The organism is Stenotrophomonas sp. YJH_SMC_65, from assembly GCF_059369475.1.
This window is the reverse complement of the sequence record NZ_JCAFSR010000016.1, coordinates 1-42046: the sequence shown is the minus strand read 5'-3', so window position 1 is coordinate 42046 and position 42046 is coordinate 1. Positions and strand designations below refer to the sequence as shown.

Genomic DNA, 42046 nt, shown 5'->3' with positions numbered 1-42046 from the left:
AGCAGTACCTGCCGGCGCGCTGATCGTCGATTCATAATCCGGGCGGATCCCCGGCCCGGCGCAGCGCGCCGGGCGTTCGCCGACGGTGCGGCCCATGGGCCGCAAACACCGCCGGCTCACCCGCTACAACGGCAAGCCGGTTGACCCGCAGCAGTACCTGCCGGCGCGTTGAGGTAGTGGGACGGGTGGCGCCGGGCAATGCTCGGCGTTCCCGACCTGTAGCGTCGAGCCGTGCTCGACTCACTGTACGCTGGCCGCCGTGGGTGGCCGTTTGCGACCTTGAGTGGCACATCTCAAGCTTCCCGACAAGCCAGGGAAGCGGCATGCTTCAACCGAACCAGCCTCCCGATCCGGTGCCGCATGTCTCGCCCAACAGCCCTTTTCGCGCTGCTCATCGTCGCGCCGTTGGCGACCGCCGCCAGCGATCCACGTGACGTGGTCACCCGCCTCTACGACGCCATCCAGGCGCCGCAGTCGAACGAAACGGCGATTGCTCCGCTGCTGGGTGATGCCCTCCGCTCAGCCATCGATGCGCAGCGTGCATATGAACAGGCCTGCACCGCACTGGCCGCGCCCGACGAGAAGCCGCACATGCTCGACCAGAGCCCGTATCTGTTGGCGCCGGACCGGCCGGAGACGATAACGGTGGGAGCGCCAGGATCGAGCGGTGACGCCACCTGGGTCCATGTCGACATGGCCGTGGGCGACTATCGCTGGACCGACCGGGTCCTGCTGCAGCGGCAGGGCCCGGACTGGAAGGTCATGGATATCCGCTGGGGGCAGGGTGGCAACCTGATCGGTCGGCTACAGGCGTTCTCCGCGTTCCGCTGCACACCTTCGGGCAGCTAGTGCCGGGGCGCACCCGGCGGCTCGAACTCAGCCTTCCAGGATGAAGGCGGCCGCGACCTTGCGGCCTTCGCCGGCCAGAATGTTGAAGGTGCGCGCTGCGGCCGGATTGTTCATCACCTCCAGGCCGATGCCACGCGACAGACAGGCGGCCATCACCACCGCGGGCGGGAATACCTGACGGTCTCCCGTGCCGAGCACGATCAGCGCCGGATTCAGCGCCAGGATCGGCTCCAGGTCCGCCAACTGCAGCGCGGCGGCACTTGCCACCGGCCAGTGCGTGACCAGTTGGTCCGGGGTGAGGAAGAAACTGCCGCCCAGCACCTGCTCATTCACCTTGGCCGAGCGGCCATCTGCGGCACGCAGGCTGTAGGCGTAATCCGGCGGTTCGTGGTTCAGCTGCATGACGGTAGGGCGATCAGCCGCGCGGCAGCACGATCTGGCGCTGTTCCTTGCTCGGGCGGTACAGCACGGCGACGTGGCCGATGCGCTGCACCAGCGCGCTTTCGGTGGCTTCGACGATCTCGCCGATCATCACATCACGGGCGTCGCGATCCTCTGCGGCGACCTTCACCTTGACCAGTTCGTGGCGCTCCAGCACTTCGTTCAGCTCCGCGATGAAGGCTGGGGTCACACCCTTGCCGCCGGTCTGCAGCAGGGCCTTCAGGTCGTGGGCTTGGCCGCGCAGGAAACGGGTCTGGGAGGCGGTCAGGGCGATGGACATGCAGGAAAACACGGTTGAATGGGACGATCAGGGTATCATGAGGACCCCATCAGCCCCTATTTTCAATGGCTACCCGCAGCAAAAGCAGCCAGCGCTGGCTCAAGGAACACTTCTCCGACCCCTTCGTGAAGAAGGCGCAGGCCGAGGGCATGCGCTCGCGCGCCGCCTACAAGCTCGAAGAGCTGCTCGAACGTGACCGCCTGCTGAAGCCGCACATGGTGGTGGTCGACCTTGGCGCGGCCCCCGGCGGCTGGTCTCAGCAGGTTCGGAGACAGATCGGGGACACCGGTCGTGTGCTGGCGCTGGACATCCTGGACATGCCGCCGCTGGCCGGCGTGGAGTTCCTTCATGGTGACTTCAGGGAAGAAGCCGTCCTATCGCAGTTTGAAGCCATGCTCGGGGATCAGCCGGTAGACCTTGTGCTGTCGGACATGGCCCCCAATAAGAGTGGTGTGGGTGCGGTCGACCAGCCGCGGATGATGCACCTGGCGGAGCTGGCCCTGGATTTTGCCGACAACCACCTGAAGACCGGTGGGGCGTTCCTGATCAAGCTGTTCCAGGGTGAGGGCTTTGACGACTACGTGCGCGACATGCGCCGCCGTTACGACAAGGTCTCCATCCGCAAGCCGGAGGCGTCGCGCAAGCGCTCTCCCGAGGTGTATGCCTTGGGTCAGGGAAAACGCGCCCACATGAAGTAAGCTCGCAACGTACGCAAGTTCGACCCCAACGCAACGCCAGCACTGAGAGGAACACCGGAGCCAATGAGGATGAACGACTTGACCAAGAACCTCCTGCTATGGGTGGTCGTCGCCGTCGTGCTGATGGTGGTCTTCCAGAGCTTCTCGCCGAAGTCCTCCGGGGCCGGCGCGCAGGGCGCGTCGTACTCGCAGTTCCTGGACCAGGTGGACAGCGGCAACGTGCAGAAGGTCGCCTTCGGCGGCGACATGCGCGGGGGCACCAGCCAGCTGACCTACACCACCCGCGGTGGGCAGTCGTCCACCATCACCGCGCCGTTCGATCGTGACCTGATCAACGTGCTGCGCACCAAGAACGTGGAGATCGTGCAGGAGGAGCCGTCCAGCGGCATTTCCCTGGGCGCGATCCTGATGAATTTCCTGCCGGTCATCCTGATCATCGGCTTCTGGCTGTTCATCATGCGCCAGATGCAGGGCGGTGGCGGCGGTGCCAAGGGCGCGATGTCCTTCGGCAAGTCGCGCGCCAAGCTGCAGGGCGAGGACCAGATCAAGGTCACCTTCGCCGACGTCGCCGGCTGCGACGAGGCCAAGGAAGAAGTGGGCGAGCTGGTCGACTTCCTGCGCGACCCGTCCAAGTTCACCAAGCTGGGCGGCAAGATTCCGCGCGGCGTGCTGATGGTGGGCCCGCCGGGTACCGGCAAGACGCTGCTGGCCAAGGCCATTGCCGGCGAAGCCAAGGTGCCGTTCTTCTCGATCTCCGGTTCGGACTTCGTGGAAATGTTCGTCGGCGTGGGCGCCAGCCGCGTGCGTGACATGTTCGAGCAGGCCAAGAAGCACGCCCCGTGCATCATCTTCATCGACGAAATCGACGCCGTCGGTCGCCACCGTGGCGCCGGCCTGGGCGGCGGTCATGACGAGCGCGAGCAGACCCTGAACCAGCTGCTGGTCGAGATGGACGGTTTTGAAGGCGGCGAAGGCGTGATCGTGATCGCCGCGACCAACCGTCCGGACGTGCTGGATCCGGCGCTGCTGCGTCCGGGCCGTTTCGACCGCCAGGTGGTGGTCGGCCTGCCGGACGTGAAGGGCCGCGAGCACATCCTGAAGGTCCACATGCGCAAGCTGCCGCTGGCCGACGATGTCGAGCCGATGGTGATCGCACGTGGTACCCCGGGCTTCTCCGGCGCCGACCTGGCCAACCTCTGCAACGAGGCGGCCCTGTTCGCCGCGCGCGGCAACGAGAAGGAAGTCCGCATGGACCACTTCGACCGTGCCCGCGACAAGATCCTGATGGGTGCCGAGCGCCGCTCGATGGCCATGAGCGAGGACGAGAAGACCCTGACCGCGTACCACGAAGCGGGTCACGCCATCGTCGGCCGCCTGGTGCCCGAGCACGATCCGGTCTACAAGGTCACCATCATTCCGCGCGGCCGTGCGCTGGGCGTGACGATGTACCTGCCGGAAGGCGACAAGTACTCGATGAACCGCGTGGCGATCCAGTCGCAGCTGTGCTCCCTGTACGGCGGCCGTGTCGCCGAAGAGCTGATCTTCGGCGAGGACAAGGTCACCACCGGCGCCTCCAACGACATCGAGCGCGCAACCAAGATGGCCCGCAACATGGTCACCAAGTGGGGCCTGTCGGAGCAGCTCGGCCCGATCGCCTATGGCGAAGAGGACGACGAGGTGTTCCTGGGGCGTTCGGTCACCCAGCACAAGAGCGTGTCCAACGACACGGCGCGCCGGATCGACGAGGAAGTGCGCAACATCCTCGACAAGGCCTATGCCCGCACCACCCAGCTGTTGACCGAGAACATCGACAAGCTGCATGCGATGTCGCAGCTGCTGCTGCAGTACGAGACCATCGACGCACCGCAGATCGACGCCATCATGGAAGGCCGCGATCCGCCGCCGCCGGCGGGCTGGAGCAAGTCGAACAAGGACGGTGGCAACGACAAGGGCGGCGACGCCCGCCCGCTGCCGCCGATCGCAGGCCCGGCCGAATCGCATTGACGGCCCGCTGCACGTGACACCAGACGAGGCCGGGGAAACCCGGCCTTGTCGTTTCCGGGCCTTCGGCCCCTTCCGAACCGAACTGATGCTGGAGCCTGCATGTCCGCCCCGAAGCCCGAACCGATTTCCCACACCGCCGAAATGATCATCGCCACCGTGGTCGGCGTGGGCGTAGGGCTGGGCGCCGACAACCTGCTGCTGGGCTGCGTGGTGGGTATCGGTGTCGGCATCGTGCTGAGCATCGCCAGAACCCTGTACGTGGACCGCAAGCGTCGGCGGCGTTGACGGCGCCGCGGCAGGGCTGCGCCCTGCACCCGCGGTAGTGCCGGCCGCTGGCCGGCAACCTCAGCAGCAACAGCAGCAGCTGCATTCCGCGATTTGGTGGGGCGGTGTCGGAGGGCGGGGACGCCGTGAACCCATCCATGGGGGCTTGGCAGCCGCATCCATGCGGCTGACACCCCGCCCTCCGACACCGCCCCACCTCTGACAGATTCCGGCCGCTGTTGGTAGGTGTCGACCTTGGTCGACACGGTAGATCCACGCCATGCGTGGATGAATCTCTGTCAGATATCGAATCAATTCGGGGTCAGATCCGTTTTCCGTAGGAAAACGGATCTGACCCCACGCCATCCCTCAGTACACCTGCTGTTGCTTCGGCTGTTGCTTCAGCTGTTGCTGTAGCCCGGGCCTCTGCGGGTGCAGGGCGCCGCCCTGCCGAACTAAACTACCCGCCGTCGTCCCTGCAGGATTGCCCATGTTCGATACCTCGCCCCAGCTCGATTGCGCCGGCCGCATCCTGCGCCTCGACCGTGCCCGGGTCATGGGCATCGTCAACGTCACCCCGGACTCCTTCTCCGATGGCGGCGCGCATGACACCACCGAGGCTGCGGTCGCCCATGGCCTGAAGCTGGTCGAGGAGGGCGCCGACCTGCTCGATATCGGCGGCGAATCGACCCGCCCGGGCGCTGCGCCGGTATCGGTCGAGGAGGAGCTGCGCCGGGTGATTCCGGTGATCGAGCAGCTGGCCGCACGCACCCGGGTGCCGATCAGCATCGACACCTTCAAACCGGAGGTGATGCGCGCGGCGGTGGCCGCTGGCGCCGGCATGATCAACGACATCTTCGCCCTGCGCCAGGCCGGTGCGCTTGAAGCTGCCGCCGAAACCGGCGTGCCGGTGGTGCTGATGCACATGCAGGGCGAGCCGGGCCACATGCAGGCCGATCCGCACTACGACGACGTGGTCGCCGAGGTGCATGGTTTCCTGGTGCAGCGCCTGTTCGCTGCCGAGATGGCGGGCATCGCGAAGAAGAACCTGCTGATCGACCTTGGTTTTGGCTTCGGCAAGAGCACCGCCCACAACATGACCCTGCTGGCGCGTTCGGAGCGCTTCCTGGAACTGGGGGTGCCGGTGCTGGCCGGCCTGTCACGCAAGCGCAGCCTGGGAGAACTCACTGGCCGCGACACGCCCTCCGAACGCGTGGCGGCTTCGGTGGCCGCGCACCTGATCGCGGTCCAACGTGGCGCGCGCATCGTGCGCGTGCATGACGTGGCGGCCACCGTCGATGCGCTGAAGATCTGGCAGGCAGTGGAGGCCGTGCCGACGCCCCGTGCCGACGCTGCGCCGACGATCCTCTGGCCGGACGAAGACTGATGGGCGTCGATCGGCGGCCGCTGGCGATCGCCGTGATGGGGCCGACCGCCAGTGGCAAGACCGCCACCGCAATCGCTTTGGCACAGCAACTGGACGGCGAAATCGTCAGCGTCGATTCGGCGCTGGTATACCGCCACCTGGACATCGGCTCGGCCAAGCCTGATGCGGCCGAGCGTGCACAGGCGCCGCACCATCTGCTGGACCTGCGCGATCCCTGGCAGACCTATTCGGCGGCCGAGTTCGCCGCCGATGCCGGCCGGGTCGTGGCCGACATCGTGGCACGCGGCAAAACGCCGATCCTGGCAGGTGGCACGGGGCTGTACTTCCGGGCCCTGCTGCAGGGCCTGTCGCCGATGCCGGAGGCCGACCCGGTGATGCGCGAAGCACTCAGCACCGAGGCGGCCGAGCGGGGCTGGGCGGCATTGCACGCAGAGCTGGCCGAGGTCGATCCGGCCGCCGCCGCACGCATCCATGCCACCGACCCGCAACGCATCCAGCGGGCACTGGAGGTCTATCGCCTGACCGGCACGCCCATCACTGAATGGCAGCGCCGTCCGGGCGTGGCGCCGCTGCCGGTGCGCACCCTCAAGCTGATCCTGGCCCCGCGTGACCGCGCGGTACTGCACCAGCGCATCGAGGCGCGCTTCGACACCATGCTGGCGCAGGGCTTCCTGGACGAAGTGCGGGCACTGCGCGCGATGCCGGAAATGGCCGCCGTGGAGGCCCCGTTGGACCTGCCGGCGGTGCGTGCGGTCGGCTATCGCCAGGCCTGGGAGTACCTGGACGGGGAGGGTGATGCCGCCCGTTTCCGTGACAAGGCGATCTTCGCCACCCGCCAGCTGGCCAAGCGCCAGCTGACGTGGCTGCGCGGCGAGCTTGATGCGCGCTGGTTCGACCCCCATATCGACCAGGAGCGCCTTGCCGGCGCGGTGTCGGCCTTCGTCGCACGCTGAACCCCCGCCAGCCGTGTAACATCATCGGTCGGCGGGCGGCTCGGGGGCCGTGGCAACCGTCGGCAACCCAATAAGAACAATAATCAGGAGTGTGCAATGTCCAAGGGGCAATCGCTGCAGGATCCTTTCTTGAACGCACTGCGGCGCGAGCGCGTGCCGGTTTCGGTGTACCTGGTGAACGGCATCAAGCTGCAGGGCACGATCGAGTCGTTCGACCAGTTCGTGGTCCTGCTGCGCAACACGGTCAGTCAGATGGTCTACAAGCACGCCATTTCCACGGTGGTTCCGGCACGCAACGTGAAGGTCGGTCCGGGCGGTGGTTACGTGCAGTCGGGTGAAGGTGGTCAGGCAGGTGATGAAGCAGACGAGTAATACCGGAGCGGTGAATGTTTGACCGCTCGAAAAAGGGCGAACACGCCCTGTTGATCCAGCCCCATTTCGGCAAGCTGGAAGACGATGTGCTGGAAGAGTTCGGTGATCTGGCCCGCTCGGCTGGGGCCAGCATCGCCGCGACGATCACCGCGCGCCTGGACCGTCCGAATCCGTCAACCCTGATCGGCAGCGGCAAGCTGGACGAGATCAAGGCCGCGGCCGATGCCAGTGGCGCCGACCTGATCCTGGTCAACCATGCGCTGAGCCCGGGTCAGGAGCGCAACCTGGAACGCTTCCTCGAGCGCCGGGTGATCGACCGCACCGGTCTGATCCTGGACATCTTTGCCCAGCGTGCACACAGCCACGAGGGCAAGCTGCAGGTCGAGCTGGCGCAGCTGCGTCACCTGGCCACGCGATTGGTTCGCGGCTGGACCCACCTGGAGCGCCAGCGCGGCGGTTCGATCGGCCTGCGTGGCCCGGGTGAGACCCAGCTGGAAACCGACCGCCGCCTGTTGCAGAAGCGGGTCGAGCAGCTGCAGAAGCGCCTGGAGAAGGTTGAAGTGCAGCGCACCCAGATGCGCCGTGCGCGCGTGCGCAGCGAGCTGCCGCGCGTGGCCCTGGTGGGCTACACCAACGCTGGCAAATCGACCCTGTTCAACGCCATGACCGGCGCCGAGGCCTATGCCGCCGACCAGCTGTTCGCCACGCTGGACCCGACCGTGCGCCGCGTCGCGGTCCCGGGCGGCAGCGTGGTGCTGGCCGACACCGTCGGTTTCGTCCGCGACCTGCCGCATGATCTGGTCGCCGCGTTCCGCTCGACGCTGTCCGAGGCACGCGAGGCCGATTTCCTGCTGCATGTGGTCGACGCCGCCGATCCGCACCGCGAGGAGCGCATCGCCCAGGTGGACGAGGTGCTGACCGCGGTCGGTGCCGGTGACCTGCCGCAGCTGCTGGTGTTCAACAAGATCGACCGCATCGACGGTGCCGACGTCCGCCACGATGGCCAGGATGGCGTGCCCGACGAGTCGCGTCGTGAACGTGTCTGGATTTCCGCGCGTGACGGGCAGGGCCTTGAGCTGCTGCAGGCAGTGCTGGGCAAGCGCCTTGGCCTGCAGCACGTGACCGGTGAATTGCGCCTGCCGCCGGATGCCGGCCGCCTGCGTGCGCGCCTGCACCAGCTGGAAGTGATCCGCAGCGAACAGGCCGATGAAGAGGGCTGGCTGCTGCAGGTGGACCTGCCGATTGCCGAAGCCGAGAAGCTGGCCGCCGGTGCCGATGGCGCGCCGATCCGGGCGCTGCTGCCGGAGAAACTGCCGGAGTGGTGAGCTAGCGGCCCATGGCTGGTGGTGCCGGCCGCTGGCCGGCAACGCAATCGTGCCGGAGGGGCGCGACATCCGGCTGTCATCTGCGGTACAACGGGGTTCTTCACCCCACCGTCATGCCGATGTCCATCCCCACCGACGCCGATCTCAATGCCCAGTCCGCCGCGCTCGGGCAGCGCCTGCAACAGGCCTCGCTGCAGCTGGTCACGGCCGAAAGCTGCAGTGGCGGCTGGATCGCCAAGTGCATGACCGACATCGCCGGTTCTTCGGCGTTCTTCGACTGCGGCATGGTGGTCTACAGCTATGAAGCCAAGCAGCGCCTGCTGGGCGTGCGTGCGCAGACGCTGGAACAGTTCGGCGCGGTCAGTCGCGAAACCGTTCTGGAGATGGTGTCCGGTGCGCTGGTCAATTCCGGTGCCGGCATCGCCGTGGCGGTGACCGGTATCGCCGGCCCCGGCGGTGGCAGTCCGGACAAGCCAGTCGGCAGTGTCTGGATCGGCTGGAAGCGCCGCGGTGGCTACGCCCGCGCCGAGCTGTTCCAGTTCGATGGCGACCGCGAAGCCATCCGCCGGCAAACCGTGGCGGCGGCATTGCGCGGTATCGACGCCCAGCTGTGACATGCTGCTCCGGTAACCGTCCGGAGCACGCATGATGTGGGAAACGCTGGGCACGGTCCGTGACCTGGGCCGACTGCAGGAAATCGCCGTTGTCCTGATCCGCTACGGCTTCGGCGACGTGGTTCGGCGCATCGGCCTGGCCAGCACGCTGGAGCGTGCAGGGCGCCTGTTGCACTGGAACGAGGACCGGCAGGAGCTGCTGCGGATGACCGCACCGGTGCGCGTGCGCAGTGCGATGCAGGATCTTGGCCCGACCTTCGTCAAGCTTGGCCAGGTGCTGGCAACGCGCGTCGACCTGTTGCCGCCGGAGTGGATTGCCGAGCTGTCCGAACTGCAGAACGCGGTGCCGGCCCTGCCGTACGCCGAGATCCGCGGGCAGCTCGAAGCCGACCTGGGCGCGTCGCCGGCGGAGGTATTCGCCTTCCTTGACGAAACCCCGATGGCCGCCGCCTCGCTGGCGCAGGCCCATCGCGCGCGGCTGCATGATGGTCGTGAGGTGGTGCTGAAGGTGCGGCGTCCCGGCATCCGCGACGTGGTCGAGGCCGACCTGCGGCTGCTGGCGCGGCTGGCCGAGATCGTCGAGGCCCGGTTGCCGGACCTGCGTCGCTATCGCCCGGCCGAGGTCGTGCAGCAGTTCACCGTATCGCTGCGCCGTGAGCTGGATTTTGCCGCCGAATGCCGCAATGCCGAACGCATCGCGCGCAACTTCAGCGGCCGCGACGACATACTGATTCCGAAGGTGCACTGGCAGTGGACCTGCGAGAGCCTGAACGTGCAGGACTTCGTCGACGGCATTCCCGGCCGCGATCTGGCTGGCGTCGATGCGGCGGGCCTGGACCGGCGCGAGCTGGCGCGGCGTGGCGCCGGCATCGTGCTGAAGATGGTGCTGGAGGACGGCAGCTTCCACGCCGATCCACACCCCGGCAACATCATCTACCTGCGTGACGGCCGCATCGGCGTGATCGATTTCGGCATGGTCGGCGCGCTGTCCGAAGTGCGCCGCTTCCAGGTCGCGCAACTGCTGCACGGCCTGGTCGAGCAGGACCCGCAGGGCGTGGCGGACGTGCTGCTGGACTGGGCCGGCGGCGTGGAAGTGGACGAGAACCGGCTGCAGCACGACATCAGCCAGTTCGTCGACCAGTACCGTGGCGTGCCGCTGAAGGATCTGCGCATCGGCCTGATGCTGGGCGACATCACCCAGCTGCTGCGCAGCTACAGCCTGACCCTGCCGGCCGACCTGGCACTGATGATCAAGGCCTTCCTGACCCTGGAAGGCATGGGCCGGCAGCTGGATCCGGATTTCGACATGGCCAGCGCCGCCCGCCCGTTCCTGGAGCGCGTGGTGCTGCAGCGTTATGCGCCCAGGGCGCTGCTCAAGCGCGGCCGGCGCAGCCTGTTGGGCCTGGTCGACTTCGCCGGCGAGTTGCCGCGCGACCTGCGCAAGCTGGTCCAGGCAGCGCGCCGTGGGCGCCTCCAGCTGAAGGTGGAGACCACCGCGCTGCAGGGCTTTGGCGAGCAGGTGAACCGGGCCGCGAACCGACTGGTGGTGGGCGTGATCACGGCCGCGCTGATCATCGGCTCGTCGATCGTGATGCACAGCGTCGGCGGGGTTTCCAGCCGCTGGTTGCTGGCGCTGGGCGTGTGCGGATTCATCGGCGCCGGCTTCTGCGGCGTATGGATCCTGGTTTCGATATGGAGAAGCGGTAAGCACACGTAGCCAGGTGCACGAAGTGCGCCTGTTGCGGTTCCACAGGAACCGCAGAATCGCGCAGCGATTCCTGTAGAGCCGAGCCATGCTCGGCTGCTCTTGCCTGGGTCGGCCCCGTCATTCGCGCGACTGCCGAGCATGCCTCGGCCCAACAAGCCCGCACCACCCCGATCGCCCCGGCACTTGCAGTCGCGCATATTAGTAGTAATACTACTAACCATGGACCTGACCGACACCCAGCAGGCGATCCTGCAGTTGATCGCCGAGCGTATCGAGAGCGAAGGCGCACCGCCGTCGCAGACTGAAATCGCACGCGCATTCGGCTTCAAGGGCGTGCGCGCGGCCCAGTACCACCTGGAAGCCCTGGAGCAGGCCGGCGCGATCCGTCGCATCCCGGGTCAGGCCCGCGGCATCCGCCTGGTGCAGGCACCGCCGGTCGAGAAGCTGGCCGAGCCGGGCCTGGCCGACAGCGTGCTGCGGCTGCCGGTGCTGGGCCGGGTTGCGGCCGGCCTGCCGATCGGCGCCGACATCGGCTCGGACGATTTCGTGGTGCTGGACCGGGTGTTCTTCTCGCCGGCGCCGGACTACCTGCTGAAGGTGCAGGGCGACTCGATGATCGATGAGGGCATCTTCGACGGTGACCTGATCGGCGTGCACCGCACCCGCGACGCCCATTCCGGGCAGATCGTGGTGGCCCGCATCGATGACGAGATCACGGTCAAGCTGCTGAAGATCGCCAAGGATCGCATCCGCCTGCTGCCGCGCAATCCCGACTACAAGCCGATCGAGGTGCTGCCGGATCAGGACTTCGCGATCGAGGGCCTCTATTGCGGCCTGTTGCGGCCCAACCGTTGACCCGTTCCGTAGCGCATTACCCCGCGGTCTTTTGTGGCGATTCTCTGGTTCCACTGAGGTTGGTACGGATGTCCGATAATTCTTTTCAGAGCGCCGGGCAGAATCTCAGCCTGTGCGATACGTCCGACTTAAAGTGAGCCCATGGCAAAGAAGACCCCCAAAGACAGCACCTCCAACGACACGACCTCTGCAAGGACCAATCCGATGGACGAGAACAAGAAGCGCGCCCTCGCTGCAGCTCTGGGCCAGATCGAAAAGCAGTTCGGCAAGGGCTCGGTGATGCGCATGGGCGACCGCGTGGTCGAGCCCGTCGAAGCCATCCCGACCGGTTCGCTGATGCTCGACATCGCGCTGGGCATTGGTGGTCTGCCAAAGGGCCGTGTCGTTGAGATCTACGGGCCGGAATCCTCGGGCAAGACCACCTTGACCCTGCAGGCCATCGCCGAATGCCAGAAGATGGGCGGCACCGCGGCCTTCATCGACGCCGAGCACGCGCTGGACCCGATCTACGCCGCCAAGCTGGGCGTGAACGTGGACGACCTGCTGCTGTCGCAGCCGGACACCGGTGAGCAGGCGCTGGAAATCGCCGACATGCTGGTCCGTTCGGGTTCGGTGGACATCCTGGTGATCGACTCGGTTGCCGCGCTGACCCCGAAGGCCGAAATCGAAGGCGAGATGGGCGACCAGCTGCCAGGCCTGCAGGCCCGCCTGATGAGCCAGGCGCTGCGCAAGCTGACCGGCAACATCAAGCGCTCCAACACCCTGGTGATCTTCATCAACCAGCTGCGCATGAAGATCGGCGTGATGATGCCGGGCCAGAGCCCGGAAACCACCACCGGTGGCAACGCGCTCAAGTTCTACGCCTCGGTCCGCCTGGACATCCGCCGTATCGGCGCGATCAAGAAGGGTGACGAGATCATCGGTAACCAGACCAAGATCAAGGTCGTCAAGAACAAGCTGGCACCTCCGTTCAAGCAGGTCATCACCGAAATCCTGTATGGCGAAGGCATCAGCCGTGAAGGCGAGCTGATCGACATGGGTGTGGATGCCAAGCTGGTGGAGAAGGCTGGCGCCTGGTACAGCTACGGTGAAGAACGCATTGGCCAGGGCAAGGACAACGCCCGCGGCTACCTGCGCGACAACCCGACTGTCGCCGCCAAGCTCGAGGCCGAGCTGCGCGAGAAATTCCAGCCGGCCGAAGCGGCCCGCGAGGAAGGCGACGACGAAGGCGAAGACGAATAAGGCTTGCTGTGGGGCAGGGTGGCGCCGTCAGTGACGTCGCCCTGTCCCGCAGGTTCGAATCGCCCAGGGATGGGCTGGGCGCCACGGATGGCGCCACCCTTGGAGTACCCATGTCCGACGCCGAAGACATTCCGACCGGCCGCAAGCGCCGGCCGCGTGAGCAGACCCCCGTGCAACGGGCGTTGGGCCTGCTGGTCCGCCGCGAGCACTCGCGCAAGGAACTCACCCGCAAGCTGACGGCCCGTGGCATCGAAGACGAAGCCGCGCAGGCCGCTGTCGCCAAGTTGACCGAGGCCGGCTGGCAGGACGACACCCGTTTTGCCGAGAACCTGGTGAGGATGCGCGCCAACACCGGTTATGGGCCGATCCATGTCCGCGCCGAGCTGGGGACCCATGGCCTGGACAGTGCCGCGATTGCCGCAGCGATGGACAGCTACGAAGGCGACTGGCAGGAAAACGCCCGTGATCTGGTCCGCCGACGCTTTGGCGAGGCCGGCCCGCAGGACCTGACGCAGCGGCGCAAGGCTGCCGATCTGCTGGCCCGGCGGGGCTTCGACGGCGACAGCATCCGCCGCGCGACCCGCTACGACCCGGATGACTGAGACTGGCGGCGCCGGGCCTGATACCCTTTAGGTTTTCGGCGGTCCCTCGCGACCCTGGCCAACGCGGCCGGTGGTCCGGGTCCGCCGGCCCGCAGACTGCCAGCCCCCAATGAACGCATCCGCCAAATTCACGACATCCCAGATCCGCAGCGACTTCCTTGAGTTCTTCAAGGGTAAAGGCCACACCATCGTGCCGTCGGCGCCGCTGGTGCCGGGCAATGATCCGACCCTGCTGTTCACCAACTCCGGCATGGTGCAGTTCAAGGACGTGTTCCTTGGCGCGGAAAAGCGCAGCTACGTGCGCGCGGCCGACGTGCAGCGCTGCCTGCGCGCGGGCGGCAAGCACAACGACCTCGACCAGGTCGGCTACACCGCGCGCCACCACACCTTCTTCGAAATGCTGGGCAACTGGTCGTTCGGCGACTACTTCAAGAAGGACGCGATCGCCTGGGCCTGGGAGCTGCTGACCCAGGTCTGGAAGCTGCCGGCCGAACGCCTGCTGGTCACCGTGTACCAGACCGACGACGAAGCCTACGAACTGTGGCGCGACATGGTCGGCGTTCCGGAAGAGCGCATCGTACGCATCGGCGACAACAAGGGCGCGCCGTTCGCTTCGGACAACTTCTGGCAGATGGCCGACACCGGCCCGTGCGGCCCGTGCACCGAGATCTTCTACGACCACGGTGATCATATTGCCGGTGGTCCCCCGGGTTCCCCGGACGAAGACGGCGACCGTTTCATCGAGATCTGGAACCTGGTGTTCATGCAGTTCGACCGCCAGCCCGACGGCACCCTGGTGCCGCTGCCGGCGCCGTGCGTGGATACCGGCATGGGCCTGGAGCGCCTGGCGGCGATCCTGCAGCACGTGCACACCAACTATGAGATCGACCTGTTCCAGGCGCTGATCCGCAAGGCTTCCGAGCTGACCGGCACCGCCGACCTGGAGAACAAGTCGCTGCGCGTGATTGCCGACCACATCCGTGCCTGTTCGTTCCTGATCGTCGATGGCGTGCTGCCGTCCAACGAAGGCCGCGGTTACGTGCTGCGCCGTATCATCCGCCGCGCCCTGCGCCATGGCTGGATGCTGGGTGTGCGCCAGCCGTTCTTCAGCAAGCTGGTGCCGACCCTGGTCGAGCAGATGGGCGAGGCCTATCCAGAGCTACCGGCGGCGGTGGACACCGTCACCCGTGCGCTGCAGGCCGAAGAAGAGCGTTTCGCCGAAACCCTCGACGCCGGCATGAAGATCTTCGAGGACGTGGCCGGCAAGGCCAGCAATGGCGTGATCCCGGGCGTTGACGCGTTCCGCCTGTACGACACTTATGGCTTCCCGCTCGACCTGACCCAGGACATTGCCCGCGAGCGCGACCTGACCGTCGACATCGCCGGCTTCGATGCCGCGATGGAACAGCAGCGCGAAACCGCACGGGCGGCCGGCAAGTTCGGCGGCGGCGTGACCCTGCCGGCCGAGCTGGTGGCAACGCTGAGCCCGACCCGGTTCCTGGGCTATGACCGCCTGCAGGCCGACGGTCTGAGCGTGCTGGCCCTGCTCAAGGACGGTCGTCCGGTGCAGTCGGCCGATGCCGGTGATTCGGTCATCGTCATCACCAACCAGACCCCGTTCTATGCCGAATCCGGCGGCCAGGTCGGTGACACCGGCGTGCTGGCCGGCAACGGCGTGCGCCTGGCGGTGGAGGACACCCAGAAGTTCGCCGGCCAGTTCCATGGCCACGTCGGCACCTTGTCCGAAGGCGGCCTGAAGGTCGGCGATGTGCTGTCCGGCCAGGTCGATGGCGAGCGCCGTGGCGCCACCATCCTCAACCACTCGGCCACCCACCTGCTGCACGCCGCGCTGCGCGAAGTGCTGGGCACCCACGTGCAGCAGAAGGGCTCGCTGGTCGCGCCGGACCGCCTGCGTTTCGACTTCTCGCACTTCCAGCCGATCAGCGCGGAAGAGCTGGCGGTGATCGAGCGCAAGGTCAACCAGCAGGTGCGTGCCAACAACGCCGCTGAAGTGCACACCATGGCCATGCAGGAAGCGCTGGACTTCGGCGCGATGGCCCTGTTCGGCGAGAAGTACGGTGAGCACGTGCGCGTGCTGAAGATGGGTGACTACTCCACCGAGCTGTGCGGTGGCACCCACGTCAACCGTACCGGCGACATCGGTCTGTTCAAGATCACCTCCGAGGGCGGTGTTTCCGCCGGCGTGCGCCGCATCGAGGCGGTTACCGGCCAGGGCGCCCTGGACTACGTGGACGCCGAAGAGGCCCGCCTGGCCGAGGCCGCTGAACTGCTCGGTGGCAGCGCTGCCGACGTGGTCGAGAAGATCCGTGCCCTCGGCCAGCGCCAGAAGCAGCTGGAACGCGAACTGGAGGCCGTGAAGGCCAAGGTCGCGGCCGGTGCCACGGCCGACCTGTCCGGCCAGGCCGTCGAGGTCGCCGGCGTGAAGGTGCTGGCTGCCCGCCTGGAGGGCTTCGACGCCAAGGCCCTGCGTGACGCCATGGACCGCCTGAAGCAGCAGCTGGGCGACGCGGTGATCGTGCTGGCCGGTGCCCAGGACGGCAAGGCCGCCCTGGTCGCGGGTGTGAACGGCAGCGCAATGGGCAAAGTCAAGGCCGGGGAACTGTTGTCCCATATCGCCGGTCAGATCGGGGGCAAGGGCGGCGGACGCCCGGACCTCGCCCAGGGTGGTGGCGAGGACGGGCCCGCCCTTGCCACTGCGCTGGCTGCAGTCGTCGAATGGGTCAGCCCCCGCCTGTGATGAACCCTGCCGTCCCCCTCCTTGTAGGAGCGGGACGGCTGACGGTACCATTGCGAATCTTTTCCCTTTGTCGTGGTAGCGCTTCTTGACGGAGCGTCAAGCCGGTGGGGGATACCCTTCCACACGGTTCCATGGAGACTTACAAAAATGTTGATCCTGACTCGCCGCGTCGGCGAAACCCTGATGATCGGTGACTCGGTGAGCGTCACCGTGCTTGGCGTCAAGGGTAACCAGGTGCGTATCGGCATCACTGCGCCGAAGGACGTCGCTGTGCATCGCGAAGAGATCTACCAGCGCATCCAGCGTGGTGATGAAGCCGGTGGCACCGGTAGCGAAAATTCTGCCGAATAACGCTTTACCTTCGCACTCGATTAACGTTATGATTCACGCCCCGCTGAGGTGCAACGCACCAGACGCGGAGAATACCCCGGAGTGATGCCCGAGTGGCCGAAGGGGCTCCCCTGCTAAGGGAGTATAGGGTCAAAAGCTCTATCGAGGGTTCGAATCCCTCTCACTCCGCCAGATACAAAGATGCGCCTGCAGATCCTCGATCTGCATGCGTTTTTCTTTATGGCCGGCCTTCAGAGCCGTATCGTCACGCCGACCTGGAAGCCCCGCCCCGGCAGGGGCGCGATGTACTTCAGCGGCGAGTTGTGCGGCCGCGCTTCTTCATTGAGCAGGTTGCTGCCATTGACGAACACTTCCACGCCTGCGATGTAGCTGTTGCGCACTGGAAGTTCGCGGCTGACCTGCAGGTCGACCAGGTTGAATGCGTCGAGCGGAATTTCCTCACTGACATTGCGACCCAGGTACTTCTGCGCGTCGTAGTAGGTGCTGGACAGTTGTGCCTTCCAGCCTTCGCGCTGCCACTGCAGGTTGGCGCCGTAGCGGTTGGTCGGCATGTTCGGCAGATACTCGCCGTCGTTGTGGGCGCGCAGCGAATCAGGGTGGTCGGCCTTGTTCTTCACCAGGTCGGCGAAGGCGGAGACGTTCAACGTGCCATAGCGGCCCAGGTCCAATGCCTGCGACGCGTCGATCTCGAAGCCCTTCACCGTGGTGTCGGTCTGCTTCCAGTACTTCAGCGGCAGGCGGTTGGCGGTCTGCAGGCCGGAATAGCCGAGATAGAGGTAGTTCTCGTACCGCATCCGGTACGCGGTGGCGGACAGCTCGAAACCGCCGAGGTGGAACAGGCCGGTCAGTTCCAGGTTCTTCGCGCGCTCCGGTTCCAGGTTCTGGTTGCCTTCTTCCTGTGTCATCACGGAATAGTGCGCGTTGCTGGCATACAGCTCGTTGATCTCCGGGGCGCGCTGTGAGGATGAGTAACGGACCTTGGCCGCGAACAAGGGGCCGAGCTCGACGTACGAGCCGAGGCTGTAGCTGTTGAGCCGGTAGTCGCGGTCCTGCAGTTTCGTGTTGGCGGCATTGCGCGCGGTCTTGAAGCGGCTGGGCTGTAGTGCGTGGTCGACCCGTTCGTGGCGTACGCCAGCATCGAAGGTAACCCAGCCGACGTCCAGCGTTTCCTTCAGGAATACCGCATTGCTGCGGGTGTCCACGTCCGGCAGGTAGCGCTGCGAGCCGCTGCCGGTGACATCACGCGACTGATGGCTGAAACCGACCAGGCCGCTGAGCGGGCCGACGCGTTGATGGCTGAGCAGCAACTCGGCCTGGGTGCTCTCGAAATCGTAGTCGTTTGCCCTGGTGGTACCCAGCCGCTCGCCTGAAGTGTTGTCCAGCCTGGACACGCGGAGTTCCGCGCGCTCGAACCACGGCAGCGGATCACGCAGCAGGGCTTCCAGCGCGTAGCGCTGCTGCTTGATCACCACGCCCACCGGCAGGCCATCGGCATGGTTGGAACCGAACGACAGGTTCTGCATCGAGAAGCCCGGCACGCCGTACTCGCTGTCCTTGGCATCGATGCTGACACCGACGTAGCCGCGGTCAAAGAACAGGGTCGAGCCGAAGGCCACCTGCGCGTTGCGCGCATGGCTGTTGCCCAGCCGATGATGGTAGTCGGGCGTCACATCATTGTTGATCTGCTTCTGCACGTATGACGGCGTGCCGGCGACATAGGCAGGATTGACCGGGTTGATATAGGTGCGGCGCTGCCAGACCGAGGTCGGGTTGTTGGTGTAGAACGAGAATTCACCATCGGCCCAGTCAGGATTCTCGGTCATGAACTGGTCGATGTAAGGCTGCGAGGCCTTGTTGTAGATCTGCTGTACGCGTGCTTCCTTCTGGCAGCTGTCGGCCAGCGCCGAGTTGACGCCGCCGGTCGGCGGGAACAGTCGGGTGTTGCAGACACGGGCCTTGCTGTTGCCGGGGATGTCGTAGTGCGAGATGCGCTGGCGCGAGACCTGCAGGTTGGTCGAGAGGTTGCGCTGGTTGTTGAAGTTCATGCGGAAGCCCTGCGCATCGGCGGCATTGAAGCCCTTGCGCAGGACCAGTTCCATCGACTGGTCCTTGTCTTCCATGCTGCGCGAGATCAGGCCCGAATCGATCTCCACGCTGCCGCCGATCGCATTGCCGCCATAGCGCACCGTGTCCGAGGACTTGTTGACGGTGACGCTGCGCACGAACAGTGGATCGAACGGAATGTTGATGTCGCCGCTGATCGCGTTCATGCCGAGGATGGACTGGCCGTCCTGCAGGATCTGCACGCGGTTGCCGCTGAGGCTGCGGATGACCGGGGCGCCTGCGTTCGGCCCGAAAGCACTGTTCTGCACGCCGGAGACGTGTTCGAGCAGGCCGCCGAGGGTGCGGTTCTGCGCCTGCGGATTGTCGACGGTGACCCGGCTGTCGATGCGCGAGGGCTGGGAGGCCTGGACCTGGAGGGTGGGGAGGGTGGGTTCGTCCGCGGCCTGGGCGGTGTGGACGGCGAACAGAATGGCAGCAGCAAGCAGGTGGCGACGCATGGCAGGACTCGTGAAGGCGAAGTGAAATGTTATAACGTCACTCTTTGTATCGGCAAGGACGGATGAGACCTTGCCGCCAGACCGAAATCGCGGGGGCGCGAATGAGGTTGCCGCGTGTTCAGCGCCCCGCCTTGCGCCGGGCGCCGATGCTGTGCACGATCCGAGGCGCTGCGCCCCACAACGCGTCACGCAGAATCTTCTTCGCTGGAACGGAGCAACGTATGAAGCTGTTGTCCGCTGTGTTGTTGTCTGCGCTTTCACTCCCCGCCGTTCCGGCGCTGGCTGTGGAGACTTCGCCTTCCCCCCTGCTGGGGCGCTGGTCGCTGGATATCGCCACGTCTGCGCTACCCGAAGCGCAGCGCCCGAAGCACGTGGTGCTCGAGTTCAAGGACGCCGGTGGTGGCCGCTGGAGCTCGCACGTGGACATCGTCCTGAACGACGGCAAGACCATGAAATCCGACGGCACGCTGGCCCTGGATGGCACGCCCGGCGCCCTGTCCGGCACCTATGGCGCGGACAAGGCCAACCTGAAACTGCCTGCACCGAACACGCTGGTGATGCAGCTGGTGGACCATGGCACGCCGGCCTCCACCCGCATCTACACCGTGGCGGATGACCAGGCGACGATGACCGAGACCAAGGCGTTCTACGGTCATGACGGTACGCCGATCCTGCAGACCAACCTGTTCAAGCGCATGCCGTAGCGATGCTGCATTCACCACGCCCGCAGGGCAGGCGTGGTGAATGCAACGGCCTTACACGGCGGCGGCCGGATCGCGCTTGCCGGTGTCGATGCCGTACTTGTCGATCGCGTCCTGCATCCGCGAGCGTTCGATGCGGCCTTCGTCGGCCAGCGACTTCAGGGCCGCCAGTACGATGAAGTGGCGATCCACTTCGAAGAACGCGCGCAGCGATTCACGCGTGTCGGAACGGCCGAAGCCATCGGTCCCCAATGCGGTGAAGCGGCGGTCGTTGATGAAGGGACGGATCTGGTCGCCGACGATCTTCATGTAGTCGGTGGCCACCACCACCGGGCCTTGATGACCCTGCAGGCACTGCTGCACGTAGGGCACGCGCGGTTCTTCGGCCGGATGCAGCAGGTTCCAGCGCTCGGCGGACAGCCCGTCGCGGCGCAGTTCGGTCAGGCTGGTCGCGCTCCACACATCGCTGGCGATGCCGAAGTCCTGCTGCAGCAGGTCTGCCGCGGCTTCCACTTCGCGCAGGATCGCGCCGCTGCCCATCAGCTGCACGCGTGGCTGCAAGGCGTTGTCGGCGGCTGCCGGATGCAGCAGGTACAGGCCCTTCAGGATGCCGGCTTCGGTGCCTTCGGGCAGTGCCGGCTGCGGGTAGTTCTCGTTGAGTACGGTGATGTAGTAGTAGATGTCTTCCTGGTCGACATACATGCGTCGCAGGCCGTCGTGGATGATCACCGCCAGTTCGTAGCTGTAGGTCGGGTCGTAGGACACGCAGCTCGGGATCACCGACGACAGCACGTGGCTGTGGCCGTCATCGTGCTGCAGGCCTTCGCCCATCAGCGTGGTGCGGCCCGACGTGGCACCGAGCAGGAAGCCGCGGGTACGCGCGTCGGCAGCGGCCCAGGCCAGGTCACCGACGCGCTGCAGGCCGAACATCGAATAGAAGATGTAGAACGGAATCGTGGCCAGGCCGTGGTTGCTGTAGGCAGTGCCGGCGGCGATCCATGAACAGATCGCACCGGATTCGTTGATGCCTTCCTGCAGGATCTGACCGTCCTTGGCTTCCTTGTAATAGCTCAGCTGGCCGGCATCCTGCGGGGTGTACAGCTGGCCCAGGTAGGAGTGGATGCCGATCTGGCGGAACAGGCCTTCCATGCCGAAGGTGCGCGATTCATCGGGCACGATCGGAATCACCAGCTTGCCCAGATCCGGGTCCTTCAGCAGGCTGGTGAGGATGCGCACGAAGCCCATGGTGGTGGACTGGCCGCGATCGCCACTGCCCTGCAGTTGGGTGTTGAAGATCGACAGCGGCGGCAGCGGCAGCGGATCCACCTTGGCCAGGCGCGCCGGCAGCTGCCCACCCTGGATGCGGCGGCGTTCGGCGAAGTAGGCGGCCTCGGCGCTGCCCGGTTCCGGGCGCAGATAGGGCATCTCCTCCAGCTGCTCGTCGCTGACCGGCAGGTTGAAGCGGTCGCGGAAGGCGCGTACTGCATCGGCGCTCATCTTCTTCAGCTGGTGGTTGATGTTCTGGCCTTCGCCGGCTTCGCCCATGCCGAAACCCTTGACCGTCTTGGCCAGGATCACCGTCGGCCGGCCGCGGGTGTTCACCGCCTGCTGGTAGGCGGCGTACACCTTCTGCGGATCGTGGCCACCACGTGCCAGCGCCCAGATGTCGTCGTCGCTCATGTGCGCGACCAGCTCCAGCAGCTCGGGGTAACGGCCGAAGAAATGCTCGCGCACGTAAGCACCGCTCTGCGACTTGAAGGTCTGGTAGTCGCCATCCACGCATTCCATCATGCGCTGGCGTAGCAGGCCGCTGTGGTCGCGGGCCAGCAGGTCGTCCCAGCCACTGCCCCAGATCAGCTTGATCACGTTCCAGCCGGCCGCGCGGAACGTGCCTTCCAGTTCCTGGATGACCTTGGCGTTGCCGCGCACCGGACCGTCCAGGCGCTGCAGGTTGCAGTTGACCACGAATACGATGTTGTCCAGCCGCTCGCGGCCGGCCAGCGAAATCGCCGCCAGCGATTCGGGCTGGTCCATCTCGCCGTCGCCGAGGAAGGCCCAGACCTTGCGGTCCTGGTGCTGCTTCAGGCCGCGGTACTCGAGGTAACGCATGTAGCGCGCCTGGTAGGCGGCGGTCAGCGGGCCCAACCCCATCGACACGGTGGGGAACTGCCAGAACTCCGGCATCAGGCGCGGGTGTGGATACGAAGACAGGCCGTCACGACCGGCTTCGCGGCGGAAGTTGTCCATCCGTGCCGGATCGATGCGCCCTTCCACGTACGCACGGCCATAGATGCCCGGCGCGGAATGGCCCTGGATGTAGATCATGTCGCCGTCGAAGGTGTCGGTACGGCCACGGAAGAAGTGGTCGAAGCCCACGTCGTACAGCACCGCCGCCGACTGGTAGGTGGCGATGTGGCCGCCGACGTTGGAGTGCTTGCCGGCGCGCAGCACCATCACCATCGCATTCCAGCGGATCATCGCGTTCAGGCGGCGCTCGATGGCCAGGTCGCCCGGGTAGGCCGGCTGGCGCTCCGGCGGGATGGTGTTGACGTAGGCGGTCCACGCGTGCGCATGCAGGTCCCCGTGCCGCTGCGCATCCAGCTCGCTGAGCTGGTCGATCAGGTAATGCGCGCGTGGTCGGCCACCGGTCTGCATCACCGCCTCCAGCGATTCACGCCACTCCCGCGTTTCCAGCGGGTCGGTATCGAAGGGGGTCAGGGCTTGGTTCATGACTGTCTCCAGAGGGCGCCGGCTCTGCCTGGGCGACAACACCGGCAGGGCGCACAGCACTGGAGCGGGGTCGCAATGGCGGGGCCGTGACGCGAAGGGCGACCGTGGCGGCCACCGGGGAGGCAAGCGTAGGCCCGGCCCCGCGGCTTCGATAGGCGGGCCTGGCTTGGATCTCTGGCAAGCAAGGGTTGGCAGGGTGCGCCGTATCATGGGCGAATGTGCCGGGCGGAGAGTGCCTGGCATGGCCGCCTGCTGCAACGCCACTGTCATCGATGGCCGTCACCCTGCGGGGCTTTCCAGCCTCGGGGTGTTGGCCGGCCGTGAACAGCGTGAGGATCTGGGAGAAGAGCTACGCGCTGCGCCGACGGCTGCTGCGTGGCTTCTTCCTGCGTCGCGGTTCTGCCAGCGAAGACGCCGAGGACCTGGCGCAGGAGGTGTACCTGCGGCTGCTGCGGGCCACCGGCGAGAATGCCGCAGCGATCGAGAACCCGGAGGCCTACCTGTTCACGGTCGCGGCCAACCTGGCACGCGAGCACGCGCGCGCGCGTTTGTCGCTGCCGCCGCTGGAAGACGTGGATCAGCTGGCCGAAGTGCTGAAAAGCGAAGAAGACATCGAGGGCGAGTTCGAGCGCGCGCAGCGCTGGAACGATATCCGCAGCACCATCGCACGTCTGCCGGCGACCACGCGACGGGTGATGGAGCTGCATTACCGCGACGGGCTGGACTGCCCGGCAGTCAGCCAGCAGTTGCAGGTGTCGGTGCACATGGTGCGCAAGCACATCGGCAAGGGTCTGGAGGCCTGCAGGAAGGCGCTGGGCGCCAGGGAGCACGCATGAACCGGAACGCATCGCCCATGGCCGACGACACGCTAGCCTGCGAGGCAATGGACTGGTTCCTGCGCAATCGCGAGGGAGTGCTGGACGAGGCCGAGCGGGTTGCGTTCCTGGACTGGATGAAGCGCTCGCCCGAGCACGTGCGCGCCTATATGCACGCCCTCGCGCTGCACCGGCAGGTCGGCGAGGCACTGCAATCGCCGTTGCCGGAAGAGGCGCCGGCGCCGCCACGGCAGGCGGCCGCCAAAGTGGTGCCTCTGTTCGATAGTGCCCCCGCCGCGCCGCACGCCGCGCCGCTGCGCCGCTGCACGCGCGGGTGGGTGATGGCTGCCGCAGCCTGCATCGCCCTGCTCGGCGTGGGCCTGGTTCCGCAGCTGATGCCCACCGAACAGCTGTACAGCGCCGACCATGGTGAACTGCGTGACCTGGTGCTGCCTGACCGGACACAGGTGCGGCTCAACGCGGACAGCCGCCTGCGGGTACGCATGGGCTGGTTCAGTCGCAAGGCGGAACTGCTGCAGGGCGAGGCGACGTTCGACATCGCACGCGACCGCCGCCCGTTCCAGGTGCAGGTGAACGGCCTGGAGATCCGGGACATCGGCACAGTCTTCGACGTGTCGCGACGGCTGCAGAGCACGCGCATCGGTGTGGTTTCCGGCGAGGTCGAGGTCTGGAGCCAGGGCGCGGGTGCCCGCCGCCTGGCCCAGTTGGGGCAGGGCCGGGTGGTGCAGGTCGACGCGCGCAGCCATGCGGTGGAGTCCTTGGACATGCCACTGTCGATGCTGCTGGACTGGCAGCAGCGCAAAGTGTCCTTCCTTGACGAACGCTTGGACGAAGTGGCTGCTGCCTTCAACCGGCACAACCAGGTGCAGGTGCGCGTGCTGGACGAGGGCGCGGCATCGGCACGGTTGTCCGGCAGCCTCGATGCGCATCGCATCGGTGCGCTGCAGGCCTTCCTCGAACGTGACCCGCGCTTCGTGGTGAGCCGCGAGGGCGACACAGTGCGGGTTGGCAGCCGCTGAGGCCGAGGTGGCCGTGGACTGTCAGAAAAAATTCATTGAATCCGCGTTCTCCACTTTGGTGGATGCGGGCTCTTACTTGGGAGAAGCCGCTGCCGATCCGCGCAGCGGCGCCTGCTACCTTCTCTCTTCCAAGGACCCGTGATGCGCAACACGCTCTACCTGTCGATCATCCTCGCCCTGTCTACCGGCAGCATGCCATTGGCCTTCGCCGCCGCCGCCGATGGCCTGGAGGCGCGTGTGTCCACGCCGATCGCGGCACAGCCGCTGGCGCGTGCACTGGAGCAGTTGTCACGCAGTTCCGGGGTGCAGTTCCTGTACTCGGCCGATGGCGATGCCCGCATGGCCGGTGCGGTGCCGCGCGGTGCCACCGTCAGGCAGGCGCTGGATGCACTGCTGGCCGGTACCGGCCTGGGCTACACCGTGGTGGATGGCAATGTCATCGCCATCGATCCGGCACCGGTACGCAACGCGCCGAACCCCGGCGCACCGAAGCCGCGCGAGGCCGAGGCGGTGGTGGCGCCGACCCTGGACACGGTGAAGGTGATTGCCGCGCACGAGGTGATCGACCAGAAGAAGACCTCACCGGTGATCAAGGATTCGGTGGTCTACGACGAAATGGACAGCTACGGCGACGAGACCCTGGCCGAGAGCCTGATGGCCGCTCCAGGCCTGAGTGCGGTGGAGGATGCCGGCGAGCCACGTTACGTGACGGTGCGCGGCGTACAGGCCAACCTCAACTACACCACCATCGATGGCATCGCGATTGCCAGCGTGGGTGGCAGTGGCTCCGGCGAACGCATGAACAACCTGCAGCTGATTCCCAGCGACATCGGCACCCGTACCGACATCTACAAGAGCTTCAGTGCGGAGCAGGCACCGGATGCGATCGGCGGCGTGATCGACATCATCAGCCGCAGTGCCTTCGACCGGTCCGGCAAGTACGTGTTTGCCGACGTGGCAGGTATCTATTCCACGGCCGAGACCAACGTCGAGCGCAGCGCTGGCGGCAACCACGAAACCCTGGGCCACTTCGGCAAGAGCGCCAAGATGGTGTTCTCCAACCAGTTCGGCGCCGGGCAGGAGTTCGGCATCGTTGCGGTGGCACGCTATGAGCAGCGTTCGCGCAACAGCGTCAAGCGCTGGGTGGAGTCGAACTACTACTACAACGACGCCGGCAAGTACCTCACCGACGGCACCACCGGGCCGGATGAGGCCAAGGGTTGGAACGGGCTGCGTGCGCCCGGCAATTTCAGCACCGGCACCTACACCAACTTCATCACCAACTTCGGCGGCTCGGCCAAGCTGGAATGGAAGCCGTCGGACGATCCGTTCTACGCATCGCTGCTGCTGTACTCGTACCGGTTCTACGAGAACTCGACGATGAACAAGACCGACCTGTACGGCAACGCCAAGTTTCCGATCCGCAACCAGACCGAGGACAGCGGCACCACCCAGATCAACAGCATCTACATCAAGAACCGACACGACCGATGGGACCGCAGCAACCGCGGCGCCATCGCCAGATTCAACTGGGACATCGGCGACCGTTCGCGGCTGACCCTGCGCGGCGGCCATACCGAAGAGACTTTCCACAACAACCAGGTCTACTGGGGTGTGCGCGCCTACCCAAGCAGCCTGTTCGTCGACTACGAGAACGACAGCCACGGTTTCCCCAACGCGGTGGCGGTGTCCGATTCCAGCCTGCTGACCAGCTCGGCGTTCAAGCTCAATCCGGCGCAGGCTTATGTCTCCCCGCGCGATGCCAAGGAGAGCATCGACAACCTGCGCGCCGACTTCAGCTACAACATCGACGCCGATGCGCGTGGCTTCGGCCTGGCCACCGGCGCCGAATACCGCCACCTGAAGATCTGGCAGGACATCGACTTCGACTACTTCAGGAGCAGCGCCACGCTCAACGATTACCTGTATCCGGGATCGACGCTGCTGGGCAGCGTGCCGGGCTTCCCGCTGATCGACAACCGCAAGTGGAACGAGGAACTGCTACCGAAACTGGGCAACAACAATGCGGCGTATCCGAATGCCAACTTCACCAGTGACTACAGGTACGTGGAGGACATCACCAATGCGTACGTGTCCGCGCACTACGCCTGGGACCGGCTGCTGCTGATCGGTGGCCTGCGCCATGACCACACCCGCTTCGATGCCTACAGCCCGTTCAGCAATGATGGCGGCACCACCTATACCTCCGCCTTCCGCAACACGAGCGGTGGCTACAACAACCTGTTGCCCTCGTTGAATGCGACGTTCAAGCTGAGCGAGGACCAGCGCCTGCGCTTCTCCGCCAGCCGCACGCTGGGCCGGCCGACGCCGAGCAACATTGCCCAGGCCACCAGCACCAGCTGTGGCGATGACGAGGAGGGCAGGGGCTTCTGCACCATCAAGCAGGGCAATGCGAACCTGCAGCCGCGCCGTTCCACCAACATCGACCTTGCATGGGACCTGTACTTCAACGGCAACAACGGCCTGGTCTCGGTGGCGTTGTTCGACAAGGTAGTCAAGGACGACATCTACACCCTGACCACCTTCGAGAACGTGGGCGATACCCGTTACCGGGTGACCCAACCGATGAACACCGATGAGTCCAGGCTGCGCGGCGTCGAGTTCGCGGTGGCCAACCGCAACCTGCAATGGGGCCGCCAGCGCTTCGACATGTACTTCAACGCCACGCGGCTGGAAGGCAGGACCAACTACCGCATCACCGATGGCACCGAGCGACGCCTGGACCGGCTGCTGTACCAGCCGGACTGGTCGCTCAATGGTTCGGTGATCTGGCGCATGCCGTGGAAGAACTCGCAACTGCGCCTGTCCGGAACCTACCGCAGCCGGATGCTGGTCGACTTCGGCGACACCCAGTGGCTGGATTCGTACTACGACCCGTACATGACCTTCAACATGGCCTTCAGCCACAAAGTCAGCAGGCACGTGACGCTGAAGTACGAAGCCAAGAACCTGTTCAACACCCAGCCGACCTACAGCACCGGCCCGAACGGGCGCTTCCGTACCGAGATCGACGACTACGGCCGCTTCTTCTACTTCCACATCATCTACAACTGAGGGCACAGCCGTGGAGACGATCAATCGCAGGCGATTCCTGGCCCTGGCCGGTCTGTCCGCTGCCGGCGCCTGGATGGGCACGGCACGCGCGCTGGCCGCGCAGGCCGATGCCACCACGCTGAACCCGCGCAACCTGCTGGCCAAGCCGCGCTTTGCCAGCACGCCCTTCACCCTGGGCGTGGCCTCGGGTGATCCCACGGCCGACGGCATGGTGCTGTGGACGCGGCTGGCGACGGAGCCGCTGGTGTTCGGCGGTGGCATGCCGACCCGGCCGATGGTGGTCGAATGGCAGCTGGCAGCGGACGAAGGCATGCGCAAGGTGGTACGCCAGGGTTCGGCGCTCGCGCATCCCGAACTCGGCCACGCGGTGCACGTGGAACTGGAAGGATTGGCGCCCGGACGGCCCTACTGGTACCGCTTTACCGTGGGTGGTCACGCCAGTGCAGTCGGTTGTACCCGCACGCTGCCGGCAGCCGCGGCAGCGGTGGATCGCGTGCGCTTTGTGGTGGCCGGCTGCCAGCACTACGAAGAAGGCCACTACACCGCGTGGCGGCGCATCGCCGAGGAACCGCTGGATTTCGTCTTCCACTACGGTGATTACATCTACGAAGGTGAAAGCCAGCCTGGCCTGCGGAAGATGAACGGCCAGCCGTTCACCAACCTGCGCAACCACGTCGGCCCGCAGACCTACACGCTGGATGATTACCGCCGCCGCTACGCCCAGTACAAGAGCGATGCCGACCTGCAGGCCGCGCATGCGTCGGCACCGTGGTTCGTCACTTTCGATGACCATGAAGTGGACAACAACTGGGCCGGCGCCGAAGACCAGGACGATACGCCCAGCGAAGTGTTCCTGCTGCGGCGCGCACAGGCGTTCCAGGCCTACTACGAGAACATGCCGCTGCGCCGTTCGGCATTCCCGCGCGATGGCCACATGCAGCTGTACCGGCGCGCACGCTACGGAACGCTGATGGACCTGCACCTGCTCGACACACGCCAGTACCGCAGCAAGCAGGTGAACATGGCGCTGCGTGAGGACGTGGAATCGCCGGAGCGCAGCATTGTCGGTGCGAAGCAGGAGCGCTGGCTGTTCGATGGCCTGGCCGATGCCGCACCGCGTTGGCACACCATCGCCCACCAGGTAGCGCTGGGCAACTACATGCGCGAGAAGGACGGCGTGGTGCAGTCGTCCGATGACCAATGGTCGGGTTACCTGGACAGCCGCCGGCGCCTGCTCGACCACATCCAGAAGGTCGGCTTCGGCAACGTGGTGACCGCCTGTGGCGACGCGCACCGGCATTACGCCAGCGACCTGGTGCAGGACCATCGTGATTCGGGCGTGGTCTCCAGCGAGTTCCTTGCCACTTCGATCACTTCGGGGGCCGATGGCCAGGGCGTGGACGCTTACGCCCGCAACCAGCTTGCGCACAGCCCCAATCTGAAGGCGACCACCGACAAGCGTGGCTATGTGCTGTGTGATGTCACCCGCGATGCGTGGATCGGCGACATGAAGACGCTGGATACCGTGATGCAGCCCAATGGCGCGCTGCAGAGCTGGAAGCGCTATGCGGTGGAGCATGGCCGGCCGGGGTTGCAGGAGGCCTGAGTCTATCGGTCTGCGCTGTAGAGCCGAGCCCACGCTCGGCTGCATTTTTTCGGGGCAATGCGACCTGGGCGAAAGCAGCCGAGCATGGGCTCGGCTCTACAGGGATTCTTCAATCGTGCTCGAACCGCAGCGGTTCGGTGCCCATCGCCGGGTCACTGGTGCCGGGGCGACCATCCTCGGCGCGGCCGGCCAAACGCAGCACACTCCCACCCGCGCTGATGCGCAGGTCATACCAGCCGGCGGTAGGCGTTGCATCCCACGCCAATGAAGTCTGCGCATGTGCGGGCAGCGCCAATGTCTGTTCGGGCATGTGTCCTGCATAGGCGCCGCCATGCACGCGCACCTGCTGTGCACTGTCACCCAGATTGCGCAGGTGCAGCCGCAGCTGGCCATCCGCGCGATCGATTGAAGCCTGCACGGCAGGAGCCTTGGCCGCACCCTGGAAGTGGCGGTGGAAGCCGTTCGGACCGAGCAGCCACAGGTCATAGCGGCCCTGGGCGTCCAGCGGCCAACGCTCGCGCAGCGGCATGCCCGGCAGCAGCGTGTAACGGCGCGGCACCGCCTCCAGCCGCAGCCGATCGTAGACATGCAGCACTGCCGCTGCGCCCTCGCAGGACAACGCCAGGTCAACGCCCGCGACGTCGACCGCAGCAATCGATGCCTGCGGTCGATAGGGAAGGGCACGCGCCGGGCGTACACCGCTTTCCTGTTTCGCTGGCTTCAGCCCCTCTGGCAGCGCGGGCACGGTGCGCCCCGGCAAAGCAGCGGCGCGTGCGGCCACCGCGCTCACGTCGGGCAGGCCGCGGACGAACGGGCGGGTATCGCGCTGGGCAAAGTCGAACGCAGTGCTGAGGTCGCCGCAGACCGCGCGGCGCCACGGCGAGATGTCCGGCGCGGACACACCAAAGCGGCGTTCGATCAGTCGAATGACCGAGGTGTGGTCGTACACCTGCGAATCGACCCAGCCACCGCGGCTCCAGGGCGAGATCACGTACAGCGGCACGCGCGGGCCCAGCCCATACGGGCGGCCGCGCAGTTCGGCGAAGTCGTACTTCTCATCTCCCGGTGCCGGATGGCGGTGGTACTCGCCTTCAGTGCTGACCGAGGACGCACCCGCCCAGCCACCGTCCACCGGCGAAGGCGGTGCCGGTGGTGGCATGTGGTCGAAGAAACCGTCGTTCTCGTCGAACATCAGCAGCAGGGCGGTGCGGCTCCACACCTGCGGATCGGCGGTCAGTGCATCCAGCACGCGTGCGGTATAGGCCGCGCCCTGGGCCGGGCTGGAGGGGCCGGGATGCTCGCTGCCGGCCGCGTCGGCGATGATGAAGCTGACCTGCGGCAGGCGTCCGTCGATGACGTCCTGGCGCAGCTGCGCCAGGCCACGCGTGCTGACCCCGCGTGCGCGCAGCTGCGGGTCATGCCCCGGCGCAGCGCGGTAGGCCTGGCGGAACGCCTCGAAGCCGGCCAGCGGGTTGTCGGTGAAGTTGTCGGCCATGTCCTGGTAGATCTGCCAGGATACCCCCGCCTTCTGCAGGCGTTCGACATAGCTGGCCCAGCGGTACGACGCAGGATGCCCGCCGTGCTCGGGGAAGTTGTCGTGCGAGTTGGCGATCACCGGGCCGCCGGCGCGGGCGGCAGCATCGTTGTGGCCGGTCCACAGGAACACCCGGTTCGGGTTGGTTCCGGCCTGCATCGCGCAGTGGTAGGCGTCGCAGATGGTGAAGGCATCGGCCAGGGCGAACTGGAAGGGCAGGTCGCTGCGCTGGAAGTAGCCCATCGAGTGGTTCTGCTTGGCTTTCGGCCATTGCCCCATGCGTCCGTGGTCCCAGGCCCGCTGTGCATCCGGCCAGGTGTGCGGCGTGCCTTCCACGCGCATGTAGCCGAAGTGCGCGGCGGTATCCAGCGGGAACGGCGCGATCGCGCGCTTGCCGCTGGCATCGGGCTGCAGCCACAGGCTGCGCGCGCGGGCGCCGGCCTGCAGTGCCTGCGCCGGAGCGACGAAGCGATCGCCGAAACCCCGCACACCCGGCAGCGTGCCGAAGTAGTGGTCGAACGAACGGTTCTCCTGCATGAACACCACGATGTGCTGCAGGTCTTCCAGGCTGCGGGTTTGCGCGGCGGGGGCGATCGCGGCGGCCCGGGCGATGCTGGGCAGCAGCGGGGAAAGGCCGGCGGCAACGCCGGCCTGCAACAACCGGCGTCGGCCGATATCGGTCACGGGCTCACTCACAGGTCCACACGGAAGGAGATGCCGACGGTGCGCGGAGCGCCGATGAAGGCGTTGTCGCGGCCGTCCACCCCCGCAAGATACCGCTTGTCGGTGAGGTTGCTCACCACCAGGTTGGCACCCATGCCCTTCAGGCGCGGCGACAGGCCCTGCAGGTCGAAGCCGATGTTCGCGTTGAACACGGTGGCCGAGGGCAGCTTGTTGACGTTGGCGGCGTCGAGGTAGCGGGTGCCCAGGTAACGGCCGGACAGGCCGAAGTTCCAGTTCTCGCCCTGCCAGTCCGCCGAGAGTACGAGGGTCTGTTCGGGTTGGCCGATCACCTTGGCGCCGTCGACGATGCCCAGCTGGGTATCACGCGCGGCATCGCCACTGCCCAGGTACTTGGAGCGGTTGTAGGTATAGGCGGCGTTGAGGCGCCAGCCGTTGTCCCAGCCATAGCCGAACGCCGCTTCCAGGCCGTTGCTTTCCACGCCGCCGAAGTTCTCGTAGACGCCGTCGGTCTCGCCCAGGTAGTCGATGCCGCTGACGAAGCCGGCCGGCAGGTAGACGATGCGGTTGTCGAACTTGATGTTGTACAGCGTGACCGAGGCGGTCAGGGGCCAGCGGCTGATGCGCATGCCCATTTCAATGTTGTCGGCGGTCTCCGGCTCGACGTTGCGGAAGCGCTGCGGGTCGGTCTCGCCGAGCACGCCGGAGGGGATGGCGGCGAAGTTCTGCGAGAAGCCCGCGAACAGCTCCATGCCTTCCACGCCGGGCGCCCAGGTGAAGCCGGTGGACAGCAGCGGATCGGACCTGGAGTCGGATGTGACGTGCTCGCTGGCACCGATCACGCGGCGGCGCGACTGGTCGACGAAGAACTGCTTCACGCCGAGGCGCGCGCTGAACGGGCCGAAGCGGGCCACGTCCTCGACGTAGTACATCTGTTCGTCGACCTTGTACTTGTCCTCGAACTGTACCCAGTACGGCTGGTGGTCGAAGGCGATGTCCTGGCCGACGTTGAGCAGGCGATGCCAGTCGCGGCGTGCCGAACGGTCCAGCTTCTCCACCCACAGGCCGCCGCGGATCGTGTTGTCGACTGCGCCGAAAGTCTGGCGCCATTCGACGTCGGCGGTCACGCCCATGCGGTCGTTGTCGTAGTGGGTGTGGCGATACGACTGCGCGCCCAGCACGTTGCCGGCGTAGCAGTTCGGATCGTACTCGGCGGTGAAGCCCAGGCGCGGGCTGCAGCTGGCCAGGCGCTGCGCTGCACTGCCATCGGGATTGACGAAGAAAATCTGGCCACGGTTGCTGCCGCCGTGCACGGTCTTGCCACCGAGGTATTCCGACTCCGGGCGACCGGCTCCGTCATCGCTGACCTGCGCCAGATACGGTGGCAGCCAGTCGCCGCGGCCTTGCATGCGGTGCCCGTAGGCGGCCACCGAGGCCTTGAAGCCGTTGCCACCGTCGAAGGCCGCGCGCAGGTAGCCGAAGGTGTTCTCGCGCAGCGCACGCGAGCCGGAACGGTAGTTCTGGTCCAGGTAGGGAATGCCGGTGAGGGTACCGACCAGGTTGTCGCGATCCGGATTGGTCGCGAAGCCCTTCGGTGAGACGCTGGTGTACTCCGGCTCGTCCGCATCGTTGTAGGACAGGTAGCCGGTCAGGGTCCAGCGATCCAGTTCGGTGATGAACTTGCCGGCGATGTGGTCATTGCTGGTCTTGCCGCTGCCATCGATCCAGTCATGCACGCGCGCCGACGAGGCACTGACCCAGGCGCGGGTGTGGCCGCCGAGCAGGCCGGTGTCGTAGCGCACGTAGTACTTGCGTGCCTCGTTGTCACCGGCGCCGACCACGAAGCGCAGGCGGCTGTCCTGCAGCGGATCGCTGGTGAGGAAGTTGAGCGTGCCGCCCAGGGCCTCGTTCGAGCGCGAGGAGATATCGGCAGTGCCCTGGCTGACTTCCACCGTTTCCAGGTCGAGGGTGTCGATGTAGCGGTTGGCCAGCGAGCCGCCGCCGTAACCCGAGCCACCATTGGGCAGGCCGTCGATGGTGGTGCCGATCTGCTGGGTATCACGGTTGGTGACGAAGCCACGCATGCTGATCTGCGTGCCCCACACCGACGAGCCGGTGGCATCGGCCTCGCTGACCACCACGCCGGGCACTTCGTTGAGCGCGTCGTTGACGCTGCTCATCACGGTCTGCCGGTTCAGCGTTTCCGCACGCACGGAAGTCTTGGCATAGCTGGTGGCCTGGCCGATCACCTGCACCTGGTCGAGGGTGCGGGCCTCACTGCTGCGCGCTTCAGCGGCATCGCCCTGCGGTGCTTCGGCCAGGGCGTCCAGTGCGGGAGCGATCAGCAGGGCAAGCAGCGAGACACGGGGAAAGCGCGCAGACGTTCGCATCGAGACCGGACCTTCAGAGCAGGGAAGCCCCGGAGTGTCGGCAGCGCCAATGACATCGGCATGACGTGGCGATGCAGGAATCGTGTTCTGCGACGGCCGGCACCCGCCGCCTGCTTCAGTACCGTGCGTCCTTGGGCTTCGGGTCACGCGGCCAGTCCTTGCCCTTGTTGGCGAAGTCCGGCCGCGGCTGGTTGATGAAATAGCCGGCGATGTCCACCGCATCCTGGTCCGGCATCACCTGCTGCCCCAGCGGCGGTGCGCGGGTCACTGCCGGTGGCATGTTGTGCTTGATGAAACCGGCCGCCTTGTACAGGCGCGCCATGCCGGCACCGATGTTGAAGCTGTGGTCGCCCCACAGCGGCGGGAAGGCGATGTCACCGCTGGCATCGCGTCGGCCTTCGCCGTTGTCGCCATGGCAGGCGGCGCACTGCACGGCATACAGCGCCTGGCCGCGGACCGGGTCCGGAGTCAGCGTGCTGTCGATGGGGCCCTCACTGGGCGCGGCCACTTTTGCACCCTCTGGCACCGGGCTGCTCAGCCACGCCATGTAGTCGAGCATCGCGCGCATCTGCGGTGCGTCCTTCGGCAGCGGCTTGCCGTTCATCGAGCGCTGCAGGCAGCCATTGATGCGCTCGGTCAGCCCGATCACCTTGCCCGGGCGCGGCATGTAGCGCGGATAGGCACCGCCGCCGGTATTGAAGTAGTGGTTGCCGAACGGTCGCTTGCCCTCGGCCATGTGGCACGAATTGCAGTTCAGATCGTTGCCGACGTTGTCCGGAAGCAGGCGCGCGGTCTCGTTGAGGATGCGCCGGCCGAGCATCACCGATTCGGCATTGCCCAGTCCGGCGATCTCCTCGGCACTGGGCGCGTGGTAGTGGGCGACCACCTTGCCCTGTGCATCGAGGATATCGATCGTACTGGCTACGGCGGCATCCAGGCCCGGGTGCAGGTGACGATAGGCGAGGGTGCCCGCACCGGCCAGCAGCACCACGGTGATCGCACTACCGAGCAGCAGGCGGGAACGTTTGCGCGAACGCTTCATCGTGCGGCCTCCTGCGGAACGTAGTGCACCGGCTTGTCACGCACCACCCGGCGCATGCGTGCCACCTCGACCTCGCTCACCGCGCTGGCCTGGTTGCCCCAGCTGCTGCGGATGAAGGTCAGGATCTGTGCCAGCTGCGCGTTCGGCAGCTGCTCGAAGCCGGGCATGGTGAAGGCCATGCGGTCGTGCGGGGTATGCGGCGTGCGACCCCCGATCAGGGTCACCTGCACCAGCGAACTGGGGTCGTCGGCGAACACGATCGAGTTGCCGGCCAGGGCCGGATAGACGCGTGGCATGCCGCGCCCGTCGGCACGGTGGCAGGCCTGGCAGTGCTCGGCATAGGCCAGCGAACCGGCCACGCGATAGTCGCCACTACGCAGCGCGGCGGTGGTGGTGTCGGTACCAGGCGACCACTGCGCACTGCGTCCCTCACGCGCCGGCAGCTGCTTCAGGTAGCGCGCCATGGCCAGCAGGTCAGCGTCGGACAGGTACTGCGTGCTGTGCTCGACCACGTCGGCCATGCCACCGAAGGCTGCCGATCGATCGGTGCGCCCGGTGCGCAGGAAGTCGACGATCTCGCCCTCGCTCCAGCTGGCCAGGCCGGTCGATTCATTGCGCAGGTTCTTCGCATACCAGCCTTCCAGCACCGAGCCGGACAGGAACTGGCGGCTGCCATCGTCGGCCATCGCCTTCTCCTGGAACGCCAGCCCACGTGGTGTATGACAGGCGCCGCAGTGGGCCAGGCCCTCAACCAGCTCAGCGCCACGCTGCTGGCCCACATCCAGCGACGGATCCGGGTTGAAGCTGCGCGGGCGCGCGAACAGCAGCTGCCACCATGCCAAAGGCCAGCGCATGTTGGCCGGCCATGGAATCGTGCTGTCGGCGTTGCTTTGCTTCACCGGCTGCACCGAGCCCATGAAATAGGCATACAGCGCCTTGATCTCGGCATCGCTGGCGATCACGTACGAGGCATACGGCATCGCCGGATACAGCGGCTGGCCGTCGTGGCGGATGCCGCGGCGGACCGCGCGTTCGAAATCGGCGTAGTCGTAGGCACCAATGCCGGAGTCCGGATCGGGGGTGATGTTGGTCGAATAGATCGTGCCCATCGGCGTCTGCATGCCCAGGCCACCGGCGAACGGCTTGCCGCCCGGCGCGGTGTGGCAGGCCGCGCAGTCGGCGGCACGTGACAGGTAGCGCCCCTGCGCGATCAGCGCCGGATCGTGGATGTCGACCTGCGCGGTCTGTCGCGGTGCGAACCAGTAGGGCGTGCTGCGGGCAATGCCGTAGGCGGCGGCTACCGTGGCGGCCAGGGCAATGGCGAGCTTGAACGAGATGCGCATGGCGGCACTGTGGGCACTCCCGGGCGCGCGTTCATTGATCCGGATCAATGACTGAACCGATACAGCTTTTACACCAAACTGAATCGTTCCTGCGTTGTCATCAAGCCGTCATCCGTGCGCGATAGATGGCCGGTCTATTGGGCGTTACCGTCCCAATCTGTCTGATTCACCCCTATGACGTGATATGAAGCGCCTGCTGCTGTTGTTGCTGGCGTGCGCCGGCCTGTGGCTGGCCGCATGCTCATCCTCGATCAACGCCTCGTCCACCTCACTCGCCGATCAGCTGATCGCGCCGGGCGGCGTGTCGACCCTGCTCGATCGTCCGCGCATCGCCGCGGCCATCGCCGAACTGCCCAACCGCCATGGCTTCGCGGCGGGCCGCGATGGCGTGCCGATCTTCTGGCGCGTATTCGATCCGGGCGACTACGGCGCGCGTTACCGCTACCTGCCGCAGCGCCACGAGAACGGCCTGCCGCTGGATACCGGCCTGAGCCTGGCCGTGCCGCAGCCGTTCCGCGCGCAGGCGCCGCGCGGCACCGTGGTGCTGCTGCATGGGTGGATGATGAACGGTGATTCGATGCTGCCATGGTCGCTGCAGCTGGCCGAATCCGGCTACCGCGTGGTCACGCTCGACCTGCGCAACCACGGCCAGTCCGGCACCGGCCCGTCCGGCTATGGCACCTATGAGTCGGATGACGTGGTCGATGTGATCGGCGAGCTGCGCGCGCGCGGCGAAGTGACCGGGCCCCTGTACCTGTTCGGTGTGTCCTATGGTGCGGCCACGGCGGTGTTCACCGCCGACAAGCTGGGTGACCAGGTCGAAGGCGTGGTGGCGATGGAATCGTTCGCCAATGCCGGCGTGGCGATCCGTACCATGATCCCGCACCTGATGGGGCTGCAGCCGGAAGGCCTGAAGGCGCAGGCGGTGGCGTCGTACGCGCGCTGGCGCTACGGCGGCCAGGACATCAACCAGGTGATCGCCGCCGCCAGCCGCCGCATCGACGTCGATCTGGACCGCGTGGACGTCGCGCGTGCGTTGGCCGATACCCGCGCCTGCGTGCTGTTGCTGCACGGGCAGGGCGACCAGCACATTCCGGTCAGCCAGGGCCGCGAACTGGCCCAGGCCAATCCGCGCGCGCACTACATCGAAATGCGCGGCGAGGACCACATCACCCTGCCGCTGCGGCTGGACCTGCTGGCGGGCGTGGTCGATGACTGGATGGCGCGCGACGAGCACCATCCGCAGAGCGCGTGCCCGGCACCGCAGCTGCCGGCCCAGGCTGAGTGGCTGGCGCGCAGCTGAGAAAAAGGGGACGGAGGGGATTAAGTCGTTTCCAGGCCAGGTGTGCGGGAAACGACTTAATCCCCTCCGTCCCCTTTTTCTGTCAGGCCACGCGTCGTGCCAGTGCGCGGGCAGACGCCGCGACGCCGAGCAGCAGCGCGGCCACGCACAGGAAGGCGAAACCGAGGCTGGTGGCATGCGCCAGTGCGCCGATCGCTGCCGGACCGGCGAGGATGCCGGCGTAACCCAGTGTGGTCACCGCGGTGATGGCGATGCTCTCCGGCATCACCCGCTGCTGGCCCGCCATCGAGAACAGCGCCGGCACGATGTTGGCGCAGCCCAGCCCGACCAGTACGTAGCCGGCCAACGCCACCGGGAACGAGGGCACCAGCGTGGCCAGGGTAAAGCCCGCCGCAGCGGTGATGCCGCCGATGACCAGCGTGCGGGTCCGGCCGAGGCGCTCGACGATGCCGTCGCCGAACAGGCGCATCGCGGTCATCGCCAGGGTGAACAACGCAAAGCCGGCCCCGGCCTGGTCGCGCGGTACCTGCCGCACTTCCGCCAGGAACACCGCACTCCAGTCCAGCATTGAGCCCTCGGCAAGGAACACCACGAAGGCCAGCACGCCGATGAACAGGACCACGCCGTGCGGCAGCGCCAATAGCGGGCCTTCGTGCAGGATCCGTTGCGGACGCCAGTGCGGTGCCGACAGCACGGCAACCAGCAGCAGCGCGGCCACCGAAAGCAGCGCGGCCAGCCACAGCGGCGTGCCGAGGATCAGCAGCCCGGTCATGCAGCCGGCGCCGACGAATCCACCGATGCTGTAGAAGGCGTGGAAGCCGGACATCATCGCGCGTCCGGCGTCGCGCTCGACCGCCACGGCCTGCATGTTCATCGCGCAATCCAATGCACCGACGCCGGCGCCGAACACGAACAGCGCTGCGCCCAGCGCCACGGGCGAGGGTGCCAGCACCAGCAAGGGCAGGGCGCCCAGCATCATCGCGCAGGTGATCACCATCACCCGACGGCATCCCAGTCGCCCGGTCAGCGCACCTGCCAGTGGCATCGCCAGCAACGAACCCAGCCCGAGGCACAGCAGCACGGCGCCGAGACTGGCGTCGGACAGCCCGGCCTTGGCCTTTGCGTAGGGCACCATCGGCGCCCACGCGGCGGTGGCGAAGCCGGGAATGAAGAAGGCGGCACGGGTGGCGTGCTGCTGGGCACGTGGGGATGAAGGCGTCATGCGCGATGCGAAGCTCCGGGAGAGCTCCATGAAATCGTTATCAGGCCAGGTCGGCAAGTGCCATGCACGACATCAAACGACGCATACGATTGCAGTGACCCGATTGCGTCACCAGCGATTAACGCCACGCACGGACAGTGGCTGCACAGTCGGCATCCCGCCGGCCGCTGCCGGAGACCTGTACATGAGCACGACACCGACCATCCTCCTTGTCCATGGATTCTGGGGCGGGGCCGCACATTGGGCCAAGGTGATCCTGGAACTGCATCGCAACGGCCACGACCGCGTGCAGGCGGTGGAACTGCCGCTTACCTCGCTGGCCGACGACGCAGGACGCACCCGGAAAATGATCCGGCAGATCGACGGGCCGGTGCTGCTGGTCGGCCACTCCTACGGCGGCGCGGTGATCAGCCAGGCCGGTAGCGAGCCCAACGTGAAGGGCCTGGTCTACATCGCTGCCTTCGCGCCTGATGCCGGCGAGAGCCCCGGTGGCATCACCCAGCAGCACCTGCCGGAGGCAGCGCCGAACCTGGCACCCGACAGCGATGGCTACCTGTGGCTGCGTGCGGACAGGTTCCAGGAGAGCTTCTGCCAGGACCTGAGCGCCGACGAGGGCCGGGTGATGGCGGTGACCCAGAAGGCGCCGTTGGCGAGCACCTTCGGTGATGCGGTCAGCGATCCGGCCTGGAAGCACAAGCCGAGCTGGTACCAGCTGTCCCGCCAGGACCGCATGATCGCGCCGGACAACCAGAAGGCCATGGCCACGCGCATCCAGCCCAAGCGATTGCTGGAGCTGGATGCCAGCCATGCCTCGCTGGCCTCGCAGCCGAAGGAAGTGACCGCGCTGATCCTGGAGGCCTGCGCCGCCATCGGCGGCTGAGCCCGCGCGGCGCGTCGCACCGCACGACAGGATTCCACCTTCGGCGAGATCACCAACCCGGCCACGCAGGCCAAGGTGGTACATCGCACCCAACCGTATTGGTTGCTGGATGCGATGGCGCGTTATGAATTCAGTGATCGCCTGTCGGCCACGCTCAACGTCAACAACCTGCTGGACAAGCGCTACTACACGATCTTCAGCTGGTACAGCACCTACACCTGGGGTGAGCCGCGCAATGTGCGGCTGGCGATGACGTACAGGTTCTGACGCGGGTCCTGTAGAGCCGAGCCCGCGCTCGGCTGGCTGTCACACCGCAGCCGAGCGTGGGCTCGGCTCTACGGAAATGCGCCCGCGATGCTTTGCGGCATCGCGGGCGTTGTGGTTACAGCGGCAGGTCGAACACCAGCACTTCGGCGTCGTTGCCGTTTTCCAGGGTCAGCTGCGCTTCGTCGCTGACCTGCAGTGCATCACCGGCTTCCAGGGTGATGCCATTGACCTGCAGCTGGCCTCGGGCAACCTGCACATAGGCACCACGGCCATTGCCGAGCGCGTGGTGCAGCTTCTGGCCGCCATCGAGGATGGTGGCGAAGATGCGGGCATCCTGGTGGATGCGCAGCGAACCGTCGGCACCGTCCGGCGAAGCGATCAGGCGCAGCTGGCCGCGTTTGGTCTCCGGGGCGAAGTGGGTCTCCTCGTAGGACGGCGTGATGTTCTCGCGGTCCGGGAAGATCCAGATCTGCAGGAAGTGCACGGTCTCGTCGGCCGAGTGGTTGAATTCGCTGTGGCTGACACCACTGCCGGCACTCATGCGCTGCACGTCGCCGTAGCGCAGCACCGAGCCGGTGCCCATCGAGTCCTTGTGCTCCAGCGCGCCGCCCAGCACATAGGAAACGATCTCCATGTTGCTGTGGCTATGGGTGCCGAAGCCCTGGCCGCCGATCACCTTGTCTTCGTTGATCACCCGCAGCGGGCCGAAGCTGACGTAGCGGGGGTCGTAGTAGTTGGCGAAGGAGAAGGTATGGCGCGAGGACAGCCAGCCATGCTCGGCCAGGCCACGGGTAGCGCTCTTGCGGATCTGCAGCATGATGGAATCTCCTTGTTCGATGGTTTCGATGGGGCGGGGTGAGGCGGTAGTTGCCGTGTTTCCCCGTTGGAGAGAAGTATCTGCTTGCGCCCGGGGTTTGAAAAACGGATAGTTTTGACGGCCATCATCGAAAAATTCGAATGCTCAAGCTCAGCCTCGATGCCCTGCAGATCCTGGATGCCATCGACCGCCGCGGCTCTTTTGCCGGCGCCGGCAAGGCGCTGCACAAGGTGCCCTCGACCATTTCCTACACTGTGGCCAAGCTGGAGGAGGACCTGGGCGTGCAGCTGTTCGACCGGGTCGGCCCGCGTGCCGAACCGACCGAGGCCGGACGCGCCCTGCTGGACGAGGGTCGGCATCTCCTGCGTGCGGCCCGCGAGCTGGAGCTGCGGGTGCGCCGGGTGGCGTCGGGCTGGGAGACCGAACTGACCCTGGCGGTGGACTCGGTGTTCCCGACCTGGCTGCTGGGCCCGGACATCGCCGCGTTTCGTGAGGCGGAGGCGCCGACCCGGCTGCGGCTGATCGGCGAGGCCTTGTCCGGCACCTGGGAGGCCCTGCTGGACCGCCGCGCCGACCTGCTGGTCGGGGCGCCGGGCGAGGGGCCCAGTGGCGGTGGTTACGTGGTCGAGCCGCTGGGCACGGTGGAGTTCGTGTTCGCGGTCGCACCGGATCATCCGTTGGCCAAGGTGCCGGGCGTGCTCGGTCGCGAGCAGCTGGTCGAGCACTGCGCGATCGCCGTTTCTGATTCGGCGCGGCGGTTGCTGCCGCGCACGGTGGGCCTGTTGATGGGGCAGGAGATGCTGACCGTGCCTGACATGGCCAGCAAACTGAAGCTGCAATGCGAAGGTGTGGGCTTCGGCTTCCTGCCCGAGCCGTGCGCGCGCGCTGCAGTGGCGCGTGGCCAGCTGGTGATCCGCGAGGTGGAGGAACACAAGCCGGAGGAAACGTTCTGGCTGGCCTGGCGCACCGGCGAGGACGGCGCGGCACTGCGGTGGTGGCGCGAGCGCCTGCGCAGGCCGGAGCTGCTGTCGCAGTGGTGGCAGGCAATGGCCAAGGGGTAGGGGTTTGGCAGGGCTGCGCCCTGCACCCGCCGAGGCCAAAGCAACAGCAACAGCAACAGCGTGCATTCCGTGAGGTGGCGGGTTGGGTCCGGCTGCGGGAGACGCCGTAAACCCCCAGGCCGGCCCAGCCGCTGGCGGCTGTGCGTTCGGGCGCTTGCGAAGCAGTGCTTCGCAAGCAAAGCGCCCTCACCCATGGGGGCTTGGCCGCGGCATCCATGCCGCGGACACTCCCGCAACCGGACCCACCCCGCCTTCGACAGTTTTCCGCGATCTGT

General features: G+C 66.4%; 33 protein-coding genes, 1 tRNA gene and 1 pseudogene. 25 read left to right on the top strand and 10 right to left on the bottom strand.

Annotation, left to right across the window (positions count from 1 at the left end; genetic code table 11):
* Positions 1 to 360 precede the first annotated feature (360 nt).
* Entirely contained in the window at positions 361 to 849 is a 489-nt protein-coding gene (locus AC5P7A_RS20810) for a YqhG/Tai3 family protein (protein WP_046429909.1), read from the top strand.
* 27 nt (positions 850 to 876) lie between these two features.
* Here the strand turns inward: AC5P7A_RS20810 and AC5P7A_RS20805 are convergent, their stop codons facing one another.
* Entirely contained in the window at positions 877 to 1251 is a 375-nt protein-coding gene (locus tag AC5P7A_RS20805; protein WP_111205683.1) for an Mth938-like domain-containing protein, read from the bottom strand.
* Between the two features lie 13 nt (positions 1252 to 1264).
* The gene (gene yhbY, locus AC5P7A_RS20800) at positions 1265 to 1570 is read right to left on the bottom strand and encodes a ribosome assembly RNA-binding protein YhbY (RefSeq protein ID WP_004152868.1); all 306 of its coding nucleotides are present in this window, start codon (positions 1568 to 1570) and stop codon (positions 1265 to 1267) included.
* A 65-nt stretch (positions 1571 to 1635) separates the two neighbouring features.
* Here yhbY and rlmE point away from each other — a divergent pair, with 65 nt between their 5' ends.
* The 15 genes from rlmE to AC5P7A_RS20725 all read left to right on the top strand — a co-directional run bounded on the left by rlmE (position 1636) and on the right by AC5P7A_RS20725 (position 16874).
* Positions 1636 to 2268, top strand: coding sequence for a 23S rRNA (uridine(2552)-2'-O)-methyltransferase RlmE (gene rlmE / locus AC5P7A_RS20795; protein ID WP_005409014.1), 633 nt, complete (start codon positions 1636 to 1638; stop codon positions 2266 to 2268).
* A gap of 69 nt (positions 2269 to 2337) precedes the next feature.
* Positions 2338 to 4272 carry an ATP-dependent zinc metalloprotease FtsH gene (gene ftsH / locus AC5P7A_RS20790; protein ID WP_005409015.1) on the top strand — a complete coding sequence of 645 codons (1935 nt, stop codon included), beginning with the start codon at positions 2338 to 2340 and terminating at the stop codon, positions 4270 to 4272.
* Positions 4273 to 4371: 99 nt separating this feature from the next.
* Positions 4372 to 4557: a hypothetical protein gene (locus AC5P7A_RS20785; RefSeq protein WP_014646713.1), complete on the top strand. Its 186-nt coding sequence runs from the start codon at positions 4372 to 4374 to the stop codon at positions 4555 to 4557.
* A gap of 469 nt (positions 4558 to 5026) precedes the next feature.
* Complete coding sequence (folP, locus tag AC5P7A_RS20780) at positions 5027 to 5923, top strand: dihydropteroate synthase (protein ID WP_495220564.1); 897 nt, start codon at positions 5027 to 5029, stop codon at positions 5921 to 5923.
* Positions 5923 to 6876: a tRNA (adenosine(37)-N6)-dimethylallyltransferase MiaA gene (gene miaA, locus AC5P7A_RS20775; RefSeq protein ID WP_014646715.1), complete on the top strand. Its 954-nt coding sequence runs from the start codon at positions 5923 to 5925 to the stop codon at positions 6874 to 6876. The genes folP and miaA overlap by 1 nt, the downstream gene beginning before the upstream one ends.
* Before the next feature lie 96 nt (positions 6877 to 6972).
* Positions 6973 to 7248 (top strand): RNA chaperone Hfq, encoded by a 276-nt coding sequence (gene hfq / locus AC5P7A_RS20770; protein ID WP_004152891.1) that lies wholly within the window; start codon positions 6973 to 6975, stop codon positions 7246 to 7248.
* Between the two features lie 14 nt (positions 7249 to 7262).
* A complete protein-coding gene (hflX, locus tag AC5P7A_RS20765; RefSeq protein WP_495220563.1) occupies positions 7263 to 8573 on the top strand; it encodes a ribosome rescue GTPase HflX in 1311 nt (436 codons plus the stop codon).
* A 119-nt stretch (positions 8574 to 8692) separates the two neighbouring features.
* Complete coding sequence (locus tag AC5P7A_RS20760; RefSeq protein ID WP_005409020.1) at positions 8693 to 9187, top strand: CinA family protein; 495 nt, start codon at positions 8693 to 8695, stop codon at positions 9185 to 9187.
* Between the two features lie 34 nt (positions 9188 to 9221).
* Positions 9222 to 10904, top strand: a complete 1683-nt coding sequence (ubiB, locus tag AC5P7A_RS20755; protein ID WP_032962195.1) for a 2-polyprenylphenol 6-hydroxylase — start codon at positions 9222 to 9224, stop codon at positions 10902 to 10904.
* A gap of 210 nt (positions 10905 to 11114) precedes the next feature.
* Positions 11115 to 11750, top strand: a complete 636-nt coding sequence (gene lexA / locus AC5P7A_RS20750) for a transcriptional repressor LexA (protein ID WP_032962190.1) — start codon at positions 11115 to 11117, stop codon at positions 11748 to 11750.
* Positions 11751 to 11954: 204 nt separating this feature from the next.
* Positions 11955 to 12992, top strand: coding sequence for a recombinase RecA (gene recA / locus AC5P7A_RS20745; RefSeq protein WP_005412937.1), 1038 nt, complete (start codon positions 11955 to 11957; stop codon positions 12990 to 12992).
* Between the two features lie 110 nt (positions 12993 to 13102).
* Positions 13103 to 13594, top strand: coding sequence for a recombination regulator RecX (recX, locus tag AC5P7A_RS20740; protein WP_005409024.1), 492 nt, complete (start codon positions 13103 to 13105; stop codon positions 13592 to 13594).
* A 109-nt stretch (positions 13595 to 13703) separates the two neighbouring features.
* A complete protein-coding gene (gene alaS / locus AC5P7A_RS20735; protein WP_126411919.1) occupies positions 13704 to 16352 on the top strand; it encodes an alanine--tRNA ligase in 2649 nt (882 codons plus the stop codon).
* A 147-nt stretch (positions 16353 to 16499) separates the two neighbouring features.
* Positions 16500 to 16703, top strand: coding sequence for a carbon storage regulator CsrA (gene csrA, locus AC5P7A_RS20730; RefSeq protein WP_004152909.1), 204 nt, complete (start codon positions 16500 to 16502; stop codon positions 16701 to 16703).
* 78 nt (positions 16704 to 16781) lie between these two features.
* Positions 16782 to 16874: transfer RNA gene (locus AC5P7A_RS20725), tRNA-Ser, on the top strand.
* Positions 16875 to 16933: 59 nt separating this feature from the next.
* Here AC5P7A_RS20725 and AC5P7A_RS20720 read toward each other — a convergent pair.
* The gene (locus AC5P7A_RS20720) at positions 16934 to 19264 is read right to left on the bottom strand and encodes a TonB-dependent receptor (RefSeq protein ID WP_495220562.1); all 2331 of its coding nucleotides are present in this window, start codon (positions 19262 to 19264) and stop codon (positions 16934 to 16936) included.
* A 221-nt stretch (positions 19265 to 19485) separates the two neighbouring features.
* On the opposite strand from AC5P7A_RS20720, the gene AC5P7A_RS20715 reads away from it, so the two are divergent.
* Positions 19486 to 19968, top strand: a complete 483-nt coding sequence (locus AC5P7A_RS20715) for a LuxR family transcriptional regulator (RefSeq protein WP_075076276.1) — start codon at positions 19486 to 19488, stop codon at positions 19966 to 19968.
* Between the two features lie 51 nt (positions 19969 to 20019).
* On the opposite strand, the gene aceE is transcribed toward AC5P7A_RS20715, so the two are convergent.
* Entirely contained in the window at positions 20020 to 22695 is a 2676-nt protein-coding gene (gene aceE / locus AC5P7A_RS20710; RefSeq protein WP_495220561.1) for a pyruvate dehydrogenase (acetyl-transferring), homodimeric type, read from the bottom strand.
* A 320-nt stretch (positions 22696 to 23015) separates the two neighbouring features.
* Between aceE and AC5P7A_RS20705 the strand changes: the two genes are divergently transcribed.
* The 4 genes from AC5P7A_RS20705 to AC5P7A_RS20690 all read left to right on the top strand — a co-directional run bounded on the left by AC5P7A_RS20705 (position 23016) and on the right by AC5P7A_RS20690 (position 29231).
* Positions 23016 to 23531: an RNA polymerase sigma factor gene (locus AC5P7A_RS20705; protein WP_041863300.1), complete on the top strand. Its 516-nt coding sequence runs from the start codon at positions 23016 to 23018 to the stop codon at positions 23529 to 23531.
* A complete protein-coding gene (locus AC5P7A_RS20700) occupies positions 23528 to 24550 on the top strand; it encodes a FecR family protein (RefSeq protein ID WP_126411923.1) in 1023 nt (340 codons plus the stop codon). Before AC5P7A_RS20705 ends, AC5P7A_RS20700 begins: the two co-directional genes overlap by 4 nt.
* Before the next feature lie 141 nt (positions 24551 to 24691).
* Complete coding sequence (locus tag AC5P7A_RS20695) at positions 24692 to 27625, top strand: TonB-dependent receptor (RefSeq protein ID WP_495220560.1); 2934 nt, start codon at positions 24692 to 24694, stop codon at positions 27623 to 27625.
* Between the two features lie 10 nt (positions 27626 to 27635).
* The gene (locus tag AC5P7A_RS20690) at positions 27636 to 29231 is read left to right on the top strand and encodes an alkaline phosphatase D family protein (protein ID WP_180834888.1); all 1596 of its coding nucleotides are present in this window, start codon (positions 27636 to 27638) and stop codon (positions 29229 to 29231) included.
* 109 nt (positions 29232 to 29340) lie between these two features.
* Here AC5P7A_RS20690 and AC5P7A_RS20685 read toward each other — a convergent pair whose 3' ends face one another.
* The 4 genes from AC5P7A_RS20685 to AC5P7A_RS20670 all read right to left on the bottom strand — a co-directional run bounded on the left by AC5P7A_RS20685 (position 29341) and on the right by AC5P7A_RS20670 (position 36221).
* Complete coding sequence (locus AC5P7A_RS20685) at positions 29341 to 31449, bottom strand: phosphocholine-specific phospholipase C (RefSeq protein ID WP_069117229.1); 2109 nt, start codon at positions 31447 to 31449, stop codon at positions 29341 to 29343.
* 8 nt (positions 31450 to 31457) lie between these two features.
* Positions 31458 to 33836, bottom strand: coding sequence for a TonB-dependent receptor domain-containing protein (locus AC5P7A_RS20680; RefSeq protein WP_262224886.1), 2379 nt, complete (start codon positions 33834 to 33836; stop codon positions 31458 to 31460).
* Between the two features lie 115 nt (positions 33837 to 33951).
* Positions 33952 to 34878 carry a c-type cytochrome gene (locus tag AC5P7A_RS20675; RefSeq protein ID WP_014646731.1) on the bottom strand — a complete coding sequence of 309 codons (927 nt, stop codon included), beginning with the start codon at positions 34876 to 34878 and terminating at the stop codon, positions 33952 to 33954.
* Positions 34875 to 36221 (bottom strand): c-type cytochrome, encoded by a 1347-nt coding sequence (locus tag AC5P7A_RS20670; RefSeq protein WP_049442311.1) that lies wholly within the window; start codon positions 36219 to 36221, stop codon positions 34875 to 34877. The genes AC5P7A_RS20675 and AC5P7A_RS20670 overlap by 4 nt, the downstream gene beginning before the upstream one ends.
* Before the next feature lie 184 nt (positions 36222 to 36405).
* On the opposite strand from AC5P7A_RS20670, the gene AC5P7A_RS20665 reads away from it, so the two are divergent.
* A complete protein-coding gene (locus tag AC5P7A_RS20665) occupies positions 36406 to 37524 on the top strand; it encodes an alpha/beta fold hydrolase (protein WP_014646733.1) in 1119 nt (372 codons plus the stop codon).
* Positions 37525 to 37606: 82 nt separating this feature from the next.
* Here AC5P7A_RS20665 and AC5P7A_RS20660 read toward each other — a convergent pair whose 3' ends face one another.
* Entirely contained in the window at positions 37607 to 38746 is a 1140-nt protein-coding gene (locus tag AC5P7A_RS20660) for an MFS transporter (RefSeq protein ID WP_032957729.1), read from the bottom strand.
* 184 nt (positions 38747 to 38930) lie between these two features.
* Here AC5P7A_RS20660 and AC5P7A_RS20655 point away from each other — a divergent pair, with 184 nt between their 5' ends.
* Both AC5P7A_RS20655 and AC5P7A_RS20650 read left to right on the top strand, forming a co-directional pair.
* A complete protein-coding gene (locus AC5P7A_RS20655; RefSeq protein ID WP_495220559.1) occupies positions 38931 to 39626 on the top strand; it encodes an alpha/beta hydrolase in 696 nt (231 codons plus the stop codon).
* A gap of 24 nt (positions 39627 to 39650) precedes the next feature.
* Positions 39651 to 39893: pseudogene (locus AC5P7A_RS20650) on the top strand (TonB-dependent receptor domain-containing protein); the annotation flags it as partial.
* Positions 39894 to 40008: 115 nt separating this feature from the next.
* On the opposite strand, the gene AC5P7A_RS20645 reads toward AC5P7A_RS20650, so the two are convergent.
* Positions 40009 to 40710 carry a pirin family protein gene (locus AC5P7A_RS20645; protein WP_014646736.1) on the bottom strand — a complete coding sequence of 234 codons (702 nt, stop codon included), beginning with the start codon at positions 40708 to 40710 and terminating at the stop codon, positions 40009 to 40011.
* A 140-nt stretch (positions 40711 to 40850) separates the two neighbouring features.
* Between AC5P7A_RS20645 and AC5P7A_RS20640 the strand changes: the two genes are divergently transcribed.
* On the top strand, positions 40851 to 41771 hold the full coding sequence (locus AC5P7A_RS20640; RefSeq protein WP_046429929.1) for a LysR family transcriptional regulator: 921 nt from the start codon (positions 40851 to 40853) through the stop codon (positions 41769 to 41771).
* Positions 41772 to 42046 lie beyond the last annotated feature (275 nt).

Bases quoted from the DNA above. Each gene is read 5' to 3' on its own strand.
- yhbY (WP_004152868.1), bottom strand. From the start codon at position 1,570: ATGTCCATCGCCCTGACCGCCTCCCAGACCCGTTTCCTGCGCGGCCAA.
- AC5P7A_RS20785 (WP_014646713.1), top strand. From the start codon at position 4,372: ATGTCCGCCCCGAAGCCCGAACCGATTTCCCACACCGCCGAAATGATC.
- AC5P7A_RS20810 (WP_046429909.1), top strand. From the start codon at position 361: ATGTCTCGCCCAACAGCCCTTTTCGCGCTGCTCATCGTCGCGCCGTTG.
- AC5P7A_RS20695 (WP_495220560.1), top strand. From the start codon at position 24,692: ATGCGCAACACGCTCTACCTGTCGATCATCCTCGCCCTGTCTACCGGC.
- AC5P7A_RS20665 (WP_014646733.1), top strand. From the start codon at position 36,406: ATGAAGCGCCTGCTGCTGTTGTTGCTGGCGTGCGCCGGCCTGTGGCTG.
- AC5P7A_RS20660 (WP_032957729.1), bottom strand. From the start codon at position 38,746: ATGACGCCTTCATCCCCACGTGCCCAGCAGCACGCCACCCGTGCCGCC.
- AC5P7A_RS20675 (WP_014646731.1), bottom strand. From the start codon at position 34,878: ATGAAGCGTTCGCGCAAACGTTCCCGCCTGCTGCTCGGTAGTGCGATC.
- AC5P7A_RS20680 (WP_262224886.1), bottom strand. From the start codon at position 33,836: ATGCGAACGTCTGCGCGCTTTCCCCGTGTCTCGCTGCTTGCCCTGCTG.
- miaA (WP_014646715.1), top strand. From the start codon at position 5,923: ATGGGCGTCGATCGGCGGCCGCTGGCGATCGCCGTGATGGGGCCGACC.
- ftsH (WP_005409015.1), top strand. From the start codon at position 2,338: ATGAACGACTTGACCAAGAACCTCCTGCTATGGGTGGTCGTCGCCGTC.
- folP (WP_495220564.1), top strand. From the start codon at position 5,027: ATGTTCGATACCTCGCCCCAGCTCGATTGCGCCGGCCGCATCCTGCGC.
- AC5P7A_RS20715 (WP_075076276.1), top strand. From the start codon at position 19,486: ATGAAGCTGTTGTCCGCTGTGTTGTTGTCTGCGCTTTCACTCCCCGCC.
- AC5P7A_RS20670 (WP_049442311.1), bottom strand. From the start codon at position 36,221: ATGCGCATCTCGTTCAAGCTCGCCATTGCCCTGGCCGCCACGGTAGCC.
- alaS (WP_126411919.1), top strand. From the start codon at position 13,704: ATGAACGCATCCGCCAAATTCACGACATCCCAGATCCGCAGCGACTTC.
- hflX (WP_495220563.1), top strand. From the start codon at position 7,263: ATGTTTGACCGCTCGAAAAAGGGCGAACACGCCCTGTTGATCCAGCCC.
- AC5P7A_RS20805 (WP_111205683.1), bottom strand. From the start codon at position 1,251: ATGCAGCTGAACCACGAACCGCCGGATTACGCCTACAGCCTGCGTGCC.
- ubiB (WP_032962195.1), top strand. From the start codon at position 9,222: ATGTGGGAAACGCTGGGCACGGTCCGTGACCTGGGCCGACTGCAGGAA.
- rlmE (WP_005409014.1), top strand. From the start codon at position 1,636: ATGGCTACCCGCAGCAAAAGCAGCCAGCGCTGGCTCAAGGAACACTTC.
- lexA (WP_032962190.1), top strand. From the start codon at position 11,115: ATGGACCTGACCGACACCCAGCAGGCGATCCTGCAGTTGATCGCCGAG.
- recX (WP_005409024.1), top strand. From the start codon at position 13,103: ATGTCCGACGCCGAAGACATTCCGACCGGCCGCAAGCGCCGGCCGCGT.
- hfq (WP_004152891.1), top strand. From the start codon at position 6,973: ATGTCCAAGGGGCAATCGCTGCAGGATCCTTTCTTGAACGCACTGCGG.
- recA (WP_005412937.1), top strand. From the start codon at position 11,955: ATGGACGAGAACAAGAAGCGCGCCCTCGCTGCAGCTCTGGGCCAGATC.
- AC5P7A_RS20700 (WP_126411923.1), top strand. From the start codon at position 23,528: ATGAACCGGAACGCATCGCCCATGGCCGACGACACGCTAGCCTGCGAG.
- AC5P7A_RS20760 (WP_005409020.1), top strand. From the start codon at position 8,693: ATGTCCATCCCCACCGACGCCGATCTCAATGCCCAGTCCGCCGCGCTC.
- AC5P7A_RS20640 (WP_046429929.1), top strand. From the start codon at position 40,851: ATGCTCAAGCTCAGCCTCGATGCCCTGCAGATCCTGGATGCCATCGAC.
- csrA (WP_004152909.1), top strand. From the start codon at position 16,500: ATGTTGATCCTGACTCGCCGCGTCGGCGAAACCCTGATGATCGGTGAC.
- AC5P7A_RS20645 (WP_014646736.1), bottom strand. From the start codon at position 40,710: ATGCTGCAGATCCGCAAGAGCGCTACCCGTGGCCTGGCCGAGCATGGC.
- AC5P7A_RS20655 (WP_495220559.1), top strand. From the start codon at position 38,931: ATGAGCACGACACCGACCATCCTCCTTGTCCATGGATTCTGGGGCGGG.
- aceE (WP_495220561.1), bottom strand. From the start codon at position 22,695: ATGAACCAAGCCCTGACCCCCTTCGATACCGACCCGCTGGAAACGCGG.
- AC5P7A_RS20720 (WP_495220562.1), bottom strand. From the start codon at position 19,264: ATGCGTCGCCACCTGCTTGCTGCTGCCATTCTGTTCGCCGTCCACACC.